General features: G+C 58.1%; 43 protein-coding genes and 10 pseudogenes (1 of these 53 cut by a window edge). 32 read left to right on the top strand and 21 right to left on the bottom strand.

Going from position 1 to position 53,856, the window contains the following annotated elements:
* Positions 1–522: the 5' portion of a phosphate/phosphite/phosphonate ABC transporter substrate-binding protein gene (phnD, locus tag ASD36_RS13255; protein ID WP_060509239.1), read on the bottom strand. Its footprint begins 441 nt before the window's first position; the window shows 522 of its 963 coding nt (coding positions 1–522); its start codon is at positions 520–522; its stop codon lies beyond the left edge, outside the window.
* A 99-nt stretch (positions 523–621) separates the two neighbouring features.
* On the opposite strand from phnD, the gene ASD36_RS13260 reads away from it, so the two are divergent.
* From ASD36_RS13260 to ASD36_RS13275, 4 genes are all read left to right on the top strand, one after another.
* On the top strand, positions 622–1,302 hold the full coding sequence (locus ASD36_RS13260; protein WP_060509241.1) for a response regulator transcription factor: 681 nt from the start codon (positions 622–624) through the stop codon (positions 1,300–1,302).
* Positions 1,302–2,693 carry a sensor histidine kinase gene (locus tag ASD36_RS13265; RefSeq protein ID WP_060509243.1) on the top strand — a complete coding sequence of 464 codons (1,392 nt, stop codon included), beginning with the start codon at positions 1,302–1,304 and terminating at the stop codon, positions 2,691–2,693. The genes ASD36_RS13260 and ASD36_RS13265 overlap by 1 nt, the downstream gene beginning before the upstream one ends.
* The gene (locus ASD36_RS13270; RefSeq protein ID WP_060509245.1) at positions 2,690–3,685 is read left to right on the top strand and encodes a substrate-binding domain-containing protein; all 996 of its coding nucleotides are present in this window, start codon (positions 2,690–2,692) and stop codon (positions 3,683–3,685) included. Before ASD36_RS13265 ends, ASD36_RS13270 begins: the two co-directional genes overlap by 4 nt.
* A 409-nt stretch (positions 3,686–4,094) precedes the next feature.
* Positions 4,095–5,150: an IS110 family transposase gene (locus ASD36_RS13275; protein ID WP_060509247.1), complete on the top strand. Its 1,056-nt coding sequence runs from the start codon at positions 4,095–4,097 to the stop codon at positions 5,148–5,150.
* Positions 5,151–5,617: 467 nt separating this feature from the next.
* Here ASD36_RS13275 and ASD36_RS13280 read toward each other — a convergent pair whose 3' ends face one another.
* Together ASD36_RS13280 and ASD36_RS13285 are read right to left on the bottom strand one after the other, a co-directional pair.
* Positions 5,618–7,501, bottom strand: a complete 1,884-nt coding sequence (locus ASD36_RS13280) for a hypothetical protein (RefSeq protein ID WP_060509249.1) — start codon at positions 7,499–7,501, stop codon at positions 5,618–5,620.
* A 34-nt stretch (positions 7,502–7,535) separates the two neighbouring features.
* Positions 7,536–7,958, bottom strand: a complete 423-nt coding sequence (locus tag ASD36_RS13285; protein WP_244489821.1) for a hypothetical protein — start codon at positions 7,956–7,958, stop codon at positions 7,536–7,538.
* A 403-nt stretch (positions 7,959–8,361) separates the two neighbouring features.
* On the opposite strand from ASD36_RS13285, the gene ASD36_RS13290 reads away from it, so the two are divergent.
* Entirely contained in the window at positions 8,362–11,511 is a 3,150-nt protein-coding gene (locus ASD36_RS13290) for an adenylate/guanylate cyclase domain-containing protein (RefSeq protein ID WP_060509253.1), read from the top strand.
* 112 nt (positions 11,512–11,623) lie between these two features.
* Here ASD36_RS13290 and ASD36_RS13295 read toward each other — a convergent pair whose 3' ends face one another.
* Complete coding sequence (locus ASD36_RS13295) at positions 11,624–12,979, bottom strand: hypothetical protein (protein ID WP_244489822.1); 1,356 nt, start codon at positions 12,977–12,979, stop codon at positions 11,624–11,626.
* Between the two features lie 374 nt (positions 12,980–13,353).
* Here ASD36_RS13295 and ASD36_RS31425 point away from each other — a divergent pair.
* Positions 13,354–13,750: pseudogene (locus ASD36_RS31425) on the top strand (IS6 family transposase); the annotation flags it as partial.
* Between the two features lie 8 nt (positions 13,751–13,758).
* Here ASD36_RS31425 and ASD36_RS13305 read toward each other — a convergent pair.
* Positions 13,759–14,067: pseudogene (locus ASD36_RS13305) on the bottom strand (IS3 family transposase); the annotation flags it as partial.
* A gap of 255 nt (positions 14,068–14,322) precedes the next feature.
* Positions 14,323–14,430, bottom strand: a pseudogene (locus ASD36_RS30620) (IS110 family transposase); the annotation flags it as partial.
* A 339-nt stretch (positions 14,431–14,769) separates the two neighbouring features.
* On the opposite strand from ASD36_RS30620, the gene ASD36_RS30035 reads away from it, so the two are divergent.
* Positions 14,770–15,111 (top strand): helix-turn-helix transcriptional regulator, encoded by a 342-nt coding sequence (locus ASD36_RS30035; RefSeq protein ID WP_082562790.1) that lies wholly within the window; start codon positions 14,770–14,772, stop codon positions 15,109–15,111.
* Entirely contained in the window at positions 15,098–16,375 is a 1,278-nt protein-coding gene (locus tag ASD36_RS13310; protein ID WP_060509318.1) for a HipA domain-containing protein, read from the top strand. Before ASD36_RS30035 ends, ASD36_RS13310 begins: the two co-directional genes overlap by 14 nt.
* A 55-nt stretch (positions 16,376–16,430) precedes the next feature.
* On the opposite strand, the gene ASD36_RS13315 is transcribed toward ASD36_RS13310, so the two are convergent.
* Positions 16,431–17,807: a PLP-dependent aminotransferase family protein gene (locus ASD36_RS13315; RefSeq protein WP_060509256.1), complete on the bottom strand. Its 1,377-nt coding sequence runs from the start codon at positions 17,805–17,807 to the stop codon at positions 16,431–16,433.
* Between the two features lie 325 nt (positions 17,808–18,132).
* On the opposite strand from ASD36_RS13315, the gene ASD36_RS30040 reads away from it, so the two are divergent.
* The 3 genes and pseudogenes from ASD36_RS30040 to ASD36_RS31430 form a co-directional block, all read left to right on the top strand.
* Complete coding sequence (locus tag ASD36_RS30040) at positions 18,133–18,549, top strand: DUF983 domain-containing protein (RefSeq protein WP_082562791.1); 417 nt, start codon at positions 18,133–18,135, stop codon at positions 18,547–18,549.
* 471 nt (positions 18,550–19,020) lie between these two features.
* A complete protein-coding gene (locus ASD36_RS30045; protein ID WP_082562792.1) occupies positions 19,021–19,362 on the top strand; it encodes a DUF983 domain-containing protein in 342 nt (113 codons plus the stop codon).
* Between the two features lie 666 nt (positions 19,363–20,028).
* A pseudogene (locus tag ASD36_RS31430) lies at positions 20,029–20,203 on the top strand (glutathione-dependent formaldehyde dehydrogenase); the annotation flags it as partial.
* A 32-nt stretch (positions 20,204–20,235) separates the two neighbouring features.
* Here the strand turns inward: ASD36_RS31430 and ASD36_RS30055 are convergent.
* Positions 20,236–20,373, bottom strand: a pseudogene (locus ASD36_RS30055) (catalase); the annotation flags it as partial.
* A 53-nt stretch (positions 20,374–20,426) separates the two neighbouring features.
* Here ASD36_RS30055 and ASD36_RS13325 point away from each other — a divergent pair.
* From ASD36_RS13325 to ASD36_RS31435, 4 genes and pseudogenes are all read left to right on the top strand, one after another.
* Positions 20,427–21,005, top strand: coding sequence for a Rid family hydrolase (locus ASD36_RS13325; protein WP_060509261.1), 579 nt, complete (start codon positions 20,427–20,429; stop codon positions 21,003–21,005).
* 165 nt (positions 21,006–21,170) lie between these two features.
* Positions 21,171–22,030, top strand: a pseudogene (locus ASD36_RS13330) (isocitrate lyase/PEP mutase family protein).
* 112 nt (positions 22,031–22,142) lie between these two features.
* On the top strand, positions 22,143–22,325 hold the full coding sequence (locus ASD36_RS31690; protein ID WP_277995998.1) for a multicopper oxidase domain-containing protein: 183 nt from the start codon (positions 22,143–22,145) through the stop codon (positions 22,323–22,325).
* On the top strand, positions 22,267–22,461 hold the full coding sequence (locus tag ASD36_RS31435; protein ID WP_244489823.1) for a multicopper oxidase domain-containing protein: 195 nt from the start codon (positions 22,267–22,269) through the stop codon (positions 22,459–22,461). Before ASD36_RS31690 ends, ASD36_RS31435 begins: the two co-directional genes overlap by 59 nt.
* A 103-nt stretch (positions 22,462–22,564) precedes the next feature.
* Here ASD36_RS31435 and ASD36_RS13335 read toward each other — a convergent pair whose 3' ends face one another.
* Together ASD36_RS13335 and ASD36_RS13340 are read right to left on the bottom strand one after the other, a co-directional pair.
* On the bottom strand, positions 22,565–23,593 hold the full coding sequence (locus ASD36_RS13335) for a 2Fe-2S iron-sulfur cluster-binding protein (protein ID WP_060509265.1): 1,029 nt from the start codon (positions 23,591–23,593) through the stop codon (positions 22,565–22,567).
* Positions 23,594–23,603: 10 nt separating this feature from the next.
* Positions 23,604–23,870, bottom strand: coding sequence for a glutaredoxin family protein (locus tag ASD36_RS13340; RefSeq protein WP_060509267.1), 267 nt, complete (start codon positions 23,868–23,870; stop codon positions 23,604–23,606).
* A gap of 518 nt (positions 23,871–24,388) precedes the next feature.
* On the opposite strand from ASD36_RS13340, the gene ASD36_RS13345 reads away from it, so the two are divergent.
* The 7 genes from ASD36_RS13345 to ASD36_RS13380 all read left to right on the top strand — a co-directional run bounded on the left by ASD36_RS13345 (position 24,389) and on the right by ASD36_RS13380 (position 34,522).
* Positions 24,389–24,784: a metalloregulator ArsR/SmtB family transcription factor gene (locus tag ASD36_RS13345; RefSeq protein ID WP_082562794.1), complete on the top strand. Its 396-nt coding sequence runs from the start codon at positions 24,389–24,391 to the stop codon at positions 24,782–24,784.
* 174 nt (positions 24,785–24,958) lie between these two features.
* A complete protein-coding gene (locus ASD36_RS13355) occupies positions 24,959–27,598 on the top strand; it encodes a heavy metal translocating P-type ATPase (RefSeq protein ID WP_082562795.1) in 2,640 nt (879 codons plus the stop codon).
* A 299-nt stretch (positions 27,599–27,897) separates the two neighbouring features.
* Positions 27,898–29,157, top strand: a complete 1,260-nt coding sequence (locus tag ASD36_RS13360; protein ID WP_060509273.1) for an efflux RND transporter periplasmic adaptor subunit — start codon at positions 27,898–27,900, stop codon at positions 29,155–29,157.
* A complete protein-coding gene (locus ASD36_RS13365) occupies positions 29,154–32,366 on the top strand; it encodes an efflux RND transporter permease subunit (RefSeq protein WP_060509275.1) in 3,213 nt (1,070 codons plus the stop codon). Before ASD36_RS13360 ends, ASD36_RS13365 begins: the two co-directional genes overlap by 4 nt.
* 81 nt (positions 32,367–32,447) lie before the next feature.
* Positions 32,448–32,918, top strand: coding sequence for a MerR family transcriptional regulator (locus tag ASD36_RS13370; protein ID WP_060509277.1), 471 nt, complete (start codon positions 32,448–32,450; stop codon positions 32,916–32,918).
* Between the two features lie 167 nt (positions 32,919–33,085).
* A complete protein-coding gene (locus ASD36_RS13375) occupies positions 33,086–33,292 on the top strand; it encodes a heavy-metal-associated domain-containing protein (RefSeq protein ID WP_060509279.1) in 207 nt (68 codons plus the stop codon).
* A 270-nt stretch (positions 33,293–33,562) separates the two neighbouring features.
* Positions 33,563–34,522: a cation diffusion facilitator family transporter gene (locus ASD36_RS13380; protein ID WP_060509281.1), complete on the top strand. Its 960-nt coding sequence runs from the start codon at positions 33,563–33,565 to the stop codon at positions 34,520–34,522.
* 130 nt (positions 34,523–34,652) lie between these two features.
* On the opposite strand, the pseudogene ASD36_RS30070 reads toward ASD36_RS13380, so the two are convergent.
* Positions 34,653–34,934, bottom strand: a pseudogene (locus ASD36_RS30070) (IS1595 family transposase); the annotation flags it as partial.
* Positions 34,930–35,232, bottom strand: a pseudogene (locus ASD36_RS30075) (recombinase family protein); the annotation flags it as partial. The pseudogenes ASD36_RS30075 and ASD36_RS30070, both read right to left, overlap by 5 nt.
* Here ASD36_RS30075 and ASD36_RS31440 point away from each other — a divergent pair.
* The 5 genes and pseudogenes from ASD36_RS31440 to ASD36_RS31765 form a co-directional block, all read left to right on the top strand.
* Positions 35,206–35,509: pseudogene (locus ASD36_RS31440) on the top strand (LysR substrate-binding domain-containing protein); the annotation flags it as partial. The pseudogenes ASD36_RS30075 and ASD36_RS31440 sit on opposite strands and share 27 nt — an antisense overlap.
* Positions 35,510–35,606: 97 nt before the next feature.
* The gene (gene vapB, locus ASD36_RS13395; RefSeq protein WP_029728331.1) at positions 35,607–35,843 is read left to right on the top strand and encodes a type II toxin-antitoxin system VapB family antitoxin; all 237 of its coding nucleotides are present in this window, start codon (positions 35,607–35,609) and stop codon (positions 35,841–35,843) included.
* Positions 35,843–36,244: a type II toxin-antitoxin system VapC family toxin gene (locus tag ASD36_RS13400; protein WP_060509286.1), complete on the top strand. Its 402-nt coding sequence runs from the start codon at positions 35,843–35,845 to the stop codon at positions 36,242–36,244. The genes vapB and ASD36_RS13400 overlap by 1 nt, the downstream gene beginning before the upstream one ends.
* 827 nt (positions 36,245–37,071) lie before the next feature.
* A complete protein-coding gene (locus ASD36_RS31120) occupies positions 37,072–37,269 on the top strand; it encodes a hypothetical protein (RefSeq protein ID WP_060509288.1) in 198 nt (65 codons plus the stop codon).
* Positions 37,259–37,405 (top strand): annotated as a pseudogene (locus tag ASD36_RS31765) (ATP-binding protein); the annotation flags it as partial. The gene ASD36_RS31120 and the pseudogene ASD36_RS31765, both read left to right, overlap by 11 nt.
* Positions 37,406–37,484: 79 nt before the next feature.
* Here the strand turns inward: ASD36_RS31765 and ASD36_RS30920 are convergent.
* Together ASD36_RS30920 and ASD36_RS13415 are read right to left on the bottom strand one after the other, a co-directional pair.
* Positions 37,485–37,670, bottom strand: coding sequence for a hypothetical protein (locus ASD36_RS30920; RefSeq protein ID WP_162252458.1), 186 nt, complete (start codon positions 37,668–37,670; stop codon positions 37,485–37,487).
* Between the two features lie 104 nt (positions 37,671–37,774).
* Positions 37,775–38,038: a DUF1488 domain-containing protein gene (locus tag ASD36_RS13415; RefSeq protein ID WP_060509291.1), complete on the bottom strand. Its 264-nt coding sequence runs from the start codon at positions 38,036–38,038 to the stop codon at positions 37,775–37,777.
* 562 nt (positions 38,039–38,600) lie between these two features.
* Here ASD36_RS13415 and aspT (ASD36_RS13420) point away from each other — a divergent pair.
* From aspT (ASD36_RS13420) to ASD36_RS31445, 5 genes are all read left to right on the top strand, one after another.
* The gene (gene aspT / locus ASD36_RS13420; protein ID WP_060509293.1) at positions 38,601–40,292 is read left to right on the top strand and encodes an aspartate-alanine antiporter; all 1,692 of its coding nucleotides are present in this window, start codon (positions 38,601–38,603) and stop codon (positions 40,290–40,292) included.
* A gap of 252 nt (positions 40,293–40,544) precedes the next feature.
* Complete coding sequence (locus tag ASD36_RS13425) at positions 40,545–43,256, top strand: decarboxylase (RefSeq protein WP_060509295.1); 2,712 nt, start codon at positions 40,545–40,547, stop codon at positions 43,254–43,256.
* A gap of 148 nt (positions 43,257–43,404) precedes the next feature.
* Positions 43,405–45,099, top strand: a complete 1,695-nt coding sequence (gene aspT / locus ASD36_RS13430; protein ID WP_060509297.1) for an aspartate-alanine antiporter — start codon at positions 43,405–43,407, stop codon at positions 45,097–45,099.
* A 245-nt stretch (positions 45,100–45,344) separates the two neighbouring features.
* Entirely contained in the window at positions 45,345–46,508 is a 1,164-nt protein-coding gene (locus ASD36_RS13435; protein WP_060509299.1) for a DUF2092 domain-containing protein, read from the top strand.
* Entirely contained in the window at positions 46,505–46,717 is a 213-nt protein-coding gene (locus ASD36_RS31445; RefSeq protein WP_082562797.1) for a hypothetical protein, read from the top strand. The genes ASD36_RS13435 and ASD36_RS31445 overlap by 4 nt, the downstream gene beginning before the upstream one ends.
* Positions 46,718–46,734: 17 nt before the next feature.
* Here ASD36_RS31445 and ASD36_RS13440 read toward each other — a convergent pair whose 3' ends face one another.
* The 7 genes from ASD36_RS13440 to ASD36_RS13470 form a co-directional block, all read right to left on the bottom strand.
* On the bottom strand, positions 46,735–47,190 hold the full coding sequence (locus ASD36_RS13440) for a potassium channel family protein (protein WP_060509301.1): 456 nt from the start codon (positions 47,188–47,190) through the stop codon (positions 46,735–46,737).
* 82 nt (positions 47,191–47,272) lie between these two features.
* Positions 47,273–48,406 (bottom strand): calcium/proton exchanger, encoded by a 1,134-nt coding sequence (gene cax / locus ASD36_RS13445; RefSeq protein ID WP_060509303.1) that lies wholly within the window; start codon positions 48,404–48,406, stop codon positions 47,273–47,275.
* A 72-nt stretch (positions 48,407–48,478) separates the two neighbouring features.
* A complete protein-coding gene (locus tag ASD36_RS13450) occupies positions 48,479–49,132 on the bottom strand; it encodes a VIT1/CCC1 transporter family protein (RefSeq protein ID WP_060509304.1) in 654 nt (217 codons plus the stop codon).
* An 83-nt stretch (positions 49,133–49,215) separates the two neighbouring features.
* Complete coding sequence (locus tag ASD36_RS13455) at positions 49,216–50,442, bottom strand: biotin/lipoyl-binding protein (protein ID WP_060509322.1); 1,227 nt, start codon at positions 50,440–50,442, stop codon at positions 49,216–49,218.
* The gene (locus ASD36_RS13460; protein ID WP_244489824.1) at positions 50,435–50,893 is read right to left on the bottom strand and encodes a hypothetical protein; all 459 of its coding nucleotides are present in this window, start codon (positions 50,891–50,893) and stop codon (positions 50,435–50,437) included. Before ASD36_RS13460 ends, ASD36_RS13455 begins: the two co-directional genes overlap by 8 nt.
* 18 nt (positions 50,894–50,911) lie before the next feature.
* Positions 50,912–52,087, bottom strand: coding sequence for an AI-2E family transporter YdiK (gene ydiK, locus ASD36_RS13465; protein WP_244489825.1), 1,176 nt, complete (start codon positions 52,085–52,087; stop codon positions 50,912–50,914).
* A 624-nt stretch (positions 52,088–52,711) separates the two neighbouring features.
* The gene (locus ASD36_RS13470) at positions 52,712–53,728 is read right to left on the bottom strand and encodes a porin (RefSeq protein ID WP_060509324.1); all 1,017 of its coding nucleotides are present in this window, start codon (positions 53,726–53,728) and stop codon (positions 52,712–52,714) included.
* Positions 53,729–53,856 lie beyond the last annotated feature (128 nt).

Below are 53,856 nucleotides of genomic sequence, written 5' to 3' on the forward strand. Positions count from 1 at the left end.
ATGCGCGACACGTTTGCCTTTCAGGTCGGCGAGCATGTGGTAGGGCGACCCGGCACGTACGATTGCAACCAGATGGTAGCCACGCACTTCGCCGTTCTGTCCTTTCGTGGCGAACGGCACCGCCCCGGCTGTGTTGACGGCGGCAACCGTGGGGCCGGTGGAAAAACCGGCAAAATGCAGCCGGCCGGCCCGCATGGCAGCGATCTCGGCTGAAACCGATTGCACAGGATAATAAACGATCTGCCGGTTTAGACAGGCCGCAAGATGTCTTGTGAACGGCCGAAAAAGTTGCGCATAGACCGCCGGTTCCTCGATGGGGGTAAATCCCCAGACAAGTGTATCCGGGTTTCGCCATTTCGACGTATCCAACGGCGTATCCGCGACAAGATCACCGTCGGCATCGCAATAGGCCGCGTCCAAGTCTACGCGTTGATGACACGATTCGGCATAAGCTGCGGTACTGCTGATCAATAGTAGGGCGATCAGAATTCCGCATGCCGCAAGGGCGCGGTGGCACTTCATTTTTCTCCTCCCGAAGCGGTTTACCGTCTCGCGTTCGGCAAAGCACTTGCTATAGGAAGAGGACTATCCTGAAATTCCTGTCAGAGTCCTGTCAGCCTCATGCGTATTCTCGTCATAGAAGATTCTGTTGATATCGCCGAAGCGATCGAAGCGAAGCTCTCGCGGGCAGGGCACCATGTGACATTGGCCCAAGACGGCATCTCGGGGGAGGAGTTGGCTATTCATGGCGAGTTTGATGTCGTGGTCCTCGACATCAACCTTCCCGGCCGTAGCGGATTCGAGGTGATGGCTCATCTGCGGCGGCGCAATTCGGCAACGCCGGTCCTCGTTACCACCGCCCGCAACCAGCTGGATGACAAGATAAGCCTGCTTGATCTCGGCGCGGACGACTACATCGTCAAGCCGTTCGATCTCAGCGAACTCGAGGCGCGGCTGAGGGCGGTGACACGCCGGCACCAGGGGCTTGCCAATTCGCTGATCCGGGTCGGCCTGCTTGAGGTAGACATGTCCGCCCGCGCCGCTCGTGTGGGTGGAGAGCCGCTTGAGTTAGGGCGGCGCGAATTCGAGGTTCTGGAGATGCTTGCGGCCCATGCGGGCAATACCGTCAGCAAGGAGAGGCTCTACATAAAGCTCTTTGGCCACGATGATTCCGGGACGCCAAACGCCGTCGAACTGCTTGTCTCGCGGGTCCGCAAAAAACTGGAAGCCGTCAATGTCGAGATCGTCACGCACCGGGGGGCCGGATACATGCTGCGCGGCAAGCTCAATGCGGTGTATTGATGGCGCGCCTGTCGATAGAGCGGCGGTTGCTGATCAGCACAGTGTGCCTTTTCCTTGTTATCGGAAGCGTGCTTGCCCTGACGGTCCGCGCCTATGCCCGCCGTGCGGCGGATGAGGCTTTCGATCGCGTACTGACAGCATCGGCCCTCGCCATTGCCGATACTGTTGGCATTGAAGAAGGCGAAGTGACTGTTGATATTCCGTACTCGGCATTTGCCATTCTTGGAACGTCGCGTCTCAACCGTGTTTTCTACAAGGTCACTGCTCCCGATGGCAGCCTTGCCACAGGTTCGCCTATTCTCGGCCTGGACATACCGGCCGTGAGGGACCGAGCACTGCATCTTTATGATGCCCTCTACCGGGAAAATCCGGTGCGGATTGCTTCCGTGCAGCGCTACCGTGCCGACACGGTGACAGGTGCTGGCGGCTGGATCGGTGTTATGGTCGCGGAGACAAGGGAGGCACGCCAGGAGCTTGCCGGCGAGTTGACTGTCAAGGGAATGCTGCCGGCTGTCGCAATTGCACTTCTATCGGGTGGCCTCATTCTCGTGTCAGTGCGCTCGGCGTTCTCGCCACTCCGTCTGATTGAAAGCAACCTGCGGGCGCGGCGCCCATCCGATCTGAGCCGTATCGAGAAGGAAGTGCCGGTCGAGGTTTCAGCCCTGGTTTCCGCGCTAAACGAATTCATGGACCGGTTGGGTTCGGTACTCGACGGAGTAAAGCGTGTCACTGCCGATGCCGCTCATCAATTGCGAACCCCTCTGGCCGCTATTCAAGCACAAGCCGAGGTCGGGCTTGACGAGGCCGAAGACCCGCACCTCAAAAGACGGCTTTCCCGGATTTATCACAACGCACGCGAGGCTGGCTTGCTGGCAAACATGCTGCTCTCCGACGCAACGACGATGCACCGTCTTGAAACGCAGGAGCGCGAAATCATCGATTTTCGCAAGGCGGCGGAAGATGCCTTGCAGATGTTGAAGGCAGAAAGTGCCTATGCAAATCTGATGCAACTTCTGGTCCTGAATATGCAGGAAAGTCCTGTCCCAATCGTCGCGGAACATGTCGCCTGCCGGGAAATGGTTCGCAACATCGTCGAGAACGCTTTTATCCATGCCCCTGGTCCGACATGCGTGCACCTTTCCATATGGCAAGGTCACGCGGTACTTCAAGTGATGGACAGGGGACCGGGTATACCGGACTCTTCGAAGAGTAAGGTGTTTCAGCGTTTTGCACGCGCGCATGAACGTCATCCGGGCACGGGCCTTGGCCTTGCTATCGCCAAGGATGTTGCGGTGGCGTTCGGGGGCGCGATTTCCATTGCGGATCGCGCAGGCGGAGGGCTTATCGTCGAGGTCGCTTTACCGATCGTTGCAGATGGAGATGCCTCGTGAAGCGTCTGACCGTTTGGTCGCGAAACACCGTGCTCTGTCTTTTCCTGCTGTGCTGGATTGATCCGACTGCGGTGTTCGCTCAGGAGCCAACGATACGGGTGGCCGGCGTCGTTACCGAAGAGCGGTTGAAGCCGTTGCTCCAAGCGCTGGCAGCCCGCATGCCTGGCGCGAAACTCTCCTATGAACGGCTTTCTTCTGCACAGATTGCCGCAGCTGCAAAACAACCCGCCAATGCGCCTTTCGACATCGCTCTCCTTTCATCGCCGGATATCGCCGTTTCCGTTGCCAATGAAGGTTATGCCGCGTCCGATGAGACGGGTGGGGCTGTTGCCGCCTCGCACTGGCGCAATGAAGTGTTTGGCTTCTGGTCGGACCCCGCGGTGATGGTCTTGCGTCGGGATGCGTTTGCCGGACGAATGCCCCGGACCCGCATCGAACTGGTGCGGGCCCTGGAGAAGAACAGCAGTCAGCTGTCCCGGCGGATCGGGATCGTCAATATCGGCATTGACGATGTCAGCTATCTGCTGGCGTCGCAGGATTCGATACGGACGTCACTCTATTGGCGGCTGATGCGTGCCTTTGGTGGCGCAAAGGCGCGAATCTACGACACGACGGATGATCTTATGGAGGCGCTCCATGCGGGGGATTTGGATGTCTTGTACAATGTTCCACTTTCCGCACTGCCTGTGGGCGGAAGTATGCCGGAGGGTATGGTGATCATCGCACCTCAGGATTACGTACTTGCCGTTCCGTGGGTCGTCCTCATCCCGAAGGGGGCGGCTAAACCACGCGACGCACGGGTTGCCCTTCGCGCGCTGCTTTCGCCCGTGAGCAAGCCGGCACTTTCAGAGGTCGGTTTCAATTATCCCGAAGGTTTCGCCGGGCTTGAAAATCTCCAGAGCATCGAACTCGGCCCAGAGCTTCTCGTGTTTCGTGACACGATCAAGCGCAGCAAGCTCCTCGACATGTGGTTCCAGATGGTGGTCGATTGATCGGCCAGCGTTTTAGAATTCGCGGTTGACGATTGAACTGTGTCATCCGCCGGCATGACCAGCTCGTGCTCCGTTGTGCCCGTGCCATTGTTTCCCAACTGAAGTCATCGCTCTCGGAAGAGTCGATCCGGCACGAGCCGATTGGCCGGCCGTCGAACAGCCGGATCAGCGATGGGGATCGCGATTACGCGGTGACGCTGGTTCGCGAACGTTAGGCGGGAGCACCGCCCTATCGTAAGAGCGGCATGTTACGGAGAAGACGCGCATATCGGCTCCAGAGCTGTGGGCTGTCCATATGTTGATTTCCGCTGAGAACTGAGCCGGTACTGGAGTGATGAGGACGGCCTCCGCACCCAACACTGTTGTGGCATACTGTGGCTGTCAAAGGTCACAATCGGGAGAACCGTCCATGAAGGAAGTTATCACAGTCGGCCTGGATATCGCCAAGCACGTTTTTCAGGTTCACGGCGTCGATCAGGATGGCAATGCTGTGCTGAAGCGCAAGCTTCGTCGAGTAGAGGTTGTCAGCTTTTTTGATCAGCTGTCACCTTGCCTGGTTGGGATTGAGGCGTGTGCCACTGCCCACCACTGGGCCCGCGTTCTGATCAATCTTGGCCATGAAGTTCGATTGATGCCGGTTTCTTATGTCAAACCCTATGTAAAACGGCAGAAGAACGACGCGACCGATGCGGAGGCGATTTGTGAGGCGGTGACGCGTCCGACAATGCGCTTCGTTCCGGTTAAAAGTGAAGAGCAACAAAGCGTCCTAATACTCCATCGTGCCCGAGAACTACTCGTGCGACAGCGAACAATGTTGATCAATGCATTGCGGGCGCATTTTGCGGAGCTCGGCATTGTGATGCGCCAAGGCTCTGCGGGAGTCGGCATGCTCATCGGTCTCATTGAAGATGAAGAACATGACCTTGTCCCGACCTTCACGCGGCGGGCTCTCTTGCCACTCACAGAACAGCTGCGCGAATTGTACCGTCAGATCGAACATCTGGACCATGAGATCATCCAGTGGCACCGAACGAGTGAGTTGAGCCGCCGTCTAGAAACTATTCCAGGCGTGGGGCCGGTCACCGCGAGTGCGCTATCGGCAACGATCGCCGATGCGTCGCTCTTCAAGTCAGGACGGCAGATGGCGGCGTGGCTTGGGCTTGTACCACGACAATGCTCCAGCGGCGGCAAAGAGAGGTTGGGTCGCATCAGCAAGCAGGGTGATCCCTACGTTCGCAAACTCCTCGTCGTCGGCGCCCACGCCGTTTTGCGGTTCAGCCGTAAAGATGGAGAGGGCCGTAGGAAATGGGTCGCCGATCTGTTGGCTCGCAAGCCTCACAACGTCGTGGCGGTCGCGTTAGCCAACAAGATGGCCAGGACCGCCTGGGCAATGATGATGTCCGGAGATCGGTATCGATCAATCCCAGCCCAATGCAGAAGCTTGGGGTCTTACAGGAATTGGTGAGGTGCAAATGGTGTGATGCGAACGGTCGAACCGGGATCTGAAAACCCGACGTTGGGTTAATGCGCTCAAAAGCGCGTTGGAGTGTATGGGATCAGGTCTGCGGAATTCATCAGGGCCAGCGGCATCGAAAGGCCGCAATCAAAGGCCGTATACATGCCTGCACCCGACCAAGTCGCTACCCACACCAAAAGTCCTTGCCAAGCGGAGGTCGTCCATACATGAACCCCTCGAGCTGGACCAGCGAGGTGCTACATTTAAAGCGTGTCGCATTTAATCGTACTCATATCCTGCGGCTTTAAACTAGTTTCTGCATTCTGTGAGGGAGAAGAGACCGCAGATTTGGTCGAGGGCGTGGGTGATGGCGTCGAAGTTGCTGGCCGCTCGCTTTCGCAGCAGCGTCTTGAGTTTTGAGAACACCATCTCGATGCGGAAGAAAGAGTCGAGACTCGGTAGCGACTTCGTTCGATCTATATGCCGCAATCTATGTCCTTGTAGAGTAGATATTCTGCTTCGCTGAACCGGACGTCCGAATTATCGAAGCAGAAGCGCTTGGGCACGACCCTAAAAAGATACCGCTTCCCGCATGCCGCCGGGACATCGACCGAATACAATCGAGCTATGTTGGACGGCGCGGGATCTGTCCACTTTTTATGTCCGGTGAAGGAAACGTCTTGCAGGAGCGTCGCCGATCCTGAGGTGCCGACACCTCCTGCTGCTGCTGCGGCAAAACCTATCCCCTTCGCTTCATCAATCGTTGGATATTCCTGCTGAGCCGGTGGTCGGCGGACCAGCGGCACGTCCATTGTCTCGATTGCCACGTTGAAGCGTACATCGTCGCGGGCCGGCACGTAGCCGTAGCCGTTCAGGTACTTCCAAGAAAGGCTCAGGACCCTTTGCGCGCCGCCCGTGGCGGCGGGGCGAAAGCGCAAATCGGTCGAAAAGTCCGTCGGCACGAAGGTATCGCCGCCGCCACCCGGGGCCGGGCACTGCGTAAACAGCGGCCTGTACCCGCATTCGCTTCCACCGGCGCCCCACGCGCATTGGCTAAGGCGCAACCAGTCCTCGTCATTGAGGCCACGCACACCTTTCCATAGGTTGCCACCATGCTCGGGTATCATCCACGGGCTGATCCTGCCCGGTCCGGAGGCGGATGCCCATTCGGTTCTATGGTTCTGCACCAGCCTGAGTGCTACCTTTTGCGCGAAGATGGCCGCGTTCTGCATCATCGTCGCGTTTGGAATGACAGGCGTTTTCCCAGTGGCGTCGGCAGCGAAGCGCCGTCCCGACTCCAGCGTCGTAAGGCTGTGGCAGTCCGAGCACGGATGGCCGGCAATCATGAAGGACCTGGCGTCGCGCAGCGTGGCCGCATGGAGGGCCGAATAGCCCGAACCGATCACGCGGAACGGCAGGTCCTGCCTCGCGACGCGGGCTGGAAGAAAGTTGCCCATGCTGAACACGGCGCGCGGATCGTGCCTACCCTGGAAATAGCCGACCCTCGCCTGTTGCATGTGCGGATCGATGACGGTTGGCTTTTTGTTGTCATGACAGAGTACGCAATCGACCTTGGCACTGCCGTCGTACAGGTCCTTCGCCACGCGCCGCCCGGCGGAGTCGCCATAGGACGACCCGCCGGGTGCGGGAAAGCGCTCCCTCCAATCGAAGACGGAGCGGTCCTTCCGGCCGTCGAGGAACGCGATTTCGCCCGTGATGTCGTTAAACCCGATCGCGCTGTACCGGGAAAACCGTGGATCTGTCTCCGTCCAATAGGAATCCGCCTCGATTTCGAGGCTCTCGGACGACTTCCGGCAGAGGAACAGCCACTGGACATGGTCACGGGCGATCCGGCCGACCCGCGAGTTCATTGCACAGAAAGTCACGTCCCCCGCGAGCGAAGGTTTGTCGCAACGGTCAACGGCGGCCGTCCACTTCAGCAGGCGGCCGTCAGTATTGCGGTGTGCAAACTCGAGCGGACTTTCTGCCTTGGAGGGATTTGGTTCCAGCCTTACCGCATTTCCGTCAACCTCCAGACCGACCAGCCGCGAGTTCGGGCCTGTGCAGACGCCGTCCGGCATGGGGCCGAACACCGATCTGGCCTCGTCGCCGAATTTCGTCACCGGATCGGTGCTCGCCGTCGCCGGAGCCCACAACACGTCGCCATTCCACTGAAGAAGAAGGTCGTATGGCGACCCCGCTCGCGTACCGGCGGCCGTGGCTTTTGGGTCACGGACTGAGAAGGGCCTCACTTCTTCGAGGTGCCCGGCATGCAACTCCCGCGAAGCGCGAATCCCCCAGCCAATCGGCAGAGCAATAACGACCGCAATCGCGGCAGCGAGATGGACGAGGCGCGCCACGTTTCTTTCCCTCATATACTGCTCAAGCGGATGATCAGCGTGCGCTGGCCTGGATGCCGGACTGGAAGGGGGCAATCCTGAGGGTCTCGAAATACATCTCAGTGCCGTCCCTTTTGATGATTGCGTATAACCTGGCTGTGTAGTCGAGGTGTACCCCGCCAACCCCGATCGTCTGGATGCTCACCTGGACCGTCAAAGCAACCTGGAAGGTGTCGTCTTCCCTCTTCCCAATCAGGATGCTGCTCAGCACCCGGGTAGCGCTGGAGTTCGTAGCGGCGAGATTCGCGAACAGCGTCTCGAATTGCTTGGCCAACGATCCTGCCGAAATGGCAAGAACGGCATTCGCATTGCCTGGGTCGCAGTGGAAGTACCGCCCTGTCTTGGTGAACAGTGCGGCCAATCCGATGAAATCGCGGTTGTCCATCGTCCATGCATATTGGGAGAGCAGGTCTATCACGTCACGCCGTTCCTCCGGCGTGGGCGCGGTTAATGCCCCGTTGCGGTAATCCCTCCAGGGCGTCTCGTTTGGCCCGGGGCATTCGTTGGCAGCAAATGCAGGCCAGGCTGCCAGCAACGATAAAAGGGCTACAGCCCGGAAAATCTGATATGCTCTCACGTCGACCCCCTCCGTGCTACCTGCCGAGGTTCGTTCCGTCTTGTCCCCTACGTTATTCGATGCCAGGCGCTACCAACGGATCGTACCAAACGTTCTCGCAGCACTACAAGTATACGCGTCCACACCATGCGGACACGCTTAGAATAAACTCAAGTTGTTGTATGACATCGGTTAGGATATTAGCTTGAACTAAAGAAATGCGCAAGTTGAGTTGCGGTTCTATTTCAACTGAGTTGATTCGGCGATGAGCGACATCACCACATGGTTGACCGAGATCGGGCTGCGGCATTTGGCGGAGAAATTCGTTGATGCGCAGATCGACTTCGACACGCTCGCGCTACTTTCTGATCGGGATCTGCGCGAACTTGGCGTCCCCATGGGGCCTCGCCGCAAACTGCTTGCAGCGATCGCCAGTTCGGTGCGGCAGCGCGGAGGGGATCGCACTCCAGTCGAACGCAGGCAATTGACAATCCTGATTGGAGACATGGTCGGTTCGACCGAATATGCCTCCAGGCTCGACCCCGAGGATTTCAGCCAGCTGACACAGACATTCCTCTCGCGATGCAGTGGGCTTGCACGGTCGCACGGGGGCTTCGTCGCCAATTATGTCGGCGACGCGCTGCAGGTCCTGTTTGGCTTTCCGGCGGCAGAGGAGAATGATGCAGAGCGTGCGATACACCTAGCGCTCGACATTGTGGCGGCTGTCCCGCAGATAGAGACGCCGGACGGTTCGCACCTTGGCGTGAGGATCGGCGTTGCAAGCGGTCTTGTCGTCGTCGGTGATATTGAGGGTGCGCCTGCCGGGATTTCGACGGTAGCGTTCGGGCACGTCCCGAACCTCGCGCACCGACTTCAGGCAATAGCCGAACCGAACGGCATCTACGTCGACGAGAACACGTACCAAACAGCGTCGGGCGCCTTCGAATACGCCGATGTCGGCGAGAAGACCTTGAAAGGCTTTAGTGCTCCCATCCACATCCGGCGCGCTCTCAAGCCGATTGCGAGGCAATACCGCTTTGCGGGGGAACTTCGGTCGACGCCGTTGGTCGGGAGGAAGAGCGAGCTGCAGGCAGTCGAGGCCCTGTGGGACGCCGTGCGGGCTGACTGTCATGGGCGCGTCGCGTTGGTGAGCGGCGAGCCGGGGATCGGTAAATCGCGTCTGCTCCACGAGGTTGGAAGACGCTATTTCGGATCGAAGGCACTCGTTGCACAGTGCGCCCCCGGCTTCACCAACAGCGCACTCTTCCCGTTCCTGAGTCTGCTTAAGCAGGAGGCTGGCATTACGGAGGACGCGCCGGTGCCGTCGGAACGGCTGCGGGCCGCTCTATCGGCCAGCACTGTCCCCTTATCTGTTTCGTATCCGATTTTCACACGGCTTCTGGCGGTTGAACCGGAATACGAACCGTCCAGGCTTGCCTCGCCCGAACAGGAGGCCGCGATCAGCCAAGTGTTTTCTGACTGGCTTCGGCAATTGGCGCGGGCTGGCCCTTTGATGTTTTTCGTAGAGGACGAACAATGGATCGATCCGTCCTCGGGCAAGCTCCTTCAGACGCTCGCTTACGGGATCGCGCAGTTTCCGGTGCTCCTCCTGGTGACCTCGCGCGAGAGCCACACGAAAGCTGAGTTCGACAAAGCCGTTACGGTGCATCTTGCTCTCGAACGGTTTTCCCGCGAGGAGGCTGGCGAGTTCGTCCAGAATGTTGTCGAAGGGGGCCATCTGTCTTCCGGCGTTGTCTCAACGCTTCTCAGCAAAGCTGAAGGTGTTCCCCTTTACCTCGAGGAACTCGCCCGGTCGGCTCTCATGCTGGCTTCCCATTCGTCCGGCCCATCCGGGGCAGAGACGGATGGCGAACTAGCCGTCCCCATTTCACTCCAGTCGGCGCTCATGTCCCGGCTGGACAAGCTCGGCGCGGTCAAGACGGTCGCGCAGACTGCAGCCGTGATTGGCCGGGAATTCGATCTGAGGACGCTCGCTCATGTCGTCGGCCTCTCGAGCGAGTTGCTGCGGCCGCAGATTGAACGCCTTGTCGCCGTCGGGCTCATCGCGCCACAACCTTTCGGCAGTTGGCCCCGCTACTCCTTCTCCCACAGTTTGTTGCAGGAGGCTGCCCAGGCGGCGCTGCTTCGAGGCCGACGGCGGGAGCTTCATGCCCTCGTTGCCAAGGCGATCGAGGTTGTTGAACCGAGGACGGTCGCGGAGCATCCCGAGATCCTTGCCCAGCATTACCACGAGGCAACGCAGTTCGAGCGCGCCGCCGACTACTGGCTGAGAGCAGGCAGGAAGCTTGGGGCAACGTGGGCAAAGGTCGAGGCTGCGAACATGTTCTCGAAAGGGGTCGAATGTATGCGCAGAATGCCGCCATCGACTGGGCGCGACAGTAAGGAGCTGACCCTCGAACTCGAAAGGGGCGACGTCCTCTACGCGGCATACGGATACATGACCGGGGACGGCAGCGACGCGTACCGGAACGTCATGCGGCTTAGCGAGGCCACCGGAGATCCGGAGGCGGCGATCCGGGCCCTGGACGGCCTGTTCGGAACCTCGTTCAATTCCGCCCGGTTCTCCGACGCGGAATGGGCTAGCAACCAGCTCAAGGAAATTGGCCGCACGGATGGCAACACCAGGGCCCTTGTGCTCGGACTGCAGTTCGGTGGGATGTGCGCTTTTGCGCGTGGCAGGTTTCCTGAAGCAAGAGAGGCGTTGCTGGAGGCCCTCGATCACCGTGAGCATTCCCATGAAATCGGCAGTGACTTTCCCAGCATGTCGATGCTCTATCTCTCGTGGACGCTGCAAATACTTGGAGAGGTCGATGCGGCCATGGAACTGTTCAGCGCGGCGGAAATGGAGGCCCGCGGACAAGCGGATTATCGCCTCGCTGCGTATCTGGGCAACGGTTGCATACTGATGTCTCTTCGTCAGGATGCCGCGACGCTCGAGAGGCTTGTGGACGAACTCGTACCGCTCGCGACACGCAACGGATTTCAGCTTTGGCTCAACTTCGCATCGTTTTTTTCCGGGTGGGCCAAGGCCGTATTTCGCCAAGACGCCTCCGGCCTCGCGCAGATGCAGCACATCTGCGACAACATGGGTGATCAAGAGGTCGACAAGACATGCTATCTGGGCGTGCTGACTGATAGCTATCTGCGAATGGGGCGGATTGAGGAGGCGACAGCGGCCATCGGCCAAGGGCTTAGTCTCGCAGAGCGTACCGGTGAGCACTACTACATGCCCGAGTTGCTTCGTTTAAGAGGAGAACTGCTACGCCAGACGGGCCTCGCCACTCAAGCCAGGGGATCGTTTCAGGAGGCGATCTCTTTCGCACGCGATCAGGGAGCCAAGTCGTGGGAGGAAAGAGCAAAACGGTCACTTGATTTGCTTTCGTCTGATCCCTAGCAAAGATAGGGGATGTCAGATCGGGGTGCAGCCTGCCTTTGTCGCGGGCGGCCGGTCACCCGCGGCGGTTTGGTCCGGCGATTTTCTTTCCCGCGCCGCCCGCCGTTCCTTTCTAGCGGCTGACGCCCCGCGCACAGAGACCGCAGTTGAAAAACCGGCGCTCAAGACGTGCTCCCCCGTCGACCTTGACCAGTGCGTGGGTCTTGGTCTTGTGGTTGCGGACTAGCCAGCGTTCCGGGGCGACAACGGTGCCGTAGTCGATCTGGCCACGCATGAAGAGGTCGTCGACGAAGGCCTTGGCCGCCGCCGTTCCGCTCGGGGGGGCGACTGGCTCGGCATTGAACCCCGCGGACGTCACACTAAATTCGCGCGGCTCGGATGCGACCTCCACAAAGAGCATGCCGTCGATGCCATATTGCGACGCCGGTAGCCCGGCTATTGACAGGGGCTCATGCGTAGCCGGTTCTGCCGCCGCTTCGAGGGACTTGACTTGCGATATCTCCAAGAGAGAAGACGCGCATTGTAGGGAAAGGATGTGTCTCCCCACGAATACGCCCCTTGCGATCGACGAGTAGGTTGGGTCTGCCTGGGCGGCAATCACCATTTTCGCAGCGACGTGGGCGTACCAGTTGGAAACGACGGGCGAACACTTGATACCTTGAACGAGAAATCCTGCGAGGTCATCGGCGACGGTAAGCAGCTCCGCTTCTGTTGGTGCCTCCGGCGTAACCGCCTTCGCGGTAAGCGAAACCCCAAGGATCTCGAAGAAGGCGCCCGTGAAAATGCGTGAGAAGGAATGCGGCTCAGACGAGAGGCACGACATGGCTGCAGTGTTCGGGAGCGTCGCCGGGTCCTGGTAGTTGAACGAGTTGACCGCACTGCGCAGGCAGTCCACCTCGGCCAGATCGGGATCCTGAGCACGCAGAGCGCTTCCGAGTTGCTCCGCAAGCCTCGAAAGGCGCGACTTCGTGTACACGTTTCCGCCATTCGCCGTAACAATCGCGGTGCGCAAAGAAGGAATCTGGATAGCCGACAGCAAGGCGCTGATGTCGCCAAAGGACTCGTGAAAGGCTGCGGCCTCCTTGTTGGCGAAGCCCCAAAGCTGCGGCTTGAAAGCGTCAAGCACGGCGTGCCCCATCTCATGACAGCTTACGTCAGCACTCTCGCAGGTGAATACTGTTCCCATCACACCCGGACCGTAGAAGAAGTTCAACGCCGTCCGGTCGTAGTTGGCGTCGAGGTCGAAATCCTTCTCGAGCACGACCTGGAGGCTCGGCCCGCCGTGCCATTGTGACAGCGGTACCCGCTTCGCCCAATAGTCGGCGCCACGCCTTAGCGCGGCCGCCGTGGCCCAGTAACGGAACTCATACGTCCCGTGCGCGTAGATGGCAGGCGGTGGCCCCCCCGCAGGGAACGAGAACGCGAGGGGTGGCTTTGAAAGGTCCGGTATGGGCACCGTCAGGCTCACGGCTGATTCAGGATCATCCTCCCATGAGCCCACCGTCCCAGTTGGCGGGGGGGAGGATACATTCGTCTTCGGGGTTTTGGTCTTCGCTGCGCCGGCTGCCGGCTTCGTTGGAACTTTCTTAGATTTCCCGGGGGCTTGAGGCATGCAGATGCCCTCTCCAAATGTTGCACCGTTTTACCATCATTCTTCGGATGAAGCCGTATGCTATCGTGCGTTCAGCGTGTGCAGCATCGATGTTACCATCCGCCATGACAATGGCAACGAGCAATGCAATTATCCTCCACTGACCAATAACATTGGCGCGCCAATCAACACTTCTCACACCCTCGACAGCTGAGCGGGTACCGTAAAGTTAACCGGTCGGCGCTCGGCCAGTGCGATCCTGCAGGGTTGCACAAGCCGTTCGAGATTCCCTTTATCGCCGCCACCGGATTCCGGGTGAAGTGATTGCCCACGCCGTCTGGCTTTATCTTCGTCTTCCGCTCAGTTTGCGTATGGTCGATGATCTGCTGGCAGCACGTGGGATCATCGTCTCGCACCAGACCATCCGTCTCTGGGCAGAAAAGTTCGGCCGCCATTTTGCGAGCCAAATCCGTAGGCGATCCGCCGAAAGGTCGGTGACAAATGCCACCTTGATGAGGTTGTGATTTCCATTGGTGGTAGGAAATATGGCTGTGGCGGGTTACCGATCAGAATGACTTCGTTCTCGACGTGCTGATGCAGAGCCGCAACAGCAAGGCAGCCAAACGCCTTATGCGAAAGCTACTGAAAGGGCAGGGCAGGATGCGCAGTTTCGTACCCGTCGCGAGCTGGTCTTGCACGAAGTCCATGGCCCAGACATTGTTCGGACCAGTGGCAACCTGGCGGTCATCTCGGAGCTTTGCCTTGACCCGGCGCTTGGGGAGCTTATTGCGCAACTAAAGGCCTAACTCGCCGTACATCCTGCGTGTCTTCTTCATATTGATGTTCCATCCGTCGCGGCGCAAGTGGACATGCACGCGGCGATATCCACATCGCACTCGTGTCTCGCAAATTTCACTGATCCGTCTTTCGAGAGGGGTCTGCCCGGTTCGTCGGGATTTGTAATGCCTCCGTAATGGGCCTTCGATCGTCAAGTCCCCCTGAATGATTATCTCGTCGCCGAGGTCATGCTTCTGTCCGTGGTCAGCACGAAGACTGCCACGCTATGCCATCAGATCAACAAGCCGACAGGTCAATCTAGGAGGCGTGCGTCGCCGAAGCGGTCACAGCACTACACACGACCTTGCCAAGCCTGCGTCCCAGCGACGGGACCTCATCAGATGCAAGCCTTGTACTTGCCCGCATCAATCACTTAGCTCTCCTTATGCCGCCATAGGGCCTGCGCTCCAGCGAAAGTCCGTCGCATCCACCCACATGCGGTGAAGAACGACACCGAGTTTGCGTGCAAGGGCAACCTTCGCGCGCTTCATAGCGAGTGCCCTTACAACGGATCGACAGATGGCTGGCAAAGTTATTAATCGCCCCTTTGCGTACTTGTCTTTTTCTTCCCGCTTCGCTGTTTGCAAATCCAAACCGCGGTTCACCAGTGACGTCGCAGGAGCTGAACGGCGGCATGCAAGGTCCTTGACACAGACGCTTTCGCCCACGTCACGCTAACATGCTGTTGCCGCAAGCCTGTCGTGTAGCCTTAAGGCTACATTGTGCGGCTTTATGGCTACTTAAGGCGACATTTGTTGACCAGGCGAGGGAGTTGGCGTATGTGTACCCTTGAGACGACATAAACCGAGATAACGGAGCCTTAAAACGACATGGTGGCCAAAAGTCCGTTGCTATCAGCGCCTCCCTATCAAGTGGAGCAGAATTTAAAAGTGCTAGGGGCAAACCTGCGTACAGCACGCCTCCGCAGAAACCTGACAGCTGAGGAAGTCGGCGAGAAAATTGGCGTACACCGCCACATTGTATCAGACGCGGAGAGGGGAAAGCCCTCCACGACTATAGCGGTATATGCAGCGCTACTCTGGGCTTATGGGCTTACGGAACAACTTTCTCTGGTTGCCGATCCCGAGACTGATGATGAGGGATTGGCACTCGAACGTGCGCGCGCGCCTCAACGATCGAGACAGGGAACTTCGCTCGATGACAACTTCTAAAGCAAACCCCACAGACTGCTACGTCTATATAACACTTCCGGAAAAGACCGCGCCTATAACTGCAGGCCGCTTTTCTCTGAAGAAGGACCGGCGTGGTATAAATGTTGGGCAATTTGTCTACGGACGGAATTACCGCGACAACCCTGATGCTGTTGAGATCGATCCAGCCGAACTGAAAATCGCCGCCAGAACTTATGAAACAGCTGCATTGGGCGGTATCTTCGGATCACTGCGCGACGCTGGGCCGGACCATTGGGGGCGCCGTCTGATTGAGAAATACGTTGGAAAAGCGCCCTTAGGAGAAATGGACTACTTGCTCCACTCCCCAGACGACCGAGCAGGGGCACTGGGATTCGGCTTAAACGTAGACCCACCCGCTCCACTTCGTAATTTCAACAAGACCATTGACCTTGCGCAATTGCAGGAGATTGCCGATGCCATCGTGCATGACGACGAGGTTGAAGAAACCCCAGAACGTGAGCAGATCGAAAAAATCTTACTTCTTGGAACATCCATGGGCGGCGCAAGGCCCAAGGCGGTTGTAGAAGATGAAGACCAACTGTGGCTGGCAAAATTCAACCGCACCGATGATCGCTGGAACCAAGCTCGGGTGGAGCATGCGATGCTTTTACTCGGTCGTGAATGCGGTCTGATCACGTCCGACAGTCGGATCACGTCAGTCGGCAGTCGCGATGTCCTTCTCGTGAAGAGGTTTGACCGCGAAAAATGCGAAGATGGATACCTTAGGGCGAGGATGGTGAGCGGATTGACTCTGCTGCGCGCAGAGGACAGTCACCGTTCTCGTGACATTTGGTCATACATTTTGCTCGTTGAAGAATTGCGCCGCGTATGCACCGAACCACAACGGCAAGCACATGAACTATTCAAGCGCATGTGCTTTAACGCACTTATCTCCAACACTGATGACCATCCACGGAACCACGCTGCGTTGGCAAAAGGCCGTAGCTGGAAATTATCGCCCGCGTACGATCTCACGCCGTCGACACCAGTAAGCGTCAAACAACGTGACCTCGCTCTAATTTGTGGAGATCAGGGAAGAATAGCTCGCGCGAGCAATTTTCTCACTCAATGCAATCGTTTTCTTTTGAGCAAGGAGGAGGCTCTGACGATCATAAAAGATATGACAAATATCGTACGGTCACGATGGTATGACGTTGCCCGCGCGGCAGGGGTTGCCGAGAGCGATTGCAGAACGATCGAAGGCGCATTTGTCTATCCAGGGTTTGAGGCCGAGACAATTTGAACGACCGTAAACGCGAATTTCACCCGTGAGATATCATCGGCAGGTGATGCGAGATTCAAATTATTGTCGTTGAAAGGGCAGGCTCCTGGGCAAGGAGATCGGCCAGAAGCGAAAGACTATGCGTCAATTCCTTCATTGTTGCTGGAGCCCCTAGTCCAAGTCTTACAGCCTCCGGAGGTCGTGACAGCGCAAAAGCGTCACTTGAAACGATACCGACTCCCACAGAGCGAAGCGCCGAGACCAGTTCGCCTCTCGACCATGGTTTCGGTACGGTAAGCCAGACGTGGAACCCACCAGGGGAAACTTCAACCTCGTAAGGCAACATCGCCTTCATGACCTGAACTCTGGCCGCAGTTTCCTGAATGATTGCTCGGCAGATCGCATCTGCTACCCCACTCTCGATCCAACGTGATGCAGTCGCACTGGTAAGAGGTGAAACCAGCGAGGCGGACGCGCGGATGGCGCTAGCGACTCTTGGACTACGCCCGCTGGGCACCGCGACGTAGGCGACCCGCAAGGCTGGAGATAAACACTTGGACAAACTGGCCACGTGATAGACAATTTCCGGCGCGAGAACAGCGAGCGGCGTGGGCGCATCAGAAACTAAAGCACCGTAGGCATCATCTTCGATAATAGGGACGTTGTACGTGCGCGCCAACTCCACCAGCTCAAGGCGGCGACCGTGCGGCATCGTGCGGGAGGTAGGGTTATGGAGCGTCGGCATGCAATAGAGAGCTTTTGGCTTTGTTTTTTGGCAGGCCTTCGCGAATGCCTCTGGAAGCAAGCCCTGTTCGTCCATTTCCAGCGGCAGCAACTTGAGCTTCAAATGCGAAGCTACCGAGCGGAAGCCTGGATAAGTCAGTTCTTCGGCGCAAACCGTATCCCCCGGTTCTGCGAGGACGCTCAATATGGCATGCAGCCCCCCCTGAGCACCTGCCGTAATCAGGATCCGGTCTGCAGAAACGTCGGAGAGACGTTTCATAAGCCACGATGTTGCAGTCACACGGTCCCGCATGATCCCGCCAGGCTCCTGGTACCGCATCAAAAGATCAAGTCCTTCGGCTTCAAGGTCCTTCGTTACGTCCCAGATCCGGCGCGTGAGTGCTGTGTTATCGAAACGCGGCGGCAGGTTCATGCTCATGTCGACCAAGCCGGAAGGCTGTGGGCTGGACAACCGGCTCGGTCGCGTTCTGACATATGTGCCTTGGCCAACCCTTCCTTCTACCAGCCCTCGGCTTCGGGCTTCGGCATAGGCGCGGCTCACCGTGGTGAAGTCAATGTCTAGATCGCCAGCTAGCCTGCGCTGCGTCGGAAGCCGAGCACCCTCCGCAAGCCGCCCACTTGCAATATCCGTGGCAAGTGCGTCAGCGATTGCCAGGTAGATGGGGCTATCCTTCGTGTCGAGTCTTGGCGTCCATGATGTCCCAACCATTGGAAGTCCTATTGTATTTGATTTGCTGATTGTATGGGCATTATCTGGAAGCGTCTCGCAGTTGTCGCAAAGCATAGCATCCGTAAAGCCGTGAAATCTTACCGCCCAGATTTCGCTGATCTACTGGGCTGGAGGACTTGGCACTTACCGTGGAGACGTTCTGTCGGTCAAGCTGGTCAAGCTTTTTTAATGGTAGGGAACTCGCGGTCGCGCCAAGGGTTCAGCCCATACAGGTTGTATGTGCGGCATTTTGTAATCTTTCCGTATTGATCGCATTAATGTATGCATTGATAGCACATATAATCTAAAATCGAAAGGAAAGACGATGGCAAGTGAATGGCCCCCGCTGCCGCCAATTCGGACTGGCATTAAAGGCCTTTGTCCACGGTGTGGGCAGGGTCATATCTTTGATGGGTTTCTTTCTCTGAAGCCCAGATGTGATGTCTGTGGCCTGGATTATTCCTTTGCTGATCCTGCCGATGGGCCTGCCTTCTTCGTTATATGTTTTACATGCATTCCTGCTGTCGCAGTCGCCTGCTATATCGAGGTGGAATACACGCCTCCCATCTGGGTACATCTTCTTACATCAGTACCTTTGGTCTTGGCCGCCTGTCTTTTGCCTCTGCGACCGCTCAAAGGCTGGTTAGTCAACAGCCAGTATTTCTACAAAGCCGAGGAAGGGAAAATCGACTGGGAGTTCCGTCGGCAGGGAAGCGGAACGAGCGAACGAGACCCGACCTGAGAATTCAAGCGCGATGAGGGTTGCAACATGAGCTTTTGGGCTTCGAGGCTGAAGCGGGGTTCGGCATTGGGGGCGGGCTGTATCGACCTGGCCGCACAGCTTCCGAAGTTCGTAAGTCCGCAAAATCGTTCGTTTCAGCCTGGCGGGCTATATCTCCGGCTGGAGAGCGTTAGGCCATGGTACCGCCGTCCGTTCGATACGAACCTCTGGGGTTCGGCATTGACCGCCTCTAGCGTCCGCTGGTGCATGAACTGACGCCCTACGCCCTTGTGAATAGTTTGCAGTCGTCAGTCTGATCCAGCTGAACACCAATGAGAACCGGCAAAAGGTCGCTCGAATGCGTGGGCCAGACCTCGCATCAGTCAATCAGCTGACGATAGCCACCAACCCTGCGACAATTTGAATTGTGGGCGATATTGATAGGACAATGTATGCATAAATGCATCCAATCAATTCTAGGAATCTGGAACAATGACTGACAAATCGCCTCCGTTGTCACTGAGCAAAAGAGGGTCGGGACGTGGTCTCGAAAACTCCTCCGCCAAGCCGACTGACCCTCTGGCGTTCCTTTTGATCTGCTTCATTTGCTTAACAGGCGTGGCGCTGGTGTGCCGAATCCAAGTTGCTTATTCGCCCTCCATCTGGGTGCACCTCTTCATCGCCCTCCCACCCGTGCTTCTGGCTTGCCTTCTGCCCATTCGATTGTTGAAAGGCTGGCTTATAAGGAGCCGGTTTTGCTTTAAGGCGGAAGAGCGAAAAATCGACCGCGATGCTCAATCAAAAGCCTCGCAATGGCACACTGAACGCGTTTAACATTAACACCTGCAATCGCACACGAGTTCCGAATTGAGACCGCTTTGACGCGCGGAGCCGGAAGCCGAGGGCTTCGATTACACAGTCCGGTCGTCACCCCATGCAGTTCATGTCGGCAGCCGCTTAGTTCAAACAAACTGTTGGGGCAAACAGGTCAATCGTTATTCGAACCTACAAATAGCCCCTGCCGTTACATCTAAACATTGCTACGTTTGCCTAAGTTGAAATCATAACGCGCGTAGCTGATTCACTTGAGAGTCTTCATTATGGATTGGGTACCTATTGCCTTCGGCACGTTCAAAGCCCTCGGATTAGGCGCGGGCATGTTCTTCGCAATCAAGTGGCACTACGACCAGGGGGGGAAGGAAGAAAGGCGAGCTGCGCTACGCGCGAGCGGGATGATTGCTGCAGCCTTCCTTTTAGCGGTTTTGGCAGTAGTGCTGTTAGCGTTCGTCCTTAGCAGGATGCTTGGTTTGGACCTGAGTTACCCGTGATGGCATCACGTTCTCAGCTTTGGCTACTCCGTGCACCGGCAAGGAGCGAGCATTGGCTTCATTTGAACTTCCTTCCGTCTGTTCCTTCAGCTGGCAAGTTGGTTGCCAGGGGACCCGTGCGTGGACCACGTCGACCAGCGAAACTACGGACTCCAGCACCGGCTGAGTGCCGGCCATCAACCGCGGCCTTACCTTCGAAATGGCCCGGCCCCCGTCCAGCACTACCTGCCGATGCTGATGGATCGTATCCAGAACGGCGAAATCGATCCGTTGACCCATACCGGCAGCTTGGAAGAGGGGCCGGACCTCTACAAGACGTTCCTCGCAAGAAGGACGCCTGCGTCTAAGTTGTCCTCAAGCCATAAAAAATGGAGATCATCACATGCCCGTCTTGCTGGAAATGCGCGAAGGGACATTTGGGGGCGTTGATTAGCAGGTGCGTGAAATTCGGGCTGCCGAGACGCTTCAAATGCGCGTCCAGATTGGAGACGTTGCGCCCTTGCGGCAGTGGGTCATTAAAAACAACCGAACAGACCATTTTGCAGTAGCCTGCTAGGTCGTCTGGTCAAGATGAACGGCTATGTCCGCATGCACATGAAGGCCTTCACCTCTTTCGAAGCAGTGCGTCGTGTTGTCTATGCTAATCCTAGCCGGGAGGTGCCCCCCGCAACGACCATTCAGATTACCGATATCGGCTGCTCCAGCGACGTCGACCTGGTTTTCGAATGTGTCGGCATCGCTGACCGGGCGCGGGGGCTGGAAGTCGTCAATATTTCCCGGGATGTCAGCCAGCCATTCGGTCTCTACACTCCCGTCGTCAAAGTAGGGAATCTGGCCTTCACCTCCGGCGAGGTTGCTTACGCACCTGAGTTCCGCGGCGTGGATGGTGCCTGGGAAAATGACGAGGGCCGGGCGCTGATCCCGCAGACGACGTCGGTGGTGAAACGAATAGTCTCGATGCTCGGATCGGCCGGCGTCAAGCCGGCGGACATTGTGCGGCTTGGCGTTTATCCACGCGACCGCGCGTCCATGGAGGCGTGGTGCCGCATCGCCAGGGCTGAGATGCCTGACGCGGATCCAGCACTGGTCACCACCACGACAATGAATGCGGGTCCCTACATCCCTGCATCTTTGAACTCGATGCGGTAGGCATCGTGAGAAACTAGCAGTCCAGATCGGCGCCGCGCATGTCAGCCCGGCGTTGTCCCAGAGAAATGCCCAACCGCCCGGCTCATCGTCGGGTGGACGGTGAAGGTGTGCCTGTCGTTACCGTGGCCAACGCGCCGGTTTCGACCCAACAATGGAAACGCAAACATGACCACGATCCAACATTTCCGCAGTCTCGTCGCACAGTCCCGGCCGTTGGTCCTCCCGGGCGCGCACGATGCCTTGTCCGCCCGAATGATTAAGCTCGCGGGCTTCCAAGCGTATTTCATCGGAGGCTTCCCAGTCGTCGGCGCTCGCCATGCGCTGCCTGACAGCGGTCTTTTGGCGCAAGGTGAATTCACAGCAGCCTATCGCGATATCATGGCGGCGTCGGTCTGCCGGTGGTCCTCGACGCCGACAACGAATACGGCGATCAGAAGAATATCGTCCATCTTCTTCATTCGTATGAACGCCCCGGTGCACAGGCGATCTTCTTCGAGGATCAGATAAGTCCAAAGCGCTGTGGTCATATCGCCGGCAAGGAACTGCTTTCCACGGCCAAGATGGAAGCAAACATCCGTGCAGCAGCTGCTGAGCGTCTGGACCCTAGAACCTTCCTTATCGCACGCACGGACGCCCGCGAGGTCTACGATCTCGACGAGGCCGTGCGGCGGGGGGATCGGTATTTGAAGGCTGGGGCCGATGGGCTTTTCATCGAGGCGCCCCTCAATGTTGACGAAATGGAACAGATTACACGGGAACTTCCCACGATCCATCTCGCCAACATGCTCGAAGGTGGCCGGACACCGTTGCTGTCGCCGGCTGAACTCGATCAGATGGGCTTCCGCATTGTGATCTACGGCATTTCGATGATGATGCATGCGGTGAAGACAATGCAGGCCGTGCTGCAGGACATCGCAGTCGGAGATTTCAAGCTGCGAGGGCACCGTATCGGTTTCGAGGAATTCAAGGACATCGTCGGCATGCCGTACTGGAGCGAAATCGAAGATCGCTATAGATCAGAGTAAGACGCTGCATCATCCGGATTTCGTGCGCCGGGTAATTCGCCCCGCGAAAGATAACTGACTGCGGAGCAGGTCTATCGTGGTCTCGCCGGAATTTTTAGCGTCAAACCAAAGGATGATCCGATCGCGCCGGAATACCGCGACACGATCTCATGCTGACCAATCTCAGGATTGGCACCGAATCGTCAACGAGGCGGACATGGATCATCCGTTCCACATGCGCGGGACGCAGTTTCAGATTGTCGAGCACGAAAAAGGGCGGGAAGATCACCATGCCGCTCTATCGCGCCTGGAATGATACCGTGAATATCGTGGCAGGCGAGACGTTCCGGATACTGCTGCGCCAGGATATGCCAGGCCCACGCATGTATCATTGCCACATGCTCGAGCACGAACAGTTCGGCATGATGGGTACGATTGATGTTCGAGCCTGATCCGGTTCAGCGAGAGAAATAAAGACCCACCGCGACGCTGTTCGCGGTGGGTCTTTATCGTTGAAGGACGGCGAGTGCTCGGCGCACATCGCCGCCGTTGGCATCATTCCCCTGTGGTCAGCACGGGCAGATCTTCCGGTGTAAAGAATACATCGGCGTGCATGTCCTTCTTTTGCATTCCGCGCGCAAAGGCCATTTCCATTGCAGCGTCCACCATCGGCGGCGGGCCGGCGACATAGGCTTTCCAACCGTCGAGGTTGTGCAGGTCCTCCGCCACTGCCTGCGTCACGAAGCCGCTTCGGTATTGCGCGGACTGCGCCTCGGACAGCACGGGCGCGAAGGTCAGATTGGGGTGCCGCTTGGCGAGAGCCCGGAAATGTTCGACGAGGTAGAGGTCACGCTCGGCTCGAACGCCGAAATAGACATGAATTGGCTGCTTCATACCGTGGGTGAGGGCGGTTTCCACGATAGACTTGACAGGCGCAAGCCCGGAGCCGCCAGCAATGCACAGGATGGGGCCGGAATGATGCTGGCGCAGGGAAGAAGAACCCAGGGGCATTTCGAGCGTTATCTTATCGCCGGTCTTCAGCGCATTGTGCACATGCTCTGAGGTTGCTCCTCCCGGAACACGGCGAATGTGAAATTCGAGACCGTCGTCGCCATGTGCGTTGGCCATGGAATAGCTGCGGGCAGGAACGCCATCGAAGCCGATCTGCGCATATTGCCCGGCTGCAAACAGCAAAGGAGCCCCGTCCTCGGGCGTAATCCGAACCAGTTTGATGTCGTGGGTGAGATCATCAAGCAAGGTCACGATACCATTCAGCCGCCGTGGGGCCTGGTTGACGTCGTGGTCGCTACCCAGCCAGGCCACGGCCGCATCCGTCTGGGGCAGCGCCCTGCAGGGCAGGATAAGGCCGTCGGCTTTCTCTTCATCGGTAAGCGCGAAGCGCGAATGCTTGAGGAGTTCTACCTCGCCTTCGATCAGCCGGGACTTGCAGGAGCCGCAACGGCCGGACTTGCAGCCATGAGGAAAGGGAATGCTGGCGGCGAGCGCCGCATCAAGTATTGTCTGTCCGTCCTGGATTTCGAGGCTGATCCGGGCTTGGCGGATATCGACGTGTTTGGCTGCCATGTCCGTTTCCTCACATGTCCTGCGTCAGCCCGAGCACCTTCATCAGGCCCGGCTTCTGGTTCTGGAATGCTCCGTGGAAGACATCGGAGCCGACAATGGTGATGGGAGCTACCCGTACGCCCGTGCGGGTCTTTGCCTCTTCTGCGATCTGCGGATTGGTCAGGTCGCGCTCTTCGTAGGCTAACCCCTGCTGGGCGAGCCAGTGCTTGAGCGCATGACAGTCCGGGCAGGTCGGGGTCGTGTAGATGAGAATGTTCGTTGGGTTGGCTTTCGTCATGGTTTTGCTTTCTCTGAAGTCGACATGATTTTGCTAGCACCTGGCGTTCGGAGAGCCGCCGGGTGGAGAAACACTGCCGTCAGGGTGCGGCTTCCAACACTTGCAAGGTCAAGCGGTGTTGTTGCGCTGCAACGGACTTTTCGAGCGGCGCACACAGCTGGCCGCCAAAATCCCGTATGGGGGGGCTTGAGGGCGCCGTCTCTACGTTCCACAAGCGGGGTCGTAGTTTCACTCCGTGGTGGGTGAAACACCGGGGTTCTGGTGCTTTTGCTGTTGAGTAGCGACATCGTCGTTGTTGCGATTGCTCGCACTTTGGCTCGAGCGCTTCATCTTTAAACGGAAGCCATTCTGGTGGGCTCTTCGCTAACCGCCTTGCTTCTGGCGGAGATTCCTTCCGGCAAAATGCTTCCGTTTAAAGATGAAGCGCTCTAGATTGGCAGCTCGACATATCAATGTGGACCAATTCTCGCTCTGAACGAGCCTGCGAGCGTCGTCCCGTCTACAGGTAGTTCAAAAATATGACCTCTCATAAGCCGAAAACAAGCAGTGCAATTCAGGATGAACTTGCAAGGCAAGTCGGTGCGGCTGTTCCCGATCATTTCTTGGATCATTCCTCTCTGTCGCAGAACGAGATCACAATTCTGGCGGAAACCTTTCGTCTGCTCGGCGATCCGTCCCGGCTGAGGATCATTCTTACTTGTCTGGCCGGGCCGGTATCGGTGGGCGATATCGCGGAAAGACTGGATCTGTCGCTGTCCCTTGTCAGCCATCACCTGCGCCTCTTGCGCGGCGCACGCCTTGTCAAGGGCGTGCGTCAGGCCAAGCAGATATTCTACGAGATCGCTGACCTGCACGTCAGTCAGGTGCTGCAGGACATGGTAACGCACATTTCGGAGGATCACGCGGACGAGTAAGCTGGCTCAACTACGGCACTGGATCAAGCGCACGTTTGGCGACGAAGACAGTTCCGGGAAATTTTGATTACATACACTTGAATAGATGTTCAATTATGATAGTGACTTCCTTCTAAGCCGCACAGGTCAACAGGGCGAGTACGCCCGGCTGCGCCGGCGAGAAGGGAGATTGGAATGACAACATCACTCTTAACTGCGGGCGGAGGTGAACGGCTCGTCTTTCGCGTCGATGGAATGGATTGCGCAAGCTGCGTCGGTAAGATCGAGACTGCGCTGAGCCGTTTGGGCGGAATCTCCGACGTCGCCGTCAACTTCGCCAACGAGACGTTATCTCTGTCGCGCGCTCCTTCCAGCAAGACGACAGGCAAGGATATTGCAAAGAAAATCCGTTCGCTCGGGTTCGAGGTGACGGAGTTATCGGCATCCGCCGTGCCCGCCGAGCGCATAAGCTCCCATGTTGCGCATGACCACACGGGTTGTTCCGGCGATCATCACGACGATCACGACCATGGGGCGCACGATGATCACGGGCTTTGCAGCAACGAGGGTCATAAACATGATCACGGGCACGACCATCATGATCACGGAAGGTGCGGCGGACATGATTCTGCCGCGCGTACTATTGCCCCAAGAGTAGCTCCAGCTTCTCCCCCCAACGTGTCGATGCGGGTCGAGGGTATGGATTGCGCCAGTTGCGTCGGCAAGATCGAGGTTGCGCTGGCCCGCATGCGGGACGTCTCCGATGTGCGCGTGGACTTCACGACGGAAACGCTCGAGCTCACCCTTTCGCCCAGTTTGACAACCACGGTCGGTGACATTGAGCGGATGATCAAGGGCCTCGGTTTCGGGGTGTCCGGCACACGCCAGCTATCATCATTGTCCGACGCAACTTTTGAAGCCACACCGATGCCGGAAATGCGCAATCAGCGCTGGTGGCAGACCCGCAAGGGCAAGCATGTCATCGGACTCGGGTCACTTATGGGATCGGCATATGCCATTGCCCAATTCATCCCGCTCTATGCCGAATGGATCTTTGCCGCTGCCGTCGTGGCAGGGGTTGTTCCGTTCGCCCGCAAGGCCTTCGCGCTTGCAATGTCCGGGTCTCCGTTCTCGATCGAGACGCTGATGTCGGTGGCCGCAATCGGTGCCCTTGTGATCGGCGAGGCGGAAGAGGCCGCTGCGGTCGTATTCTTGTTCGCCGTCGGCGAACTGCTGGAAAGCGTCGCCGCAGGACGGGCGAGGGCCGGCATCAGGGCGTTGGCATCCCTCGTGCCAAAAACGGCGGTTCTGCTGTATCCCGATGGCAGCCAACGTAGCGTTCCTGCGGTTTCCTTGTGCGTGAACGATCTCGTGCTTGTGCGTCCTGGCGACCGTGTTCCTGCAGATGGGCAAATCGTCAAGGGAACCTCCAGCCTCGACGAATCTCCCGTCACCGGTGAATCCATGCCACGTGCAAAAACAATCGGTGACAGTATTTTCGCCGGTTCGATCAACGTCGATGGTGTTCTGCAGGTTCGCGTCGAGAAGGCGGCTGCCGACAACACCATCTCGCGCATCATCCATCTCGTTGAGCAGGCTCAGTCCTCCAAGGCGCCGACCGCGCGTTTCATTGAGAAGTTCAGCCGCTATTACACCCCTGCCGTAATGCTGATCGCTGCCCTGATTATCGTCTTGCCACCCCTGGCTATGGGCGGAGACTGGGATACGTGGCTCTATCGTGGCCTCGCTTTGTTGCTGATCGCTTGCCCCTGTGCGCTGGTCCTGTCCACCCCTGCAGCGATCGCCTCGGGTCTGGCCGTCGCCACACGTCGCGGTCTTCTGATCAAAGGGGGCAATGCGCTCGAAACCATCGGCAAGGTGAACGCCGTCGCCTTCGATAAGACCGGCACGTTGACCGAGGGCAAGCCGCGCGTCACTGAAGTCTTTGTTTGCGGGAAGAATGAAGAAAACGACGTCATCGCCCTCGCAGCAGCGGTGGAGATGGGGTCGAACCATCCGCTGGCGAAAGCGATTGTCGGACGCGCTGAGGCTGGCGGTCTTCTTATCCCTCCTGTGGCCGACGCATTTGCAACGGCGGGCAAGGCGGTCCATGCAACCGTCACCGGCCGCCGCCTTGCTGTCAGCTCTCCGAACCATGCTGCTCAGGCGGCATCGGTCGGGGTTCTGGAAACCAGCGCCATCGAAAAACTTGAAGATGGCGGCAACACCGTCGCGGTGCTTTTTGACGAGCAGACGAAAGAAGTTCTTGGTCTTTTTGCCCTGCGTGACGAGCCGCGAGGCGATGCGCGTGAGGGTGTGGCCCAGCTCAAGGCAATGGGGGTACGCTCCGTCATGTTGACCGGCGACAATCGACGCACTGCCCAGGCGATCGCCAAGGATCTCGGGATCGACTGGAAGTCCGAATTGCTGCCTCAGGACAAGCTTGATCTCGTAAACGGGATGAAACAGAAATCCAAGGTCGCCATGGTCGGCGACGGCATCAACGATGCCCCCGCTCTGGCGGCGGCCGATGTCGGCATCGCCATGGGTGGCGGCACCGATGTTGCGATCGAAACGGCGGATGCTGCACTTCTGCAGAGCCGCGTCACCGACGTCGCCCATCTCGTTGCCCTTTCGCGTGCCACCATGGCCAACATCCATCAGAATGTGGTCTTTGCCCTGGCGTTGAAGGGCTTCTTCCTCGTCACCAGTGTCCTCGGCTTCACGGGTCTCTGGATCGCTGTTCTCGCCGACACCGGCGCCACCGCGCTCGTGACGTTGAATGCACTCAGGCTTCTACGCTTCAAGGGCGCGAAACCGGCCGAAAACCTTTGATTAATCGCGTCAGGCAGGCCGTCAATCACATCTGATTGGCGGCTTGCCGCATGAATGGAGCGCGTCACGCAAGGCCGATCCAGGGCTCTCGTTGAAGACGAACTCCGCGAATCCAAACCGTATTGCCCAACATAAGCCCGTGTCGGCCAGTGATAGCGGCAAGAATACGTCAATTGCCTCTTCGGAAAAGCTTCCCAGGGCCTTGACCTTAACATCGTTGGAAACCCCACCTTCGTTAAAATTGATCGCCGCCGTCTTCCGCAGGCAGGAAGCGTGCGCCCGTATGAAAGTGAATAAGTATGAATAAGAAAGCCGCTACCCTGCTCTTGGCAGGTGTCGTCATTGCCGGAGGCACGCTTGCCTTTGGTTATCGCGATGGCGTGGAGTCTTCCGCCAATCGCCTTCTGGCGCTGGTATCGTCGATAGTTGTTTCTGAAGCTGCGGCCCAGTCGGGCGAAATGCCCGCGCCGCAGGTGCCGGTCGCGGAGGTCGTAACGCGCACGGTCGCGATGTCGGCAGAGTTTACAGGCCATCTCGACGCAGCCCAGTTCATCGAACTTCGTCCGCGCGTCGGCGGCGCTATCGACACCGTTAGCGTTCCTGAAGGGGGCCTCGTGCATCCGGGGCAGCTTCTGTTCCAGGTCGACCCCAGGCCATTCCAGGTCGTCCTTGATGCGGCCAAGGCTCAGTTGCAGCAGGCGACGGTTCTGCTCGATCAGGCCGAGATCGATTTTACGCGAATTGAAGCGCTGGCTCCGAAGGGCACCGTATCGCGCAAAGCCTATGACGATGCGCAGACCGCGCGCAGTCAGCGGCGGGCACAGGTCGAAATCGCTAAAGCAGCGGTGGCTGCCGGTGAACTCGATCTTTCCTTTACGCGTGTTACCGCTCCGATTGCCGGGCGCGTCGACAGGGTTCTGGTCACCGAAGGCAATCTTGTCGCAGGGGGCAATGCCAGTGCCGCAACACTCCTTACCACAATCGTCGCGATCGACCCCCTCTATGTCTATTTCGATATCGACGAAGCCGCCTATCTCGAATTCGTCGCACGTGCGCGGGCGATCGAAACAGAAGCGGCGACCGGAAAACTACCGGTGCAGGTGGGCTTGATGACCGATGCGGGCTTCCCGCATGCCGGTGAATTCGATTTTCTCAGCAACCGCGTCGATCGGAGCACGGGGACAATCCGCGCTCGGGCCGTCGTCAAAAACCCGGATGGCCGGCTGGCACCGGGTCTGTTTGCCCGGGTCAACCTCGAGACTGCCGAGCCGGTTCAGACCGTACTCATCGACGATCAGGCGATCGGCATCGATCAGGGAAGCCGCTACGTGCTGGTTCTTGGTGCCGAGGACACGGCCGAATACCGCCCGGTCAAACTTGGACCGATGATCGATGGTCTGCGTGTCGTTACAGCCGGCCTCACTTCCGGTGACAAGATCATCATAAAGGGGTTGGTCCGTCCGGGTATGCGGGTCGCTCCCCAGATGATTTCCATGACGTCGGGCCAATCGACGGATGGTGGTGGGTCGGCGGCTGGAACGCAGGAGGCGAGCCGGTGAACATTCCGCGCTTTTTCGTTGACCGCCCGATTTTTGCGGTCGTCCTGTCCGTTCTGATGCTGATCGCCGGTGGCTTGACGCTGTTGAAGCTGCCGCTGAGCGAGTATCCACAGGTGACACCGCCGACGGTGCAGGTCACTGCAAGCTATCCGGGGGCCAATCCCGAGGTGATCGCCGAAACAGTTGCCGCACCGCTGGAGCAGGCGATCAACGGCGTCGAGAACATGCTCTATATGAGTTCGCAGGCGGCGACTGACGGACGCATGACGCTGACGGTAACCTTTCAGCAGGGCACCGATCCGGACATGGCACAGATCCAGGTGCAGAACCGCGTCTCGCGGGTGCTTCCACGCCTGCCGCAGGAAGTCCAGCGCATTGGTGTCGTCACGCAGAAGACTTCGCCCGACATCTTGATGGTCGTTCATCTCGTCTCGCCTGATGACCGCTACGATCCCCTTTATCTATCGAACTACGCCCTTCTGCAGGTGCGCGACCAGTTGGCACGCCTGCCGGGCGTGGGTGACGTGCTGGTCTGGGGTGCCGGGGAATATTCGATGCGGATCTGGCTCGATCCGGCCAAGGTGGCAGCGCGTGGTCTGACCGCCTCCGACGTTGTGGCTGCAATCCAGGAGCAGAACGTCCAGGTTGCGGCCGGCTCGGTTGGCCAGCAGCCGGAGGCTTCGGCCGCGTTCCAAGTCACGGTCAACACCCTTGGCAGACTTTCGAACGAGGAGCAGTTCGGCGAGATTGTCGTCAAGACGGGGACTGATGGCCAGATCACCCGCCTGCGGGATGTTGCGCGTGTCGAGCTCGGTGCCGATTCCTATGCGCTGCGCAGTCTTCTGAATGGCAAACCGGCGCTGGCGATCCAGGTCATCCAGAGCCCCGGCGCCAACGCTCTCGACGTGTCGAGCGCTATTCGCGGCACCATGGAAGAACTCCAGAAGGGTTTCCCCGAAGGAATAGACTATCGCATAGCTTACGACCCCACCGTCTTCGTCAAGGCGTCTCTGGAGGCCGTGGTGGTGACGCTGCTGGAAGCAATAGCACTGGTGGTCCTGGTGGTCGTGCTCTTCCTTCAGACCTGGCGTGCCTCGATCATCCCGCTCGTCGCCGTGCCCGTATCACTGGTCGGTACGTTCACGCTGATGTATATGTTCGGCTTCTCGCTCAACACGCTGTCATTGTTCGGGCTCGTACTCTCTATCGGTATCGTTGTCGATGACGCTATCGTCGTCGTCGAGAATGTCGAGCGTCATATCGCGCTTGGAGAAACGCCAAAGGAGGCGGCGCGCAAGGCCATGGACGAAGTGACCGGGCCGATCATTGCCATCACCTCGGTGCTCTCGGCCGTGTTCATTCCCTCGGCATTTCTGTCCGGCTTGCAAGGCGAGTTCTACAGGCAATTCGCCCTGACGATCGCAATCTCTACAATCCTGTCGGCAATCAATTCCCTCACGCTGTCTCCAGCACTCGCTGCCGTGCTTTTGAAACCACATCATGGCCAGGTGAAGCGCGACCTCCTGACCCGGGCTATCGACGGGCTGTTCGGCTGGTTCTTCCGGCTGTTTAACCGCTTCTTCGACAACGCCTCGAATGCCTATGTCTGGACCGTACGCCGTGCCGTGAGATTCAGTGTGCTCGTCTTACTCATCTATGCCGGCCTGGTGGGCATGACATGGATGGGTTTTCAGGCCGTACCCAACGGGTTCGTCCCCGCCCAAGACAAGTACTATCTTGTCGGCATCGCGCAGCTTCCGACTGGAGCCTCGCTGGATCGCACCGAGGCGGTCGTCAAAACGATGTCGGAGATCGCGCTTGCTGAACCGGGGGTCGAAAGCGTTGTCGCGTTTCCTGGGCTTTCGGTGAATGGTATGGTCAACATACCCAACGCCGCCGTCATGTTCACGATGCTCAAGCCCTTTGACGAGCGCAAGGATCCTTCCTTGTCCGCTTTCGCGATAGCGGGCCGCCTGATGGGAAAGTTCAGTCAAATTCCTGATGGCTTTGCCGGTATCTTTCCGCCCCCGCCTGTTCCCGGCCTCGGTGCGACCGGCGGTTTCAAGATCCAGATCGAGGATCGGGCGGGGCTTGGCTTCGAGGCTTTGGCGCAGGCACAAGGGGCGATCATCGGCAAGGCGATGCAAACACCCGAGCTGGCTGGCATGCTCGCAAGCTTCCAGGTGAATGCACCGCAGGTGCAGGTGGACATCGACCGTGTAAAGGCCAAATCGCAAGGAGTGCCGCTCAATACGATCTTCGAAACGTTGCAGGTTAACCTCGGCTCGCTCTACGCCAACGACTTTAATCGGTTCGGCCGCACCTACCGGGTGATGGTTCAGGCAGACGCGCCATTTCGGACGCAGCCGGAGGATATCGGCAAACTGAAGGTGCGCAACGCCGCTGGCGATATGATCCCGCTGTCGGCCTTGCTGACCATCAAGCATAGTTCGGGGCCGGATCGCGTCATGCATTACAATGGCTTCCCGTCGGCCGATATCAGCGGCAGCCCGGCGCCTGGATACTCGTTTGGTCAAGCCACCGCAGCCATAGAGCGGGTCGCATCCGAAACGCTGCCACCCGGCATGGCCTTCGAGTGGACAGATCTCGCCTATCAGGAGAAACAGGCCGGCAATACGGCAATGTACGTCTTCCCCATGTCTGTTCTGCTCGCGTTTTTGATCCTCGCAGCCCAGTACAACAGTTGGTCATTGCCGCTCGCTGTTTTATTGATCGCTCCGATGGCGTTGCTTTCTGCGATTGCGGGCGTCTGGCTTACTGGAGGTGATAACAACATTTTCACGCAGATCGGGTTCGTCGTACTCGTGGGGCTCGCTGCGAAAAATGCGATCCTGATCGTCGAGTTTGCCAGGGCGAAGGAAGATGAGGGTGCCGATCCGTTGAACGCCGTGCTTGAAGCAGCCCGGCTTCGCCTGCGGCCGATCCTGATGACCTCACTTGCGTTCATCGCCGGTGTCGTGCCGCTTGTGATCGCCACGGGGGCAGGTGCTGAGATGCGGCATGTGATGGGCATTGCCGTATTTGCCGGCATGCTTGGCGTCACGCTGTTTGGCCTCGTGCTGACGCCGGTGTTCTACGTCTTGGTACGCCGGATGGCGATCGCTCGCGAGAGGCGGGGCGAAACTGCCGCGGCACTGCACTCGCATATCTATGCCGAGGCATCGGAAGGCGGAAGTGAAAAGGCGTGATCTGCCTTACCCCAACAGCAATCCGACACGACAGAAAGCGCGCCCATTCATGGGCGCGCTTGGTGACGGAAAGGAAGCCGTATGACGCTGAGCATTGGAGAACTGTCTGCCAGCACTGGCGTCAAAATCCCCACCATCCGCTACTACGAGAAAATCGAACTCCTGCCCAAGGGCGAACGGGACACGGGAAATCGAAGACGTTATGGCGCTGAGACGGTATATCGGCTGCTCCTCATCCGCGCCGTGCGGGACCTTGGATTCGATATGGAGGCAATCAGGGACCTGCTTCGCATCGCCTGCTTGGCGGCCGGGCAACAGTTTGATGCGGTCCGGATTGCGCAGAACCAGCTTGTTGCCGTCCGGCAGAGAATTGCGAAACTGGAAAAGCTGCAAAGCGTCCTGATTGGCGCCGTGGACGGAAGTCAAAGCGCGAGAACGACGGCTGAGCGTCTATTGTTACTGGCTCAAGATGATATCTCGCCAACTTCGTTGCTGTCGGCATCACGGGCATCGCAATGCGGCCCGCCGATGCGCGCTGGGAATGCTGGATGATCGGGAATCCAAAGGTCGCCCAATCAGCGACAACATTTATTCGCCTCCGGAAAGGCGCACGTATCCCAACTGTCGTTGGCGCAAGCGTCAATTTTCTCATCTTCTGGACTTGACCTTACAACGGTAGCAAGCCGCATCAGTCTTGGAGGTAAAGCGAGGAGGTCTTCATGTTTCTTTTTATTGTTCCCAACATGACGTGCGGCGGCTGCGCAAAGTCGGTCGTCAAGGCGCTGCAGGGAGTCGATGTCGATGCGAAGATTGAGACCGATCCGCCGAAGCGCGAAGTCCGGATCCAGACGTCTGCGGATGAATCAGCCCTTCGCGAGATTTTGTCCGAGGCTGGTTATCCGGCGGAGGATAAGGCTGCCGCCTGACGTCGGCGCTCTCACCAGTGCACGCTTGCGCCGCAGGCATGTGCGTTACTTCTGACAATGCAAATAAAGAGGCCGGCCGCAGGGTTGCCCTCTTTATTTGTGTCTTCGTAAGCTGCGCGTGTAGTCAGTAGCGGAATTTCGGGATCGCGGGCCGAGAGAGGCCGCTTTGTTCTGAACTCATACTCCTCGTGTATTTCAACCATGGCGGGTTGACACGACAATATATGAACATGTATTTAATTGTTTATATTAACGGGATTGGACCGACCTATGGCAACCCCATCTCCTTCGCACAGTGGCGATCATGACCACGCTCCGGTGGTGACGCAGAACAATGAGCGCAAGATTCTCATCGCCTTCCTGATCATCTTCTCGTACATGTTCGTCGAAGCTGTCGGCGGATATCTTTCAGGGTCGCTCGCCCTTCTTGCCGATGCTGGTCATATGCTGACCGATGCGGTCGCGCTCGGTCTGGCTTACATCGCTTTTCGTCTTGGGCGGCGGGTTGCCGATGCGCAACGTACCTTTGGCTATGCCCGTTTCGAAGTGATTGCGGGTCTTGTCAATGCCCTCACGCTCTTCGGCATTGTCGGCTGGATCCTCTACGAAGCCATCGCACGGTTCCGCGACCCTCAACCGGTTCTGGCCGGATCGATGTTCGTGGTCGCTCTCGTCGGCCTACTCGTGAACATTTTCGTTCTTTGGTTTTTGACCCGCGGCGATTCCGAACATGTCAACGTCAAGGGTGCGGTGCTGCATGTGATGGGCGATCTGCTTGGCTCGGTCGGCGCGATCGTTGCAGCGATGGTGATCTGGTACACGGGCTGGACCCCGATCGATCCGATTCTCTCGGTGTTCGTGTCGATGTTAATCCTGCGTAGTGCCTGGAGCCTATGCAAGAGCACACTGCATATCCTGCTGGAAGGCGCTCCCGCCAATGCCGGCAGTGCAGAGCTCTCCGAGCATCTTCGTACGAGCGTTCCGGGCGTTCAGAGCGTCAGCCACATTCACGTCTGGTCGCTGACGTCTGGTCGCGTGCTGGCGACGCTCCAGGTGCAGCCAGTGAAGGGAGGCGATGTCCGCAGTCTCGTGAAGCAAGTGGAGCACGAATTGAAGGCGAGATTCAACATCGAACACCCGACGATCGGCATCGACTGGGAAGGCGACGCCAGTTGCAGCCTGAAGGAGCCTGGTGCTGCGACGGCATCCCACGCGAGACATTCGCACTAGCTGGCTGTGTGTCAAGGCCCATTGGTCTGGTATGCAGAAAAGGTTCATCCCCTCGCTGTTGAGGTCGGGTTGACCGAAATTCTGGATATTGGGGTCAGGACAAGCGCAGTTCAAAATCCTGCGGCCTTTATCAACCAAAGACAGCTACGGCCGATTTGATGGTGATGCCGCCATCCGGGCTTCTGCGCATCTGACGGCCGGTAGCAGCGCGGAACACTTGCACCAATTGCAGCGCCGGCGGCACCCGCGACCAAAGGATTTTCATGCTCTCCTTGCCGCTTCGGCTTTTTCGCACAGCTTGGCCGGAAACGATGCACTGGGACCAGCGGAAGCCTATTTCATGGAAATGCAGATTGGCAAGTTCCGGGCTGATATGATGAAAAACACCTGCGATGGTTCGGCGAGCCCGAGCTAGTGAGATCAGCGCCACCGAGCGCGAGGCAATAGACACGCACACCCATTTCGGTCAGCATTTTCACTCTGATGCTGATATCGATGGCATCGCAGCCGAGACGGTCGAGTTTGGTCAGGATCAGGACGTCCTCCGATTCCAGCCGATCCATCAGCTCGGAAAATCCTCGGCGCTGCGCAATGACGGTGCAGCCGGAAACTGTCTCGGTGACGAAACGGCGAGGCTTGACTTGGAAGCCGGCGGCTGCGATTTCCTGAAACTGCTCTAATAAGTAAGCGGAATCTCCAGCCACATCAATCTGGGTTTCATCCGGCCGGTGGAGAATATCGGTTCGCTGCGGTTCTTCTCAATAGCGAACGGCGAATATCTGCTGGCTGTTGCCCGGGACAGCCGTCTAGCCTCAATGTCCGAGATCGGGCATCGAGGATCTGCGCGATCAAAAAAACATCTCGTTCTCGCGCCAGAACCTTTCCTAAACCGGGCGATACTTTGCCGAGGTGTTTGCCGAGCAAATTCTGGCCCGCAACATCTCCTATAGCTGTGCCGACACGTTTGCGCCGATCTCGCTGGTCTCCATCACAGCCAAAAACAAATCGTCAGTGGGCACACGAGGGATGTACATTTGATCAATAAAAGACTAGTGTACATCCATGTACACACAAGGATGATGGCATGCACACCACCAAAGCTTTCAAGAATGGAAATTCGCAGGCCGTGCGTATCCCGGCCGAACTGGCGTTTGACCGCACCGATGTCGAGTTGGAAATCGAGCGCGTCGGCGACGAGCTTCGCATCCGTCCTGTGCATCGCTCCCTGGCCGGGGTTCTGGATGTATTCGCCCGCTTCTCTCCGGATTTTATGCGTGACGGAAGAGGGTCCCATGAGCAAGACGAGCGGGATAAGATCTGATGGCGCGCTACATGCTCGATACGAACATGTGTATCTACCTGATAAAAAACCAGCCGGAGCAGGTCGCCCGCCGCTTTGCCAGTTGCTATGTGGGAGACGTGGTCATGTCCGCCATCACCTTCGCCGAACTCGAGTATGGTGTATCCGCATCCGATGATCCGGCACAGGAACTTGATAATCTCGCAGCCCTGGCCGAGCTGATAAGGGTAGAGCCGTTTGGGATTGCAGCAGCGCGTGCCTATGGTCCGGTTCGAATGGCGACAAGAGACCGGAAGAAAGATCATCTCGATAAACTGATCGCGTCGCATGCAATCGCCCTCAACACGGTGTTGGTAACCAACAACACGCGCGACTTCCTGGCGTATCCCGGACTGAAGCTCGAAAACTGGCTGGACGCATAACGCAGAGAAACCAATCAACCCGTCCCAGCGGCTATGCCGTGAGGGGCGGGCAGGTGAGGGGGGCCTTGCCGACGTTCGTGCCGCTGTGAGCGCCAACGAACGAGGCCCGATCAGCAAAAAATGAAGAGTATCGGAGAAATCAGCATAGCGACGCCTTCAGGCGGGATTTTGGGAATTCTCGTCGCGCAGGGAGCGGAAGGCAGCCGCAGGAGCCTCAACATAGTGGCCCGAATATGCAACAATTCCGCACCAGTCGATTGAAAGATTGCTCGCGTTGCATCGTGCCGGAAGGCTCTCGGTCCTCAAGCTTGGATCTGACTATGATCTGGACAGAGCTGGCTCGGTTTGTCTGAACAGTTCCGGGCGTTTCGTTAAGTGGATTTCCGCCTCGATTATGCTGCCACTGCCATCGGTGCCAGCGCGTTGAAGTAGGCCTGATCGGGCGTCTGCCGGTCAAGCGATGAATGCGGGCGTCGGCTGTTGTACAACAGGGCGACGGAACACCCACGGGACCGAGGTTCGAGAGCTTCTATATCCGCGGCACCCCTGGTCTGGGCGGCTTGTCCATATCCATGGACTGGTGGACAAGGGGCCTGCCGTGTTCCGCTGCAGCCTTTCGGGTTCGACGTCATGCCGGTTGCTCGAAGTTCCGGTGTGGATGTTTGACCGAACACTGAGTGCACGGTGGTTGGCCTTGCCAATTGCGTATGCTGATTTTGCTTGCCTGCTTGCTTTGGCAAAGTTGCTGGAAGAGGCAGGCACTCCGTCACAAGGCGCGGATAAGAGCGCAGCATTGATCTCTCACGAAATGAGTCGGGGAGATGTCCATGCCACGTCAGTTTACGACATATCAGTTCGATCTGTTCTCGAGCGCACACAGCGGGAAGACGCCAGCCATGCCGCAATGGCAGACCTTGCCGGAAGGGACACAACAGGCGTTGACGGCACTCATCGTGCGGCTGCTCGTCGACCACGCCAACGGCGAGAGCGCCTCCCAGTCGAAGGAGGCCGGTCATGATGCATGAAAAGATCAGCGCCCACCATCTTGAGCGCAAGGCCATTCTGTACGTCCGACAATCATCGGCTCATCAGGTTCTGCACAACCGCGAAAGTAGCGCCCTTCAATACGCCATGCGTGACCGGCTGAAGGCACTTGGCTGGTCGCAGATGGGGGGATTACCAAAGCAGTTGCATTTAAAATGCGGGACCTTTGAATGTCTCTACATTATCACGCTTATGCTTAGTCTCTTAATCCAGTCGCGTTGCGGTCAAGATCGAAAGTTTTGTCGATCGCGAAGATAATTCTGTCGCCGTCTCTCAATTCGAAGCTCTTGTTCTCAAGGGCACCAGCCATGATTATTCCGACACGTTGATGATCGTAGTCACATGCGGTCATCAACGCTTCGTTCAGATCCAGTTCGGTCAAGGCTGCGGTCCTTAACGCCTTTCCATTCTCGAATCTTGTCAGCCGGAAACTTGCGGGTAGCATAGAAGCTCTCCCTTAAATGGCGCGAAACAAATGCGATTAGATTAAAGGTCCGCTCGGCCTATCGTGATGGAAGCTCGCGCATTTTTCTTGTACAAGCGTGCTGCCACAGCATGGATTTTATCAAGCATCCGATCAAATGCCACCAGAAGCGCGCGCTCATTGGCGCCCTGATGTGGCAACCCACGAATAACCACATCTGCATCGACGAAGAATTTGACCTCGAACATGCCGTCGTGGCCGAGGAAGCGGATGCGGCGTTTCGAATCGTCATAGCTTCGAGCTGCATTCGGAAACATCAAACTCATATGCTCCGACCTCACATCAAAATAAGAAAAGCACAGAAAATAAGCACCGCAGGAACGCCCTGAAGTAGCAGGAAAAAAATTGCCTTGTTTAGGATAAGAGCGGAAGACATCAAGTCCTCCTTTTATTGAGGCTAGGGTGTTAAACCCTCAAGCGGCGGCGCCCGCATCCAATGCTGCCGAAACATTATTCTTGCTCCTTTCTCAATGAATACGCAAGTCAGAATCGGAGAATCTAGTTTCAGTTGGGATTTTCGGCTTGATTTCCTTGGGTGGAGTTGCGTCAAATGAGGAGCCTCTGAGATCGCGGGAGGTCGTTGTAATCCAAGCCCCTGCACTCGTGCTCGTCTAAAAGGCACACTTCGTTCGTCGAGCAGTAGATTGAGGTAGATGCCGTTCCGAGTGATGGAACCGTTCTCCCGGCAATCATAACAACGGCGCAAAAATCAAATTTCAACATAAAAATACCAGCTTGAATCGAAACGTCAGGTGTGTATGCTCGCAATACTAGCTGCGCGCATCCATAAAGGTTAAAAGTTCGAGTCCGAGCCATATGGGGGGGGCTATGCTTGACTGGTTTGCAAACACGCTTCGCACTTATCCTGAAATTGCAATATTTATGTCGTTGGCGCTGGGCTACTACTTCGGCTCTTTTAACTATAAAGGCTTGGGTCTTGGGGCCGTGACGGCCACCTTGATCGCGGCAGTCATCATCGGCCAGCTCGGGATTACGATTTCGCCGCCGCTCAAGGCGACGTTTTTTCTGATGTTCCTTTTCGCCGTTGGCTATGGTGTCGGGCCGCAGTTCGTCCGCGGCATTGCCAAGGATGGCATACCGCAGGCACTGTTCGCTGTGGTTGTATGTCTCTTTTGTCTGGGTGCACCTTATCTTGCCGCTAAGTTCGCTGGTTACGACATCGGATCCGCACTGGGGCTCTATGCCGGATCGCAGACGATATCGGCTTCGATGGGCCTGGGGACAGACGCCATCAACCGTCTCGGCTTGCCACCGGAGGAAGCCAAGCGGCTACTTGACGCGATGCCGGTCGCTTATGCTGTGACCTACATTTTCGGCACTGTTGGTTCGGCCGTCGTGCTGGCGCTGATCGGTCCTGCACTTCTTGGGATCGACCTCGAAGCCGAATGTAAGCGGTATGAGGAGGAAAAGGGCGGCAAGAAGGAAATGGGTGGCGCCGGCACGGCCTGGCATCACTACGAATTGAGGGCCTACAGGGTTCGCGAGGACGGGCTTGTCGTCGGAAAGACGGCGCGTGCGGCCGAGTCCATGATTCCCGAACAGCGCGTGTTTGTCGAGCGGATCCGTCGCGGCGGCAAGATAGAGGACGCCACGGCAGACACTCTGATCCAGGCCGGCGACATCGTTGCGGTGGCCGGGCGGCGCGATGTGCTGGTAAGCCTCATCGGCCAAGCGGCTGAAGAAATAGACGACCGTGAATTGCTCGCAGTGCCCACGGAAGGGGTCGATGTTCTCGTCACGGACAAGAAGGCCGATGGCAAGACATTGGCGGAATTGGCGCAATGGCCGACCGCCCGTGGCGTTTTCCTGCGCCGGATTGCTCGTGGCGCCACCGCGACGGAAATTCCGATCCTCCCGAATACCCAGATACATCGCGGCGATGTGCTGACCATTGTCGGGAGAACGCAAGATACGACCGCTGCCGCCAACGCTCTTGGTGTGCCAGACCGTCAGACCGACATTGCCGATGTTGCGTTCATTGGCGGAGCGATCACCATCGGCGCGTTGATCGGTGCGCTGGTCTATAAAGTCGGCGATGTGCCCTTCACGCTGTCGACATCCGGTGGTGCGCTGATTGCTGGGCTCTTCTTTGGCTGGCTGCGCTCAGTTAGACCGAAATTCGGACGAATCCCGTCTCCGACCGTCTGGTTCATGAATTCGGTCGGCCTCAATATCTTCATTGCAGTGGTCGGAATTTCTTCCGGACCGGGCTTCGTGGCGGGCCTGCAGCAGCTCGGCTTTAGCCTGTTTCTCTGGGGCATATTCGCAACGACCGTGCCGCTGGTACTGGCGATGTATGTGGGCAAATACGTCTTCCGCTTTCACCCGGCCATCCTTCTGGGGTGCTGCTCCGGTGCGCGCACCACCACTGCCTCACTCGGCATGATCAACGACCGTGCCAAAAGCCAGATACCAGGGCTTGGCTACACCGTGACCTATGCCGTCGGAAACACGCTCCTGACGATCTGGGGCATGGTCCTCGTGATGATGATGACCTAGCGTTTTTCATGGCTGAAGCTCTGCTTCCAAGCCATGAAGCGAATAGTTCAATTCCTGTTGCCGAGACCGTGCGCGGTAGTTTTGTGCGAACATGCTTTGCTTGAACACCAAGATCAGGAACGTCTCTCGCCGACACACTTCGGTGTGAGACGTAGATCAAACCACACAGTCGCATACATATCCGAACCGTCGACGCGACCCGATGATAATGGCGGGGTGCGGCGTTCCATCAAACAGAATTGGGAGAGTGCAATGGCTACCAAGACCACACGCGTCGATCAATTTTTGCTCATCCATTCAGGCCGCGCCGACAACTGGCGCGAGATCACGTCACTTGCCGATGCCTGGGCCGCCGGTCGCGGCGAGCGGGCCGCGCTGGAGGCGGCACTTTCGGCGGTGGCGCCGGCTGAAGAGTATCATGCCTATCCGGGCGGGCGTTTGCTTACAGCACTCACGGAGCGTGTCGCAACCAACGATGCTGGAGGAGCGGCAAAACTTGCGCGGCGAATTTCCAACGGTCTGCTCACCCATGCCTATCGGGGGCGTGCGGAGGAGTGGGATGTACATGACGAAATGCCGACGGATGAGGTGGTTGATATCATGCCGCCTGGAACCGGCGAAACGGGCGCGCGCCGGCCCTATTTCGAAGTTCTCTTCGTCAACAGCCAGCCGGCATCGCGCTGGCCAGCTTTTGCCGCGGAGATCCGCAGGCTGCGCCGTCCAGAAGATGGCTTTGTCTATGAGCCGATCCTGGTGGGCTCCTTCGAAGATGCGCTCTGTGCTGCGGCTCTGAACCCGGATATTATTTCCGTGGTTCTCGCCGAAGGCTTTCCCTATCGCTCGCGTCACGACGCGCCGGTGCTGCGCTCGGTGCTCGATCCGCTCGGCGAAAAAGAAGGGGCCGATATGTCGGCGCTCCGTCTCGCGCGCTCTTTGAAGCGGATCAGGCCCGAACTCGACGTCTATCTGCTCTCCGACCGCCAGGTGGAGAAGATTGCCGGCGACCCGGCAGCCGATGCGGTGCGGCGGGTGTTCTATGCGATTGAGGAACCGCTCGAAATGCACCTCGCCATCCTCGAAGGCGTGCAGGCGCGTTTCGAAACGCCGTTCTTCGACAATCTGAAGAAGTATGCACGCCGGCCCATCGGAACATTTCATGCGCTGCCCATTGCGCGTGGCAAGTCGGTGTTCAAGTCCGACTGGATCCGCGACATGGGTGAGTTCTACGGCCTCAACCTGTTTCTTGCGGAGAGCAGCGCGACAACGGGTGGTCTCGACAGCCTACTGGAGCCGACGGGCACTATCAAACGGTCGCAGGAGATGGCCGCCCGTGCCTTCGGCGCCGATCACGTCTTCTTCGTGACCAATGGCACATCGACATCCAACAAGATGGCGGTTCAGGCCCTGCTTGCACCCGGCGACATCGCGGTCGTCGACCGAAACTGCCACAAGTCGCATCACTACGGCATGGTATTGACCGGCGCGCAGCCCTATTATGTCGAGGCCTTCCCGATGACGGAATATTCGATGTATGGCGCAGTACCACTCGCCACCATCAAGCGCGCGTTGCTGACGCTGAGAGCGGAAGGACGTCTTGATCGGCTGAGGCTGCTTGATCTCACCAACTGCACCTTCGACGGCCATATGTACAATGTCCGGCGGGTGATGGAGGAGTGCCTTGCGATAAAGCCGGACCTCATCTTCCTGTGGGACGAGGCATGGTCCGGTTTTGCCCGGTTCTCACCGTTCCTGCGCCCTCGCACTGCCATGGGCGCAGCCGGGGATCTGGAAGAATGGTTACGCGATCCCGCGTCCGTAAAGGCCTATGATGAGCAGCAGGCGGCACTCGGTGACAATCCTTCGGATGAAACGCTCATGGCTGCACGTCTGATCCCCGATCCGCGCGCCGTCCGCCTTCGGGTCTACCAGACCAACTCCACGCACAAATCAATGTCTGCGATCCGGCAGGGCTCGATGCTGCTGGTCAAGGACGTGGACTTTCATACCGTCGAAGCCCAGTTCCACGAGGCGGTCTTCACACATGCCTCGACCAGCCCAAACCAGCAGCTTATCGCCAGCCTCGACGTGGCGCGGCGGCAGATGGAACTCGACGGTTATGGCCTCGTGATGAACGCGATCGAGATCGCGCTCAAAATACGCCAGGCGATTAACGAACATCCGCTGATCTCGAAATACTTCCGCGTGCTTGGCGCGGACGAGATGATACCGGATGCCTATCGGCAGTCAGGCTTCAAGGACTATCTGGCGCCGGGCTCAACCTGGGCCACGGTCGTCAAGGCAATGCGGGAGGACGAATTCTATCTCGATCCCACCCGCATGACGCTGGTCTGCGGAACTGCGGGTTTCGACGGAACGCAGTTCAAGGGGCTGCTCGCGAATGAGTACGATATCCAACTGAACAAGACCTCGCGCAACAGCGTGCTGCTGCAGTCGAACATCAACAATACGCGCAGCGATATCGCGCATCTCATTCGTGTCATGGTCGAGATATGCCATGGCATCGACAAGCGGCTGGCCGATGGCGGGGAGGGCGAGCGCACCGCTTTCGCCGCGCGGGTAAAATCGTTGATGACCGATGTGCCCGATCTACCGAACTTCAGCCATTTCCACGAGGTCTATCGCAGCGATGCAGGGAAAATGACACCGGAAGGCGATATCCGTACCGCCTTCTTCAACGCCTATGACGCATCGGTGTGCGAGTACGTGCCGCTGATCGGCGCCGAATGCGATCGGCGCTTGGCGGAGGGGCCGGACATGGTCTCGGCTAACTTCGTCATTCCGTATCCGCCGGGCTTCCCGATCATGGTGCCGGGGCAAGTGCTGACGCAGGAGACGATCGATTTCATGCGCAAGCTCGATGTGAAGGAAATCCACGGCTACGAGAAGGCACGAGGGCTGAAGCTGGTCAAGCCGGACGCTGTCGCAGCCAAGATGAAGCGATAACGGGCAACGATCGGGCCCTGCCATATGACGCGGGGCCTGCTCGTTTCATCGGTGAAATTTTCGGGTCTGCCAGTTTCGATGTGAGCGTTCCGGCAGGTGATGAAGGTGGGCATGCCTCGATACGAGGCGAGGGGGAGTTCGTCTGATCATGCTTTGGTTCGAGCAATTTCTGGTCAAGTATCCCGAACTGGCCGTATTCCTTGCGATCAGCATCGGATACCTGATCGGGACTTTTAAATTCCGGGGATTCGCGCTGGGTCCTGTTACCGGCTCCCTGTTCGCGGGCATCCTCATCGGCCAGTTCGCCCATGTGCCAGTTGCCGGCATGGCGAAATCCTTCCTGTTTCTTCTGTTTCTCTTCGGGATAGGCTACTCGGTCGGGCCGCAGTTTTTACAGTCTCTAAAGCGAGACGGCATGAAACCTGTGCTTCTCGCCATTGTCGTCTGCGTGACGGGGCTTTTGACGGCAATTGCGGTCGCCAAAATCCTTGGCCTCGATCCCGGCTTCGCGGCCGGCCTTCTTTCCGGCTCCCTGACCGAAAGCCCGGCTATGGGAACGGCGACGGAGGCGATCAACGCCCTGCCATTGCCCGAAGCGGACCGTGCGAGGTTCGTGGCTCATGTCGCCGTGGCGGATGCGGTTTGTTACGTCTTCGGTGCAGTCGGCGTCATTCTGTTCTGCAGCGTCGTCGGACCCAAGTTGCTCGGGATCGATCTGGTTGCCGAGGCGCTGAAGCTGGAAAAGGAATACGGGATTACCCGAATGCAAGCCGGCGTCTCCTCGGCTTGGCACAGGTTCGAAATGCGTGCCTATCGGATCGCGGAGAATGCGCCCATCGCAGGTATGTCCATTCAGGATGCGGAGGCGAGGTTCCCCCAGCACCGGCTTTTCGTCCAGCGCCTGCGACGCCACAGCGCTATCCTTGAAGCGGCTCCACCGTTGGTGATCGAGCCGGGCGATATCGTTGCGGTGTCCGGGACACGGGAAACGCTGGTAACTGTCCTGGGACCGCGCAGCGAGGAAGTCGAGGATCGTGAGCTTCTCGATATCCCTGTATCGGTTGCCGACATTCTTCTGACAAACCGTGAGATCAAGGGGCGCAGCATCGAGGATGTGGCCACCGAGAGTTGGACACGCAGCCTCTATCTGCGCGCCCTGACGCGTGGAGGGCAGGATATCCCGATCGCGCCGGGTATTACGGTGGAGCGAGGCGATATCCTGCGGGTGGTCGGACCGGAGCCGGTCGTCTCGGCTGCGGGCAAGCGGATCGGCGTCGTCGTGGCGCCGGCGACGACGACGGATTTCTTCGTTCTCGGGCTTGCGATATTTCTCGGCGGGCTTGTTGGCGTGCTCGTCACCGTTCCGATCGGCGACATGCGGATTTCTCTCAGCACCAGTGTGGGCACGTTGCTGGCGGGATTGATGGTCGGACATCTGCGCACGCGTTTTCCCCTGTTTGGCCGCATACCGGATGCCGCCGTCTCGCTGATGACGGCGCTCGGTCTTGCCGCATTCGTGGCGATGACCGGCCTGCATGCTGGGCCAATCTTCTTCTCGGCCATCGCTGAAGCGGGCATCGGCCTTCTATTCGGCGGCATGATCGTGACCGTCACGCCGATGATCGTCGGACTTTATTTCGGGCGCTACGTCCTGGGTATGAACCCGATTTTACTGCTTGGTGGTCTTGCCGGCGCCCAGACGATGACGGCCGGGATGGCTGCCGTCCAGGAGCGATCAGGCAGCATGGTCGCCGTGCTCGGATATACGCCGGCCGTGCCGATCGGCCACATCCTGTTGACGACCTGGGGAACCGTGATCGTCGGCATCATTGCCGGATCGTAGGGGTGTGCGGTCGCAGACGGCGGCGGCTGCGACCCACGACGACCCGATCCAGCCGGAAACGTCTTGAATCGAAGCATAACCAAAGGAGGCATTTGAACGATGAAGAGCACGGACTGACTGTCAAATTCACGCATCAGCGAGAAGGACCAAATCTGATGTCAAACAAACCAATCACGATATCTGAATGCAAAGAACCCATTGGAATTCCGCCGAAACACGGCCGACCTTTGGCGTGGAAACGCCGTATGGCAGGAGGCATTTTTGCGACGGTTGCCTTGCTGGCGGTCGCAAATACTGCTTCCCAGGCCCAGGATATTGAGACGAAGTATAGTCGAGACGCGATGCAGCAGGCGCTGGAGACGCGGGAACGGTATGACGTCCACGGCCTGCGCTTCGGCATCTCTACGTCGACTTTGAGACCGGGCACAGAAGCTATTCTCGATGACATCGCCACAGCGCTCCAGAATTTCCCGGAATGGGGCTTGAGAATTGTCGGCCATACGGATGCAAGCGGCAACGCCGAAACCAACCAGCAACTCTCCATTGCCCGTGCGGAAGCGATCAAGGCTGCTCTTGTCGAGCGTGGTATCGCTGCCGATAGGCTGCAGGCCGGAGGTGTCGGGCAGACAGCGCCGGTCGCCAGCAATGACAGCGGTGCCGGAAGAGCTCTTAATCGGCGGGTCGAACTCGTAAGGACGACGGACTCGGCCGAAGCGAAGAAGCTGTTGAAGGCCATGACCGATTATCTGGCGGCGCAAAAGGCGATGTCGTTTTCCTATGACTCCAATCTCCAGGTCGTCACAAACAGCGACCAGAAGCTCGGGTTGGCGAGTTCGGGAACAGTTGTCCTCAACCGACCCGACAAGGTGCATACAACGCGTTCGGGAGGTTTTATCGACAGCGAGGCCTTGTTCGATGGCAAAACCCTCACGTTGCTTGGACACAACGTCAACAAGTACACGCAGGTCGAAATTCCAGGCACGGTGGATCATCTGATAGATGAGCTGAAGGACAAGTACGGACTGCCGCTGCCGGCGGCGGATCTACTGATGACCTCGGCCTATGACGAACTGATGACGGGCGTCTATGACTCGAAAGATCTCGGAAGCGGCGTCATCAACGGGACCGAGTGTGACTCTCTCGCCTTCCGCAAGGACGATGTAGACTTTCAGATCTGGGTCGCTCACGGCGCAGAGCCATATCCCTGCAGGTTGGTCATAACCTCCAGCAAGGTTCGCGGTGGGCCGGAATACAGTGTTCAGATCAGCGGTTGGAAATCCGGAGACGCTGCTGCTTCGGATGATTTCATCTTCAAGAACACAAGCAATGCCGAAAAGATTGATGTGAACGATCTCAAGCACAGCCTTGGCGATTTGCCAGAAAACTTCATGGTAGGAGACAAGAAATGACCCTCTTCAAACGCGCAGGAATTATTTGTCTCGTCTGGACAGCGTTGCTGGGCGTGGGGGATTTATCGAAGGACTTTCCAACCCTTTCGATCCCCACATTAGCTCCGGATGCTGTTGCCAGGGTTGGCCGCCCGTTGACCCCGGTTAGTGTGGCAGGCGTTGCCCGGCGCACGACCCGGCGTTGCGCCACCGGTGTCTATAACTGCTAGAAGGGTCAAGAGGGGCCTCAGTCTCCGTTTTGGAGACTTTCAGGCTCGGCAGGCGTTGTCTGGCCGAACCAAAGGACGGCGGAAACCTTAAAAAGGAAGGCCGTCGTCCAGCCGAACAGCAGGATGCCGTTCACACCCTCAAGGGCGCTTGCCAGCCGCCACTTTCTCTCGAGCGTTACGTCGCCATAGCCGATCGTTGCGAAGGTGATCGCGGAGAAGTAGAGGGCCTCTTCAAAGTCCTTCAATTCACCGGTCAGCTTATAGGCGAGTGCCCAGATGACGATCTCGATCAGATGGGCGATGACGAAGCCGACCACGAAAACGTAACACCATCCAAGGCGCGCAAGGGGGCTAAGGTTTTCCGCATGACTGAGAGGGCGGATGCCGATGTAATAGAGCCACAGAACGGCGACGCCATGCACGGCGATGGTGGCAAGCAGTAGGGCTGTCCCCGTCAGGATGACGAGCAGCATGAGCTTTCTCCTGGTGTGCGAGAGATGATGGCCTGGTTCTACGTCTTCATGTCCAATCAATCCGAGTGAAACAAGAACACCACTACATTCCGGATGCTTGGCTGCTTGCCGCAGACGGCTGAGTGTCCGATGCTCGAGGGGGCAGCAGGTAGAACGTCATGGCGAGAATCAGATAAACCATCAGCAGCAAGACGCCGACGAACCATGTCGAATGCCCGCCGGAGGTCACCAGAACGACTGTCATGGCTGCGAGGAACATCATGACGACCACGCCGGGCCAGAACTGCAGGTCCATGGGTGCCGGTCCGATCACATAGCTCAAAAGCACGAGGACGGGGGCAACGAAGAGGGCGATCTGCGCCGCGCTGCCGAGCGCGATGCCGACGCTGAGATCCAGCCGGTTTTTGCGTGCGCCGGAGAAGGCCGACGCCATTTCGGCAGCACCGCCGACTAACGCCACGATGATAAAGCCGATGAAGGCCGGTGTCATGCTGAAGGAGGTTGCGGCCTGTTGCACGGAGCCAACGAAGATCTCGCCGACCAGCGCCACCAGCAGCGTTGTGCCCGCGAGCGTCGCGAGGGCAACACTCATCGGCGGACTGGGCCCATGTTCACCGGCTTCGGGGCTGCTGAAGAGTCCGCGATGGGTCTTTTGTGAAAACAGCAGGCCAAGGGCATAAACCACGATCAGCAGAATGGAGAGACCGATACTCAGTTGCCGGGTGAACTCCGACATGACGACTGAATCAGCCGCCGATACAGCAGACGGGATCAGGATCGCCACCGTCGCGACGAAGAGCAGGCTCGACTGGAAGCGCGCATTGATGCGGTTGAATTCCTGCGTCCGATACTTCAGTCCGCCGACCAGAAAGGACGCTCCAAGCAGAAACAGGGTGTTAGTGACGATCGCGCCGGCGATGGACGCCTTGACCAGATCGTGTTGGCCCGCCTGCAGCGCGGTAAGAGCGATGACAAGTTCCGTCAGGTTTCCGAGTGTCGCATTGAGCAGGCCGCCGGTCGCGTCACCCATTTTTGCGGCAACACCTTCCGTTGCGTAGCTAAGCAGCACAGCGAGCGGAAAAATCGCCAGGATCGACAGGATGAAGAGCATGGTGTGAGCGGTTGGGGCCAAGTGTTCTGCGGTGAGCACGATCGGTACGAAGATGAGTAACCAGAGTGCCCGGTTATGGCGGATTTCTTTCAGCAAGCTGCCCATGTTCAAATCCAGTCTGGTTTGATGTGACGGAGGTAAATGCGTTAAGTCCCAGAAATGCTTGCCGGCGGCGGCTTATCCTCCCAAAGCAATGGTGATCGCCACCAGCACCGCACCGATCGATGCCATGGCAAAGGCAATTGGCCAGGCTCTGCCGCCGACATAATTGCCGAGCTTTGCGCCGATCAGGAACAGCATGACAAGGGCTACGCCGTTCGAGATGCGCATAGCCCGATGGAGATCGTCGATAAACAGAAACGGCAAGCTCGGCGGCAGCGTCGACAGCACAACAAGAATGAAGATCAGGAAGGCAGCCTTGAGATCGTTGGTGCCAATCAGGCGCCGCGCGGGCTGCGCTGGTTGTTCCCTTAGCCGTGTCAGGAAGCGAATAACCTCCTTGTCGTCCATGACCCGCCGCGCTTCCGCGGGCAGGTTTTCCAGAAACACCTGCTGCGCCTCTCCCATCGGCAAGGTGCGAACGGAGGTCACGAAGCTGTTGTGCCGCGCCCGCTCGACCACCGTTGCCAGCACGAACATAACGGCATCAACGATACCCCAGGCGATGTTGCATCCCAGCGCTGCCATCAGGACACTGGGCACCCTTTCTCCACCCGCCACCGAGGCGCTCATCGTTCCCGTAAAGGTAAGCGCCATCAGCAGGCCAAAGATGATTTCCGACATGCGATCGATCGGCTCGAGAACCGGCCGGGATCGCTCCACTTCCTGCATTCAGGGCGTTTCCTCATTCACCACTGCAAAAGTCAGACTTTCGATGTAACCGCCGCCATTTCCTCTGGTAGCGGTTACCCATGTTAGTGACCGCCCAGAACCAGTGTCTGGACCGGAAGCAGCATCGCCTGCATGCGCAGGATCATCGCATGCACGAGGCCGACGGTATCGACGACATGCAGGTAAATCCATTTCATCGTGCCGATATTCGGGTCGGCAAGCGCATCGTGGTTGTTGGTGTAGGCGTTGGCGATGCAACTGCTACCGGGGGGAATGTCGTCCAAGGCGCCGGGGTAAAGCGGTTGCAGGTAAACCGTGAGTGTGCCCGGCTGGGCCATCTGCTGGACATCCAATAATTGGTCGGTTGGCCGCAATTGTCCTGCCGCGATCACGTCCTGAACTTCTGTGACGACCAGGGGAATGATGGTAAAGGGTTTGCCGATGCAGGTTGCCTCGGCAATCATGCCCTTCTTCATCACCTGCGCCTCGATCTGACCGAAGCCGGCGATCAGGTTGCCGCGCCCCGCCTGTTCCGGGATAAGAATGCCGGCCGGACGGATCATCGTGTTGACGACATCGCCGACACGCAGGGTGAACTGCTGGACGGTCCCGGCAACACCGGCGCGAACCGTCGTCTTGTCGAGCTCGACCTGCGCCTGCGCCAGTGCCGCTTCGGCACTTGCCTTTTGGGCCGGCAAAAGGGTCGCAATTTTGGTTTCCAGTGTCGCCTTGTTGGCCACGGTCGCCGCCAAGGCACCTCTACGACCCTCGATGGTAGTTTCGAGGCGTTCAACCTCGCGCCGGGAGACGGCGTCGCTTTTCAGAAGCTGAGCCTTCATTTCGTACTCGTCGATGGTGGTTTGCAGGGCGCTTTCGGCCTCCTTGATTTGGGCGTCGGCCGTCACGAGTTCGGTCCTGGTGACCGTCATTTCGGCATCAAGTTCCGCGATCTGCCGGCGCGAGGTTTCGATCGCGGCCTCCTGCTGGGCACCGTCCAGCCTGAAGAGCGGGTCGCCGGCGGCTACCTTCTGGTTCAAACCGACATAGACTTCGTCGACGCGACCGACCGTTTCCGGCAGGATCGTCACGGTGCGGAAGAGCGCGGTGACATTCTTGGTCGACGGGTGGAAGTAGAAGATCAGGGTGATCAAGGAAACCGTCAGGATGAGACAGGCGCTGATACCCCAGCGGAGTTCGTACCACATCGTATAGAGTGTGATATCGACCCCGATCCGTTTTCCCTGGCCGTATCGGCGGAAGAGGTAATCCGGGAAGATCGTCAGCATCGAGCACAGGATCAATTCAAGCATGGTCAGATCCCCCGCCATCGGTGTGGGTGCGGACTCCGGGCTCGGGTTGAGGCGCCGGTTCCCGATGTTGGATTGGTCCGGGATTATCGATCTCCTCATCGACTGTCGGTCGGCCAGAAAGTTTCGCCAGCGAATCCGCGATCGAGTAGAGCGGTGTGGAGAAATCCGGAATGTGGACGAAGGCGAGCAGCAGGCCGGCGATCCAGAACAGGTGGTTGTGGGTGAAGAGCGATATCAGCGCCAGAACGGCGACGATCTCCATCTGCACCTTGCTGGTGCGATGCGCCATGCGCTCGGGAACCGCATGCAACTGAAAATACAGATTGCCGATCACCAGCACGACGACGATCAGGAAAATGACGACCCCATTGAAGAGATAGTCCGTCTGTCCCGGCGCGGTGATGAACGGGGGTAGATGTTCAATCGCTGCCGGATGTATTGTATCGGCCATGCAAAGTTTCCCTCTGGTCTAATGACTGCCTGTTTCTGAACTTGCCGCGAAATGCCGCGGCTGATCCTTATCCTGTGAAAGCTGTTCCGATTGGAGCGGTGTGGCGGCCAGCGTTTCAATGGCACCGGGTGGTTGCTGCGGAAGTTCCGTTTGCGGCGGCTCTTCCTCCATCCATGCATTGAGCAGGGTATAGGCCGTTGCCAGGACGACAGGCCCCAGGAATATTCCCAGAATGCCGAATGCGATCAGTCCGCCGATGACGCCTGCAAGGATCAGAAGCAGCGGCAGGTCGGCTCCCTTTCGGATGAGGACAGGCCGCAGGAACCCGTCCAGCGTGACGGCAACAAGGGTAAAAGCCAGAAGAACGGTCGCCCACACACCGTCTCCGGAATAGTACAGCCAGACGACCGCGGGAAACAGCACAAGTCCTGGTCCGATCTGAATCAGGCAGAGAACGAACATCAGCGCCGTCAGAAGAGGCGCAAACGGCATGCCAGCCACGGCAAGGCCGATGCCGCCGAGCGCGCTTTGCGCCACCGCCGTGACCATAACGCCAAGGGCGACGCCTCGAATGGCCTTACCGGCGAGCCGGACGGCCATTTCACCGCGATCACCGCCGAGACGCCTGCCGAAACGAATGGCTGCCGCTGCTCCGGTTTCGCCGCCGGAATACATCACCGCGGCAATCGCCGCCGTCAGCACGAACTGCAGGAACATACCGCCGAGATTGCCCGCTGCGAGAGCGAACCACTGAGCGGTGGCCCCGGCATAGGGCAGAAGTTTCGGCGCGATCGCATTGATGCCGGAGGTTGCAAGCCGGGTCCAGGCTTCTGCCACTCTGCCGCCGAAAAGCGGAATTTTGGCGACCCAGTCCGGGGGCAGGGGGATTCGCAGCGTCAGGGCGTTGTGAACGAGCTGGGTAATGTCATCGAGATTGGAAAGAATCGTGCTGACAGCGAGCCAAAACGGGACGATCAGCGCGAAAAGAAGCGCCAGGGTCATGATCAGCACGGCGATGATCCGGCGATTTCCGGTGTGGCCCTGAATCCAGAGCATCAGCGGCCAAGTGGCGATCACCAGCGTCATGGCCCAGAGAATGGCAGGTAGGAACGGTTGCAGGACCCAGAAACTGGCCGCAATCAACCCACTGACGAACATCACGCTCAACGTGATCTGGGTGAGGTCTCGACGCAACGCATACTCCCCCTGCTTCACTCGTCCTTTGGCCTATCGATGTGGACACGCCCCCCAGCGTGCATCAAAAGCCGGCTGCAATTTGCTGATATGTATATGCTCGAAGCGGTGGTGCGCCTAGACGAAATGTTACGCTTCATTTCAATAAGTTGTTGGAAACATACACCCTTACGCGCTTGTTGCAAGCTGGTAACGTATTCTGGTTGCACGTCGAATTTTGTACCGAAATAAAATAAAAGAATTGAACTTAACCGAGCAGCAAAAACTCCATGCGCGTTATGACTATTTCGGTGGGTGGCGGCTCAAACTCGCTCGTTATATTCGGCAATAGTTCAAGCATAATTTCTACAATCATCTAGATTTTTTACATCATAATTATGTACTTATAACTGTTTTTGATGCGTTTGTGTGCTTGGTCGAAGGTCGGACTGGTCTCGCTGCGAACATAGACGCGGGAACGCCGCGAAAGCTCCGCTCTCGGGCCCAACCGAGCGAACATTGTTGCAACCGATTGGAACCAAAAGGCTCACAAGGCGCTGGCCGTCACACGCAAAATGGAAGCAACGGACAGATTAAAACCGGCGCACGTGGGCGCCGGTTTAACATTCGGGATTTCGACGTGGTTTAGAAATCGCGCTGGAAGCGGATCGTACCACCGAAGGCATCGTCGTCGCCACGTGCGCCGCCGAAGTCGGTGTAGTTGATTTCCGGCATGATCTTGAAGCCTGAGACCATCTTGTATTCGACGTTGAGGGCGGTTGCGAGCGTGCCGTCTTCTTCATAGGCGACCTGCCCGTTGATCGTGGATTTGTCCGTAACCTTGGCGGCAAAACCGCCCCAGGCCGCCCAATCGCCGTTCCACGAGCCGAAGAAATTGCGCTCACGCGAGTCGGCCGGTCCGCTCGTATTGTCCCAGTTCGTCTGATAGCCGCCCATAACGAAGATCGAGAAGACCTCGGTGAGCGCCAGGTCGAGACGCGCCTTTGCCGCAACGGATTCCGCATTTGTATCGTAGCCGACGATGGCCGAGATGCCGCCCCAATCTCCCTTGTACTTCATGCCCGCGATGGGGAACGGCCAGTCCTCGGCCTCGTAGGCGATCGTTGCGCCGCCGGCGCTATAGGTACCATTGCCCTCTTCCAGGCCAACGAGAAGCTCGAAGCCGTTACCAGGCTTGTAGACATAGCTGATCTGGTTGGTGCGGTTCGGTGAGAAATCGATGACGTCATCATTGATGATGTTGCCGGCGGAATCCAGCCACTTGTCGAAGCGGGAATCCGAATAGCCGGCGCGGAAGCCACCGAGTTCGATATAGGCGCTGATCAGCGTGACCTTGCCCTCGCCGTCCTGTATATCCCAGCGATGCTCCATGAAGGAGCGCAGCGTACCGTACTCCGTATCGGAAACTGCATCGTAACGCAGCGTGGCCCGCGTATGCCCGCCCCAGCCCTCATCGTCATCCGTATAGGGGCTTTCACCCAGCGTATTGTCGAAACGGACATATCCGCCAACCTTCAGGCAGGTCTCGGTGCCGGGTATATAGAAGTAGCCCTTGCCGAAGGCGTCGCAGACGCGGACGTATTCCATCGCCTCCGCTTCGGTCGCAACGACAGCGTCTGCTGCGGTGGCGCTTTGTGCCATCGAAAGCAAAACAAAAAACGTAGGAAATCTGTATGCGACGTCCACGCCCCATAGATTTTTCGGTTGATCTACGGGCCGTCAAATGAGCTCACCGAAGAGTATCTGACGAGCTCATTGTGAGGCTCTGA

The organism is Rhizobium sp. Root1334, assembly GCF_001426665.1.
GTDB lineage: Bacteria > Pseudomonadota > Alphaproteobacteria > Rhizobiales > Rhizobiaceae > Pararhizobium.

Excerpts from the sequence above, each read along its gene's own strand:
- ASD36_RS13380 (WP_060509281.1), top strand. The coding sequence starts at position 33,563 with ATGGCAACCCCATCTCCTTCGCACAGTGGCGATCATGACCACGCTCCG.
- ASD36_RS13265 (WP_060509243.1), top strand. The coding sequence starts at position 1,302 with ATGGCGCGCCTGTCGATAGAGCGGCGGTTGCTGATCAGCACAGTGTGC.
- ASD36_RS30045 (WP_082562792.1), top strand. The coding sequence starts at position 19,021 with ATGACTGACAAATCGCCTCCGTTGTCACTGAGCAAAAGAGGGTCGGGA.
- ASD36_RS13370 (WP_060509277.1), top strand. The coding sequence starts at position 32,448 with ATGACGCTGAGCATTGGAGAACTGTCTGCCAGCACTGGCGTCAAAATC.
- ASD36_RS31690 (WP_277995998.1), top strand. The coding sequence starts at position 22,143 with ATGATCCGATCGCGCCGGAATACCGCGACACGATCTCATGCTGACCAA.
- ASD36_RS30035 (WP_082562790.1), top strand. The coding sequence starts at position 14,770 with ATGGTGGCCAAAAGTCCGTTGCTATCAGCGCCTCCCTATCAAGTGGAG.
- ASD36_RS13455 (WP_060509322.1), bottom strand. The coding sequence starts at position 50,442 with ATGCTTGAATTGATCCTGTGCTCGATGCTGACGATCTTCCCGGATTAC.
- ASD36_RS13340 (WP_060509267.1), bottom strand. The coding sequence starts at position 23,870 with ATGACGAAAGCCAACCCAACGAACATTCTCATCTACACGACCCCGACC.
- ASD36_RS13470 (WP_060509324.1), bottom strand. The coding sequence starts at position 53,728 with ATGGCACAAAGCGCCACCGCAGCAGACGCTGTCGTTGCGACCGAAGCG.
- ASD36_RS13275 (WP_060509247.1), top strand. The coding sequence starts at position 4,095 with ATGAAGGAAGTTATCACAGTCGGCCTGGATATCGCCAAGCACGTTTTT.
- ASD36_RS13260 (WP_060509241.1), top strand. The coding sequence starts at position 622 with ATGCGTATTCTCGTCATAGAAGATTCTGTTGATATCGCCGAAGCGATC.
- ASD36_RS13415 (WP_060509291.1), bottom strand. The coding sequence starts at position 38,038 with ATGAGTTTGATGTTTCCGAATGCAGCTCGAAGCTATGACGATTCGAAA.
- ASD36_RS13435 (WP_060509299.1), top strand. The coding sequence starts at position 45,345 with ATGGCAGGAGGCATTTTTGCGACGGTTGCCTTGCTGGCGGTCGCAAAT.
- ASD36_RS13290 (WP_060509253.1), top strand. The coding sequence starts at position 8,362 with ATGAGCGACATCACCACATGGTTGACCGAGATCGGGCTGCGGCATTTG.
- ASD36_RS13315 (WP_060509256.1), bottom strand. The coding sequence starts at position 17,807 with ATGGTTGGGACATCATGGACGCCAAGACTCGACACGAAGGATAGCCCC.
- ASD36_RS13310 (WP_060509318.1), top strand. The coding sequence starts at position 15,098 with ATGACAACTTCTAAAGCAAACCCCACAGACTGCTACGTCTATATAACA.
- ASD36_RS13360 (WP_060509273.1), top strand. The coding sequence starts at position 27,898 with ATGAATAAGAAAGCCGCTACCCTGCTCTTGGCAGGTGTCGTCATTGCC.
- ASD36_RS13345 (WP_082562794.1), top strand. The coding sequence starts at position 24,389 with ATGACCTCTCATAAGCCGAAAACAAGCAGTGCAATTCAGGATGAACTT.
- ASD36_RS13460 (WP_244489824.1), bottom strand. The coding sequence starts at position 50,893 with ATGGCCGATACAATACATCCGGCAGCGATTGAACATCTACCCCCGTTC.
- ASD36_RS13450 (WP_060509304.1), bottom strand. The coding sequence starts at position 49,132 with ATGCAGGAAGTGGAGCGATCCCGGCCGGTTCTCGAGCCGATCGATCGC.
- ASD36_RS13400 (WP_060509286.1), top strand. The coding sequence starts at position 35,843 with ATGGCGCGCTACATGCTCGATACGAACATGTGTATCTACCTGATAAAA.
- ASD36_RS13425 (WP_060509295.1), top strand. The coding sequence starts at position 40,545 with ATGGCTACCAAGACCACACGCGTCGATCAATTTTTGCTCATCCATTCA.
- ASD36_RS13335 (WP_060509265.1), bottom strand. The coding sequence starts at position 23,593 with ATGGCAGCCAAACACGTCGATATCCGCCAAGCCCGGATCAGCCTCGAA.
- aspT (WP_060509297.1), top strand. The coding sequence starts at position 43,405 with ATGCTTTGGTTCGAGCAATTTCTGGTCAAGTATCCCGAACTGGCCGTA.
- vapB (WP_029728331.1), top strand. The coding sequence starts at position 35,607 with ATGCACACCACCAAAGCTTTCAAGAATGGAAATTCGCAGGCCGTGCGT.
- ASD36_RS31120 (WP_060509288.1), top strand. The coding sequence starts at position 37,072 with ATGCCACGTCAGTTTACGACATATCAGTTCGATCTGTTCTCGAGCGCA.
- ASD36_RS30040 (WP_082562791.1), top strand. The coding sequence starts at position 18,133 with ATGGCAAGTGAATGGCCCCCGCTGCCGCCAATTCGGACTGGCATTAAA.
- aspT (WP_060509293.1), top strand. The coding sequence starts at position 38,601 with ATGCTTGACTGGTTTGCAAACACGCTTCGCACTTATCCTGAAATTGCA.
- cax (WP_060509303.1), bottom strand. The coding sequence starts at position 48,406 with ATGGGCAGCTTGCTGAAAGAAATCCGCCATAACCGGGCACTCTGGTTA.
- ASD36_RS13440 (WP_060509301.1), bottom strand. The coding sequence starts at position 47,190 with ATGCTGCTCGTCATCCTGACGGGGACAGCCCTACTGCTTGCCACCATC.
- ASD36_RS13325 (WP_060509261.1), top strand. The coding sequence starts at position 20,427 with ATGAACGGCTATGTCCGCATGCACATGAAGGCCTTCACCTCTTTCGAA.
- ASD36_RS31445 (WP_082562797.1), top strand. The coding sequence starts at position 46,505 with ATGACCCTCTTCAAACGCGCAGGAATTATTTGTCTCGTCTGGACAGCG.
- ASD36_RS13375 (WP_060509279.1), top strand. The coding sequence starts at position 33,086 with ATGTTTCTTTTTATTGTTCCCAACATGACGTGCGGCGGCTGCGCAAAG.
- ASD36_RS13355 (WP_082562795.1), top strand. The coding sequence starts at position 24,959 with ATGACAACATCACTCTTAACTGCGGGCGGAGGTGAACGGCTCGTCTTT.